Origin of the sequence: Acinetobacter lactucae, assembly GCF_001605885.1 — a bacterium.
GTDB lineage: Bacteria > Pseudomonadota > Gammaproteobacteria > Pseudomonadales > Moraxellaceae > Acinetobacter > Acinetobacter lactucae.
On sequence record NZ_LRPE01000014.1, the window covers coordinates 1 to 57,671 of the forward strand.

Annotated in this window: 50 protein-coding genes (1 of these 50 running past the window's edge); 23 read left to right on the top strand and 27 right to left on the bottom strand. The window is 39.4% G+C overall.

Annotated features, from left to right (window positions below; translation table 11 throughout):
* Positions 1–372: KGG domain-containing protein (locus AWW73_RS19070; RefSeq protein ID WP_240491653.1), on the bottom strand; the 372-nt coding region annotated here is incomplete at its 3' end.
* Positions 373–845: 473 nt separating this feature from the next.
* Here AWW73_RS19070 and AWW73_RS07970 point away from each other — a divergent pair.
* On the top strand, positions 846–1,250 hold the full coding sequence (locus AWW73_RS07970) for a DUF6367 family protein (protein WP_061874346.1): 405 nt from the start codon (positions 846–848) through the stop codon (positions 1,248–1,250).
* A 141-nt stretch (positions 1,251–1,391) separates the two neighbouring features.
* On the top strand, positions 1,392–2,270 hold the full coding sequence (locus AWW73_RS07975; RefSeq protein WP_016141360.1) for an SDR family oxidoreductase: 879 nt from the start codon (positions 1,392–1,394) through the stop codon (positions 2,268–2,270).
* 56 nt (positions 2,271–2,326) lie between these two features.
* Here AWW73_RS07975 and katE read toward each other — a convergent pair whose 3' ends face one another.
* Both katE and AWW73_RS07985 read right to left on the bottom strand, forming a co-directional pair.
* Positions 2,327–4,471, bottom strand: coding sequence for a catalase HPII (katE, locus tag AWW73_RS07980; RefSeq protein WP_081409545.1), 2,145 nt, complete (start codon positions 4,469–4,471; stop codon positions 2,327–2,329).
* A 49-nt stretch (positions 4,472–4,520) separates the two neighbouring features.
* Positions 4,521–5,933, bottom strand: a complete 1,413-nt coding sequence (locus AWW73_RS07985) for an iron-containing redox enzyme family protein (RefSeq protein ID WP_016144945.1) — start codon at positions 5,931–5,933, stop codon at positions 4,521–4,523.
* A gap of 316 nt (positions 5,934–6,249) precedes the next feature.
* On the opposite strand from AWW73_RS07985, the gene AWW73_RS07990 reads away from it, so the two are divergent.
* The 3 genes from AWW73_RS07990 to AWW73_RS08000 all read left to right on the top strand — a co-directional run bounded on the left by AWW73_RS07990 (position 6,250) and on the right by AWW73_RS08000 (position 7,667).
* A complete protein-coding gene (locus tag AWW73_RS07990) occupies positions 6,250–6,726 on the top strand; it encodes a CinA family protein (RefSeq protein ID WP_062849334.1) in 477 nt (158 codons plus the stop codon).
* Between the two features lie 280 nt (positions 6,727–7,006).
* Positions 7,007–7,234 (top strand): hypothetical protein, encoded by a 228-nt coding sequence (locus AWW73_RS07995; RefSeq protein ID WP_016144943.1) that lies wholly within the window; start codon positions 7,007–7,009, stop codon positions 7,232–7,234.
* Positions 7,235–7,349: 115 nt separating this feature from the next.
* Positions 7,350–7,667 carry a hypothetical protein gene (locus tag AWW73_RS08000; protein ID WP_016144942.1) on the top strand — a complete coding sequence of 106 codons (318 nt, stop codon included), beginning with the start codon at positions 7,350–7,352 and terminating at the stop codon, positions 7,665–7,667.
* A 90-nt stretch (positions 7,668–7,757) separates the two neighbouring features.
* Here AWW73_RS08000 and AWW73_RS08005 read toward each other — a convergent pair whose 3' ends face one another.
* Positions 7,758–8,186 carry a hypothetical protein gene (locus AWW73_RS08005; RefSeq protein WP_062849335.1) on the bottom strand — a complete coding sequence of 143 codons (429 nt, stop codon included), beginning with the start codon at positions 8,184–8,186 and terminating at the stop codon, positions 7,758–7,760.
* 265 nt (positions 8,187–8,451) lie between these two features.
* Positions 8,452–8,595, bottom strand: coding sequence for a hypothetical protein (locus tag AWW73_RS19030; RefSeq protein ID WP_016144940.1), 144 nt, complete (start codon positions 8,593–8,595; stop codon positions 8,452–8,454).
* A gap of 903 nt (positions 8,596–9,498) precedes the next feature.
* On the opposite strand from AWW73_RS19030, the gene AWW73_RS08010 reads away from it, so the two are divergent.
* Positions 9,499–9,798: a hypothetical protein gene (locus AWW73_RS08010; protein WP_016144939.1), complete on the top strand. Its 300-nt coding sequence runs from the start codon at positions 9,499–9,501 to the stop codon at positions 9,796–9,798.
* On the opposite strand, the gene AWW73_RS08015 is transcribed toward AWW73_RS08010, so the two are convergent.
* Complete coding sequence (locus tag AWW73_RS08015; RefSeq protein WP_062849336.1) at positions 9,795–10,700, bottom strand: LysR family transcriptional regulator; 906 nt, start codon at positions 10,698–10,700, stop codon at positions 9,795–9,797. The genes AWW73_RS08010 and AWW73_RS08015 overlap by 4 nt on opposite strands.
* A 111-nt stretch (positions 10,701–10,811) precedes the next feature.
* Between AWW73_RS08015 and AWW73_RS08020 the strand changes: the two genes are divergently transcribed.
* Positions 10,812–12,050, top strand: a complete 1,239-nt coding sequence (locus tag AWW73_RS08020; protein WP_062849337.1) for an SGNH/GDSL hydrolase family protein — start codon at positions 10,812–10,814, stop codon at positions 12,048–12,050.
* Between the two features lie 50 nt (positions 12,051–12,100).
* Here the strand turns inward: AWW73_RS08020 and AWW73_RS08025 are convergent, their stop codons facing one another.
* The 5 genes from AWW73_RS08025 to AWW73_RS08045 form a co-directional block, all read right to left on the bottom strand.
* On the bottom strand, positions 12,101–13,456 hold the full coding sequence (locus AWW73_RS08025; protein ID WP_062849338.1) for an MFS transporter: 1,356 nt from the start codon (positions 13,454–13,456) through the stop codon (positions 12,101–12,103).
* 100 nt (positions 13,457–13,556) lie between these two features.
* On the bottom strand, positions 13,557–14,840 hold the full coding sequence (locus AWW73_RS08030; protein WP_081409549.1) for a DcaP family trimeric outer membrane transporter: 1,284 nt from the start codon (positions 14,838–14,840) through the stop codon (positions 13,557–13,559).
* 277 nt (positions 14,841–15,117) lie between these two features.
* The gene (locus AWW73_RS08035; RefSeq protein WP_062849340.1) at positions 15,118–15,789 is read right to left on the bottom strand and encodes a class I SAM-dependent methyltransferase; all 672 of its coding nucleotides are present in this window, start codon (positions 15,787–15,789) and stop codon (positions 15,118–15,120) included.
* Between the two features lie 71 nt (positions 15,790–15,860).
* On the bottom strand, positions 15,861–17,555 hold the full coding sequence (locus AWW73_RS08040; protein ID WP_062849341.1) for an AMP-binding protein: 1,695 nt from the start codon (positions 17,553–17,555) through the stop codon (positions 15,861–15,863).
* A 110-nt stretch (positions 17,556–17,665) separates the two neighbouring features.
* Positions 17,666–18,283, bottom strand: a complete 618-nt coding sequence (locus AWW73_RS08045; RefSeq protein WP_016144932.1) for a TetR/AcrR family transcriptional regulator — start codon at positions 18,281–18,283, stop codon at positions 17,666–17,668.
* A gap of 144 nt (positions 18,284–18,427) precedes the next feature.
* Here AWW73_RS08045 and AWW73_RS08050 point away from each other — a divergent pair, with 144 nt between their 5' ends.
* The 5 genes from AWW73_RS08050 to AWW73_RS08070 are packed head-to-tail and all read left to right on the top strand — an operon-like array spanning position 18,428 to position 24,941.
* On the top strand, positions 18,428–19,600 hold the full coding sequence (locus AWW73_RS08050; protein ID WP_031948007.1) for an isovaleryl-CoA dehydrogenase: 1,173 nt from the start codon (positions 18,428–18,430) through the stop codon (positions 19,598–19,600).
* A 24-nt stretch (positions 19,601–19,624) separates the two neighbouring features.
* Positions 19,625–21,226, top strand: coding sequence for a carboxyl transferase domain-containing protein (locus AWW73_RS08055; RefSeq protein WP_062849342.1), 1,602 nt, complete (start codon positions 19,625–19,627; stop codon positions 21,224–21,226).
* 9 nt (positions 21,227–21,235) lie between these two features.
* Positions 21,236–22,039: an enoyl-CoA hydratase/isomerase family protein gene (locus tag AWW73_RS08060; RefSeq protein ID WP_062849343.1), complete on the top strand. Its 804-nt coding sequence runs from the start codon at positions 21,236–21,238 to the stop codon at positions 22,037–22,039.
* Positions 22,040–22,050: 11 nt separating this feature from the next.
* Positions 22,051–24,042, top strand: a complete 1,992-nt coding sequence (locus tag AWW73_RS08065) for an acetyl/propionyl/methylcrotonyl-CoA carboxylase subunit alpha (protein ID WP_062849344.1) — start codon at positions 22,051–22,053, stop codon at positions 24,040–24,042.
* Complete coding sequence (locus AWW73_RS08070; RefSeq protein WP_062849345.1) at positions 24,039–24,941, top strand: hydroxymethylglutaryl-CoA lyase; 903 nt, start codon at positions 24,039–24,041, stop codon at positions 24,939–24,941. Before AWW73_RS08065 ends, AWW73_RS08070 begins: the two co-directional genes overlap by 4 nt.
* Positions 24,942–25,191: 250 nt before the next feature.
* Here the strand turns inward: AWW73_RS08070 and AWW73_RS08075 are convergent, their stop codons facing one another.
* Positions 25,192–26,133, bottom strand: a complete 942-nt coding sequence (locus AWW73_RS08075; protein WP_031948002.1) for a LysR family transcriptional regulator — start codon at positions 26,131–26,133, stop codon at positions 25,192–25,194.
* A 205-nt stretch (positions 26,134–26,338) separates the two neighbouring features.
* Between AWW73_RS08075 and AWW73_RS08080 the strand changes: the two genes are divergently transcribed.
* On the top strand, positions 26,339–29,821 hold the full coding sequence (locus AWW73_RS08080) for an indolepyruvate ferredoxin oxidoreductase family protein (RefSeq protein ID WP_062849346.1): 3,483 nt from the start codon (positions 26,339–26,341) through the stop codon (positions 29,819–29,821).
* 59 nt (positions 29,822–29,880) lie between these two features.
* On the opposite strand, the gene AWW73_RS08085 is transcribed toward AWW73_RS08080, so the two are convergent.
* Positions 29,881–30,684 carry a thioesterase family protein gene (locus AWW73_RS08085; protein ID WP_062849347.1) on the bottom strand — a complete coding sequence of 268 codons (804 nt, stop codon included), beginning with the start codon at positions 30,682–30,684 and terminating at the stop codon, positions 29,881–29,883.
* 196 nt (positions 30,685–30,880) lie between these two features.
* Entirely contained in the window at positions 30,881–32,683 is a 1,803-nt protein-coding gene (locus AWW73_RS08090; protein ID WP_062849348.1) for an acyl-CoA dehydrogenase C-terminal domain-containing protein, read from the bottom strand.
* Between the two features lie 304 nt (positions 32,684–32,987).
* Here AWW73_RS08090 and AWW73_RS08095 point away from each other — a divergent pair, with 304 nt between their 5' ends.
* Positions 32,988–33,437: a PaaI family thioesterase gene (locus AWW73_RS08095; protein WP_081409547.1), complete on the top strand. Its 450-nt coding sequence runs from the start codon at positions 32,988–32,990 to the stop codon at positions 33,435–33,437.
* Positions 33,438–33,457: 20 nt separating this feature from the next.
* Here AWW73_RS08095 and AWW73_RS08100 read toward each other — a convergent pair whose 3' ends face one another.
* The 6 genes from AWW73_RS08100 to AWW73_RS08125 are packed head-to-tail and all read right to left on the bottom strand — an operon-like array spanning position 33,458 to position 39,912.
* Positions 33,458–34,675: an MFS transporter gene (locus AWW73_RS08100; protein WP_062849350.1), complete on the bottom strand. Its 1,218-nt coding sequence runs from the start codon at positions 34,673–34,675 to the stop codon at positions 33,458–33,460.
* A gap of 18 nt (positions 34,676–34,693) precedes the next feature.
* On the bottom strand, positions 34,694–36,010 hold the full coding sequence (gene dcaP, locus AWW73_RS08105; protein WP_062849351.1) for an outer membrane trimeric porin-like protein DcaP: 1,317 nt from the start codon (positions 36,008–36,010) through the stop codon (positions 34,694–34,696).
* A gap of 36 nt (positions 36,011–36,046) precedes the next feature.
* Complete coding sequence (locus AWW73_RS08110; RefSeq protein WP_000116037.1) at positions 36,047–36,700, bottom strand: 3-oxoacid CoA-transferase subunit B; 654 nt, start codon at positions 36,698–36,700, stop codon at positions 36,047–36,049.
* Complete coding sequence (locus AWW73_RS08115; RefSeq protein ID WP_062849352.1) at positions 36,700–37,368, bottom strand: 3-oxoacid CoA-transferase subunit A; 669 nt, start codon at positions 37,366–37,368, stop codon at positions 36,700–36,702. Before AWW73_RS08115 ends, AWW73_RS08110 begins: the two co-directional genes overlap by 1 nt.
* Positions 37,369–37,415: 47 nt before the next feature.
* The gene (locus AWW73_RS08120) at positions 37,416–38,699 is read right to left on the bottom strand and encodes an MFS transporter (RefSeq protein WP_205630321.1); all 1,284 of its coding nucleotides are present in this window, start codon (positions 38,697–38,699) and stop codon (positions 37,416–37,418) included.
* Between the two features lie 58 nt (positions 38,700–38,757).
* A complete protein-coding gene (locus AWW73_RS08125; protein ID WP_004793088.1) occupies positions 38,758–39,912 on the bottom strand; it encodes an acyl-CoA dehydrogenase family protein in 1,155 nt (384 codons plus the stop codon).
* Positions 39,913–40,223: 311 nt separating this feature from the next.
* Between AWW73_RS08125 and AWW73_RS08130 the strand changes: the two genes are divergently transcribed.
* From AWW73_RS08130 to AWW73_RS08155, 6 genes are all read left to right on the top strand, one after another.
* Positions 40,224–41,012, top strand: a complete 789-nt coding sequence (locus AWW73_RS08130) for an enoyl-CoA hydratase (RefSeq protein ID WP_062849354.1) — start codon at positions 40,224–40,226, stop codon at positions 41,010–41,012.
* Between the two features lie 30 nt (positions 41,013–41,042).
* Positions 41,043–41,804, top strand: a complete 762-nt coding sequence (locus AWW73_RS08135; RefSeq protein ID WP_062849355.1) for an SDR family oxidoreductase — start codon at positions 41,043–41,045, stop codon at positions 41,802–41,804.
* A gap of 61 nt (positions 41,805–41,865) precedes the next feature.
* Positions 41,866–43,389: a 3-hydroxyacyl-CoA dehydrogenase gene (locus AWW73_RS08140; protein ID WP_062849356.1), complete on the top strand. Its 1,524-nt coding sequence runs from the start codon at positions 41,866–41,868 to the stop codon at positions 43,387–43,389.
* 14 nt (positions 43,390–43,403) lie between these two features.
* Positions 43,404–44,609 carry a 3-oxoadipyl-CoA thiolase gene (locus AWW73_RS08145; protein ID WP_005069941.1) on the top strand — a complete coding sequence of 402 codons (1,206 nt, stop codon included), beginning with the start codon at positions 43,404–43,406 and terminating at the stop codon, positions 44,607–44,609.
* Between the two features lie 107 nt (positions 44,610–44,716).
* Positions 44,717–45,559: an IclR family transcriptional regulator gene (locus tag AWW73_RS08150; protein ID WP_057106599.1), complete on the top strand. Its 843-nt coding sequence runs from the start codon at positions 44,717–44,719 to the stop codon at positions 45,557–45,559.
* 63 nt (positions 45,560–45,622) lie between these two features.
* Positions 45,623–46,795, top strand: coding sequence for an MFS transporter (locus AWW73_RS08155; RefSeq protein WP_062849357.1), 1,173 nt, complete (start codon positions 45,623–45,625; stop codon positions 46,793–46,795).
* A 59-nt stretch (positions 46,796–46,854) separates the two neighbouring features.
* On the opposite strand, the gene AWW73_RS08160 is transcribed toward AWW73_RS08155, so the two are convergent.
* Positions 46,855–47,826 (bottom strand): NAD(P)H-dependent flavin oxidoreductase, encoded by a 972-nt coding sequence (locus AWW73_RS08160; protein WP_062849358.1) that lies wholly within the window; start codon positions 47,824–47,826, stop codon positions 46,855–46,857.
* 229 nt (positions 47,827–48,055) lie between these two features.
* On the opposite strand from AWW73_RS08160, the gene AWW73_RS08165 reads away from it, so the two are divergent.
* On the top strand, positions 48,056–48,865 hold the full coding sequence (locus AWW73_RS08165) for an enoyl-CoA hydratase (protein ID WP_062849359.1): 810 nt from the start codon (positions 48,056–48,058) through the stop codon (positions 48,863–48,865).
* A gap of 65 nt (positions 48,866–48,930) precedes the next feature.
* On the opposite strand, the gene AWW73_RS08170 is transcribed toward AWW73_RS08165, so the two are convergent.
* A complete protein-coding gene (locus tag AWW73_RS08170; RefSeq protein ID WP_062849360.1) occupies positions 48,931–49,776 on the bottom strand; it encodes an IclR family transcriptional regulator in 846 nt (281 codons plus the stop codon).
* 185 nt (positions 49,777–49,961) lie between these two features.
* Complete coding sequence (locus AWW73_RS08175; RefSeq protein WP_062849361.1) at positions 49,962–51,179, bottom strand: CaiB/BaiF CoA transferase family protein; 1,218 nt, start codon at positions 51,177–51,179, stop codon at positions 49,962–49,964.
* A 331-nt stretch (positions 51,180–51,510) separates the two neighbouring features.
* Between AWW73_RS08175 and AWW73_RS08180 the strand changes: the two genes are divergently transcribed.
* Entirely contained in the window at positions 51,511–52,662 is a 1,152-nt protein-coding gene (locus AWW73_RS08180; protein ID WP_062849362.1) for an acyl-CoA dehydrogenase family protein, read from the top strand.
* 61 nt (positions 52,663–52,723) lie between these two features.
* A complete protein-coding gene (locus tag AWW73_RS08185; RefSeq protein ID WP_062849363.1) occupies positions 52,724–53,974 on the top strand; it encodes an MFS transporter in 1,251 nt (416 codons plus the stop codon).
* Between the two features lie 206 nt (positions 53,975–54,180).
* Here the strand turns inward: AWW73_RS08185 and phnX are convergent, their stop codons facing one another.
* The 4 genes from phnX to AWW73_RS08205 form a co-directional block, all read right to left on the bottom strand.
* The gene (gene phnX, locus AWW73_RS08190) at positions 54,181–54,996 is read right to left on the bottom strand and encodes a phosphonoacetaldehyde hydrolase (RefSeq protein ID WP_016144908.1); all 816 of its coding nucleotides are present in this window, start codon (positions 54,994–54,996) and stop codon (positions 54,181–54,183) included.
* 36 nt (positions 54,997–55,032) lie between these two features.
* Positions 55,033–56,220 carry a 2-aminoethylphosphonate--pyruvate transaminase gene (gene phnW, locus AWW73_RS08195; protein ID WP_081409548.1) on the bottom strand — a complete coding sequence of 396 codons (1,188 nt, stop codon included), beginning with the start codon at positions 56,218–56,220 and terminating at the stop codon, positions 55,033–55,035.
* Between the two features lie 26 nt (positions 56,221–56,246).
* Positions 56,247–57,401, bottom strand: coding sequence for a TIGR03364 family FAD-dependent oxidoreductase (locus AWW73_RS08200; protein ID WP_062849365.1), 1,155 nt, complete (start codon positions 57,399–57,401; stop codon positions 56,247–56,249).
* 101 nt (positions 57,402–57,502) lie between these two features.
* Positions 57,503–57,671: the 3' portion of a putative 2-aminoethylphosphonate ABC transporter permease subunit gene (locus tag AWW73_RS08205; RefSeq protein ID WP_062849366.1), read on the bottom strand. It continues 1,541 nt past the right edge of the window; 169 of the gene's 1,710 nt are visible here — the last part of the coding sequence; the start codon falls outside the window, past its right edge; the stop codon is at positions 57,503–57,505.

Genomic DNA, 57,671 nt, shown 5'->3' on the forward strand with positions numbered 1-57,671 from the left:
ACCGCGATCGTCATCATCGTCATCATCATAACGGCTACGACCACGGCCGCTTGAGCGGCTACCGCGATCGTCATCATCGTCGTCATCACGACTGCGGCCACGACCATTACGGCCATCATTTTTATGACTTAAGGCACCCGCTTCACGTGCTTCTTCAGACGTAAATTCATGAGCGTTACCACTTGCATGGGCTGCTCGGCCAGCTTCACGAGCTTCTTCAGAGGTAAACTCATGTGCATTACCGCTCGCGTGAGCTGCTCGCCCACCTTTGCTGGCTATTTCTCGTACTCTTTCAGGATCCATACTTGCAAATCCACGATTTGAAGTACCTGTTCTATTGTTATCATCATCTTCATATCTAGTATTAGCCATAGTTATATCTTCCTATATTTAATTATAGTCACTACCGCTTTTGGTTAACGGATTTAAATAAGATAGAAGATTTATAATATTTTCCTACCTAGGCTCTGTATCAATCGATTTAAATGTATATAAAATTAAAATTTTAAATTTTTATAACTCTATTATTTAAATAAGAATTTATATATTTTAAATTCTATTCATTTTTACCTTTTATATAATTATTAACTCATTATTACTCAAGCGCACATTAAAATATATATTTACAATCAGTTTTAAAACTATCATGTAAATAACAAAACAGACTAATTAAAAACAAAAAGTAAAACTACGAAACATTCAAATCTAAAAAAGCACAAATAAAAAAAACAAATAATTTTATTAAAAAACAAAAACATATATCATTACATTTCTTTAAAATCTTTACTTGAGTAATAAAAAATACTATTTAAAAATTAATTTAAGATATTTTGAGTGAGTTAGCCATGAAAGTAGATCAACAATCATCACTTCCACAATATATTCATATTTCTATTCCAGAAATTTTGCTAGGCCATATTAAGTCTAAGAATTCATGGCAAAATTATGATCAAGAATGGAGTTATAGATTAGATCCGCCACATGCAAGCCATCCATTCCAAAGGGACTTATACATTATTAAATCAAAAGATATAAAACAAGAAGATATAAAATTATTACTAGATAATAATATAGTGCATCAAGATAATAAAGCTCCACAAAACATAGAAGGAGCAAAAAAAATTATTAAAGAAATATTAGACTTATCTAATAATATACCGATAGAGAATTGGTTAGAAGATACAGGAAACCGTTCTATTATTGAGAGTATGATTGATAAAAATAAAATAAAGTTAATCGATATTATTTAATTCTTAAATATAAAAATATTTCTTTACATCCTTATATATAAAATAACAAAGACAACTTATTAAAAAATTCATTTTACTCACATTTACGCAATAACAGTTCATCCTATGAAAATTAGATATTCATACAGAGGTAGTTAAAACATGGAAAACTCAACAAATCAGTATCCAACATCTGCTCCTGCACAAGTTCAATCTCATCAACCTGGTGATCAGGAAAAAATGCATCCTGAACCAGAAATTATAAAAAGCTCTCATAAAGGAAGCGAGAAATTAAAAGGTAAAGTTGCCGTTATTAGTGGTGGTGATAGTGGTATAGGCCGTTCTGTCGCAGTATTGTTTGCTCGTGAAGGAGCCGATATTGCAATTCTATATCTTGAAGAAGATCAAGATGCCGAAATCACTAAACAACTCGTGGAAAGAGAAGGACAACATTGCCTTTTATTAAAAGGTGATATTTCTGACCCAGACGTTGCAAAACTAGATATTGATAAAGTTTTACAACAGTACGGCAAAATTAATATTTTAGTGAATAATGCTGGTGTGCAATATCAACAAAAGGAAATTGAAAGCATTAGTAATGAGCAATTAGAAAAAACATTTAAAACCAATATTTTTCCAATGTTTTATCTTACTAAAGAAGCCATTCCTTATATGGAAGAAGGCGACAGTATTATTAATACGACCAGTATTACCAGCTATCAAGGTCATGATGAGCTCATTGATTATGCAAGTACCAAAGGTGCGATTACGACTTTTACGCGTAGCTTATCGAACAATTTAATGAAGCAGAAAAAAGGTATACGAGTGAATGGTGTGGCACCCGGACCCATCTGGACGCCTTTAATTCCTAGTAGTTTCGATGCAGAAACCGTTGCAGAGTTTGGTAAAGATACGCCAATGGGAAGAATGGGACAACCAAGCGAAGTTGCACCTGCTTATCTTTTTCTTGCCTCAGATGATGCAAGTTATATTACAGGCCAGGTTATTCATGTAAACGGTGGTCAAATCGTAAATGGCTAATTATTAAGATATAAAAAAGGCCCTGAAAGTTAAAGCTTTCAGGGCTTTTTTTATTGTTAAGCTGGTACGTGAGCAGCTATTTGTTCTCGTGACCAAACACGATGAGCCATAATCAGGTTTTTGAATTTTTCAGCAATTTGCTGGAATTCATCTTCAACTAAAGTACCTTCATCAGCAACTAAACCTAGCGGTTCAAGTAAATCTGATTTATTTCCTAAAAATGCAATTGGTTTTAAATGTTTGTAAGCTTCGAGTACATAGTGGCGCGCTACACCATCTTGCAACACAACATTTAAGTTATCGCCATCAGGAATGATCACCGCATCGTAAGCAATTGAAGGTTCAGCCATTTGCATACCATCAGCTGTAATAATTTTATTTTGATGATCTTTTACAGGAGCTAAACTTGGCGCCAATAAATGAAGAGTTACACCTTCTTTAATTGCCCAATTTTTCATAGCTTCCAGTTCATCAGATTTCACCAAATTATGGATGAGCACTGCAACTTTTCGGCCTTGAATATCTTCTGGTGGGAAAGCTAAGAAAGACAATTTGGCCGATTTTTCAACTGTAGTTTTCTTATAATCGAGCGTTAAATCAGGCACTTCAATTCCTAAATTAGCGCCTACTTGTCGAGCTAAATCAAGATCAATATTTGCTAAAATTTGTTGAACTTGGCGCTCACGGATGTGTTTTCGTTGCACTTTACTTAGCTCAAAAGTATAGGCGTCGACCACGTGCTTTTGCTCATGCGGGGCAAGACTCTTGTAGTAAAGGCGTGGTTGTGAGAAGTGATCGGAAAAAGTTTCACTTCTTTGACGAAGTTTATGTCCGCTAATCTTTTCAGGATAGCTTTCAAAGCCACCATTTGAAGCTGCGGGTGGTGTTTCTGCCGGCCAATCATTATCAATTGAGTTTGGTTGATATGAAGCCTGACCTTTGTGAATGGTATGTTGGTGAATACCATCACGTTGATTATTGTGGAATGGACATACAGGTTTATTGATCGGGATTTGATGGAAGTTTGGCCCACCTAAACGACTTAATTGCGTATCGGTGTACGAAAATAGACGTGCTTGTAAAAGTGGGTCATTTGTAAAATCGATCCCTGGCACAATGTGTCCCGGACAGAAAGCCACCTGCTCTGTTTCTGCAAAGAAATTGTCTACATTGCGGTTCAAAACAAATCGGCCAATTGGTGTCACTGGAACCAACTCTTCAGGAATAATTTTTGTTGGATCTAACAAATCGAAGTCAAAGTTCATTTCATCTTCTTCTTCGACAATTTGCACACCCAATTCCCATTCTGGATAAACCCCATTCTCAATCGCTTCATAAAGATCACGACGATGGAAATCCGGATCTTTACCTGCAAGTTTTTGAGCCTCATCCCATACCAAAGCACTTAAGCCTTGTTTAGGTGTCCAGTGGAATTTCACAAAATGTGATTTTCCTTCGGCATTAATGAGACGGAATGTATGAACCCCAAATCCTTGAATTGAGCGTAGATTACGTGGAATTGCACGATCTGACATTGCCCAAATGACTGCATGTGCTGACTCAGGTACGAGTGACACAAAATCCCAGAAAGTATCGTGAGCAGTTGCGCCTGTTGGCATTTCTGTATCTGGTTCAGGTTTTACGGCATGCACGAAGTCTGGAAATTTAATACCATCTTGTACAAAAAATACGGGTGCATTGTTACCTACTAAATCGAAATTACCTTCTTGGGTATAAAACTTAATTGCGAAACCGCGGATATCACGCACAGTATCGGCAGAACCACGTGGGCCTTGCACAGTTGAGAAACGTACAAAAATTGGCGTTTGAATACTTGGATCGGTTAAAAATCCCGCTTTTGTAAAACGCTCATTTCCTTCATAGGCCTGAAAGTAACCATGTGCACCTACGCCACGTGCATGCACAATACGTTCAGGAATACGTTCATGGTCAAAATGAGTGATCTTCTCTCTTAAAATAAAATCTTCTAGTAGTGTCGAACCACGGATGCCCGCTCTTAAGCTATTCTCGTTATCCGCTATTTTAACCCCTTGGTTTGTGGTTAAAGCTTCCTTGGTGGCATCATCTCTGACTGAGTCTAATTGTTCAGTTTTTTGGGTAGTATTGGCTTTATTTGCAGCGTCCGCACCAGCCATTTCACTTGTTTTATTTGTTGATTTAACATTATCAGTCATGTTCATTACCTATGTTTTAAAGTTAAACGTGGGGTGAATTAAAAAACTCCAAGAGTTAGTTTTTGTTAAAGGAACTTAAATATGGAAAAAGGAGTTCAACATATTTACGTGTGCTCCATAGACCAATGCTTTTATGGTGTGAATCTGGGGCTAAAAACGGGGTCAGCTTGCATATTTTTATGGCGAGATCAGGTGTCTGACGTATACGCTCTTGCAGTGCGTCTAGTTCGCCATCAGAAATATAACTAAAGAGATAATCTTGAATTCGCTGGCTATTTTTTAGCTCTCTGCTATAAGCTAAAAAGTTAGAAGAATGGTCATTACCGGCAATCCAGTCATGAATAATTTGTCGTTCCACAGGGTTAAATACCCCAAACATTTTTCCATTTTCTTCATTAATCATTCGCCAGAACACGCTTTGTTCGGGGTCAGTATTAAATTTAATCCATTTATGATCAATGAGATGTGTAACCAGCCCCTTAACGTCTTCTGGATTTGATAACCATTGATTAATGGTTTTACATCCAAACTGTCTTGTTTCGTTATGAATGAGCTGCCCCACGAGCGCTTTTCTTTTTAAAATTTTAAGAACTAAATCTTCAAGACTTAAGTTTTGAATAATTTTAGAAGACGAGACGCCATGGCTATTAAGCGCAAAACCGCGCTTCAATTTATTAAAGAAGAGCTCTTTGTCTCTATATTTATCATAAATGTTTTCTATAACTTTAATTGCTTTATCAGCATGTCCGTTATCAATGTTATCGATAGTGATATGCAAATTAAAATATTTAGAATCAATACCAAGTTCCGCAAGCTCATAATTACTGATGAGCAGATGAAGTGGCAGTTGCTCATAGCCTAAATTAAAGCCGACAATTTCTGGAATAAACTCAGGCGGAGCATAACCAAGTGCCAGCTGAATCACGGCATTATGATAATATTCATCTTCTAATAGCAGATCAAAACTATCTAGCCCGAGACTGCGTAGCAAATCATCATAGATACATACATGATTTGCTTTCGGCTCACCTAGCCCAAGCTCTTCTAGATAGGTAATGATAAGGTCATGAAAAACCGGATCATTCCAGTAGTGAACTAAACTATATAACCATGCACCGTCTACTTTTTTAGTTGGAGATACTTTAATTAAAAATTCGAAGGCTTGACCGACATTTTTGAAGTACTCTCTTTCACCACCGTTTTGTCTACGGTTTAGGTAAGTCTGAAATAACTCACAATTTTCTTTATTGTCTTTTTCACACCATTCTTTAATCGTTTTTATAGTTGCAGGAAAATCAATTTCTTTTTGATCTATTTTATCTATTTCTATATTGAGAAAATCTTTTGCTTTCTTCTCTTTTTCAAAACTAGAAATATCAGGATCAAGGAAAAAAACAAATAATTCGTAATAGTTCTGTTGATTATCTTGTAATAAGTCTAATAATCTTTTTTTCACTACAACAGGCATTTCTATTCTCCTTTAGTGAGATATAAACTACCATACTTCAACTAAACTATAAGCCCAGCTTATCTTTGTTGTATTACGTTATTAAGAAATAATCTAAAATTAAAAAAATCATTTTAATTCAATAATTTACAAAATAACACAAACTTACATTCTCATCTTTAGAATAATTTAAGCTACTGTTTTTATAAAAAATATATAAATTATAAATTATAATTACATTCGAGTTACCTTTAAAATTATAAAGAATAAAAACTTAACAAAAAGAAATTAAAAATAATCTTATAAGTAAATTAAAAACAGTTGTAAGGAGAAGAAAATGTTTAAATCATGTTGCAAATTATTAGCACAGGAAAAAATTAAAATCGCATTTTTTGAAAGTGCTTCTGCTGGATATTTAGCTTATCGCTTCTCTTTAAGCCCTTATTCAGGTGATATTCTTATTGGAAGCTTAGTCAGCTATGACTTACGTGTCAAAGAAAATACACTACATATTTCACCTGAACTCATTGAAAAATATACGCCTGAGTCAATGCAAGTCACTGTAGAGATGATCAACAAAGGTAAAGAACTCTTGAAAGCTGATCTTTATATTGCTTGTACCGGGTTATTAAAAAAAGGGGGTTCTGAAACTCAAGAAAAACCTGTAGGTACCTTTTTTTATTCTATTTATTATAAAAATAATTTTTATAATTTTAGACGAATATTTAAAGGCTTACCCTGCCTTAAGCTTAGACAACTCCTCTATTATATTGCTCAAGATATTCAATATATAATATTAGATAATAAAAAATAGCTTTTCTTTTATAAAAGATAACAAATACATATTTGGAAATAATCATAGTGTTTATTTAATTCCAATGTACCTAAATGTAATTTTATCCATCTTCATATTAATTATGTTCATTGATCAAAATTACATTTTATAAAAATCAAGGTTTTATTTAATTTGCAAAGTTACAGTTAAATATAGGGTAACACCCCAAGACTACAAATTAAAAATTTTCATGTTTTAATAAACCTATCTGAAGCTCTCAGATAAAACACACATCATAAATGATATGAGGTAATTAAAGATGAGCACTACTAATAATCAAAGCAATCAACGAGATAATCAGCAGCAACAACAACAGCAAAATGACAACCGTAACAACCAACAGCAACACGGCAATCAACAGCAAAACGATCAACAGCAACGAAACAATCAGCAACAACAGCAAAATGACAACCGCCGCCAACAACAAGGCTCGAATCAAAAAGATTCAGGCCAACAAAACTCAAATAACAATAATCAACAACGCTAACCCGTTGTTGACTTAGATGTCATTTGATGCGGTCATTCATTTTATTTAGGAAGGTGCCCTCACCTTCCTAAATTTACCATAATCATAAAATCAAATAATAGATGAGGAAAAACTGATGACAGATCAAAATAGCGATAACGCACGACTGCCAGCTGGCGACCATAATTATTCTGACACTTATTGGCGCGAAAGTTACGTTACTCGTCCTTATTATCAAGAAGCTCAGCTTACTACTCCCGATCTCGATTATGACAGAGACTTTTCAACAGCCTATGAATTAGGACATCGTGCACGTGCTGAATCGGAACAAGGCACTCAGTTTGAAGATGTCGAAGGCGGTTTGGAACAAAAATGGGAAGAACTAAAAGCTGAATCTCGTTTAAAATGGGAACATGCTAAACAAGCCATTAAAGATGCGTGGAATGGAAGATAAACTCTTCTAATCGCATGCTCCATTGGTTCAAAACATGAGCTTATTTCCTATTGGCCCTCGGAAATAAGCTCTTTTATCATAATTTATTTATTAACTTTGTTTTTTATTAAAGTATTCAATAATTTCTTCCCCATTATTTATAGGTCTTTTGGTAGAAGGATAAATTTTTTCTGATGTATTGACAGGTAGAGCAACTTTAGCAAGGATCGGAGGCAATTTTTCTTGTCCTCCTGTAGTAATTCGCTCAATAAAACCAGCAAGCCACAATACAAACTCTTGTGTATTCTTACTCTTTGGAATAATGCTTAAATCCAATTTAATTTTAGATTCCTGAAGAGGTTTAATCAGTAATTCAGCAAAATCAATATAATTATATAAAAGTTTAAGCTTTGTCCCTTTAATCTCATGTCTGAGCTCAATCATCAAATTGTTAAGATCTTCAATAGGATCATCTGTAAATCCCTTTTTTTCTTTAACATTTTGATATATTTTCTCAGCTATTCTTAAGTACTGGGGCATATCCTTACCTTTAAAAATTATTTTCACTAAAATGAATTTTGGATGAATATAAGTAATTTGTTGTGTTTATTTTATTAATTTTTTGAAACTATAATTTACAGGGGCAACAATTCAGTAACAACAAATTTATAAAAACGCCTCAACTTACTAATTTCTTGATTAATTTTATATTTTCATAAAATTTGTTTTTTTATTATGTTACATATTTTATAGGAAATAACGATAAGAAAACCCACATAAATGTGAGTTTTCTTACACAAAATAATTATGAGTTTTTATCCATTTGTTGAGTAGTTGCTGGATCATTAGAGCCATGCGTTCCTTTATCTCTCGAATCCCGATCTTGACAAGCACTCATACCCATTGCGATTGCAACAACCATACTTACTGCACAAAAAATTCTTAACATTAAAGTCACCCTTTTAACTCTTAAGATGTAGGTTTATGAATAACATTTTCTTATGTTGTCCTACCGCTATGGTTCTCTTAAGTTTTGTAGGTTGTGCAAGCTTTTGTAAAAAGCTCAATAAAATAAATCTAAAAAAATTACTATTCTTGCAATTGATATTTTGATTATTTTTTGGCAATGGCTAATTATTTAATTACATCATATTCATAAAAATAAAAACGCTTATCCTTTTTTCACTTATGTCCTGTTAAGTTAATAACCACAAATAATATACAAATAAACAATTAATAAATATTTGATATATAAACATTAAAACTCATTTCCAAATTTTGTTTGAATGTTTATTCAATCTTTTAAATTCTAAATAACTCATTATTTTATTAATAAAAATTTAAAAATATTAATATTTGTTTATATAAACCAATCTTTTATTTTTGCAATTGACCCGCTTTAAGGCTCAGCTTATGATGCTCGCGCTGACCTATTTTGTCAGTCGGTTTTAGCAGATCGTCTACCTAAGTGCACTAAAAACACGTTTTTTGGTGTGGAGCCCCTCGTGCCTTTGACGGAGGAACGAGAGTGGGACACCTTCGGGTGTGCTGGTTTCTTAGGTATCAGTCTGCTAACCCTCTTTCGTTTCACCACCATAATTAATAGCAGTGATTGGGCGCAACTTCTTTCATCAAGGAGTCTCTAATGACTATTATTTTATATTATTTTATTTTTCTTACTCTTCACTATCCTTTTATTTGGCTTAAAGCAGTTTTAAAAAACTTTCTCTATTTTTTCGCCCATTCAAACACTTATCTCTCTCGACAAAAGATCTCAATATTTAACGCCTGTTAAAGATTAGAACATCTCAAAACCAAACTGAACGATAACAACAACCAACAAAGAGCAATAATGATGTTTTTTTTATATCGTATTGTTTTAATGTGCACCCTATTAATAAGTTCTATAAGTTTAATAGGTTGCAGATCTATTAGTAAAAATGAATTTAATACACATTGTGTTTGGGCAGGCCGTGCACTTTCACAATGCAACTGTATTTATAACTCTTTAGAAAAACATTATTCGCCACAGTTTGTAGAAAACTTACCCAAAGTAAGCTTACAAAATATTGATGCGGATATGCACTTTGTGGAAACAATGAATGAAACCATGGACCAATGCCAGTTAAATGCCAGAAAAAAACTTGATTAACTAATATTTGCATGCTCGACCAAGAAATCTAAAAAGGCCCTCACACGCTTAGGGACATATTTATCATGTCCTATCCAAACGGCGTGAAATTCTTCAGAAGCATTTGTATTCCAGTCTTCAAGAATTTTAACCAACTGTTTCTGTTCTAAAGCTTTTTGGACTTGGAATTGGTTAAGCTGTGCAACGCCAAGGCCTGCAAGCGCTAACTGTAAGATTGCTTCGCCTTGGTTTACTCTTAAAACTTTAGTAGGTGCAAGTGTGATTTCTTGATCATCTTTTTTAAAAAGCCACGTTTTATTTTGGCGTTGGTAACTCACATCTAAAAGCTGATGTTCATATAGCTCTTCTGGGTACTGCGGACAACCATACTTTTCAATATATGCTGGTGAACATACATAATATTTCTGAGTGCTTCCAAGTGAACGAGCAACCAAATTTGAGCTTTTCAAAGGTCCTGTCCGAATTGCAACATCAATTCTTTGCTCAACTAAATTAATCACTTCATCACTCAAATGAGCCTCTAATTCAATTTGTGAATAGCGCTGATTAAATAGAGAAATACAAGGCAATAAAAAGTGCGTCCAATATGAAAGACTGGTATGAATTCTAATTCGCCCTTGCGGCATGTGATTTGCAGTAACTGATTGTTCTAATTCATCTAAGTTATTGAGAATGTGAATACCTTGCTCATAAAATTGGCATCCTTCACTGGTGAGTTGAAACTGACGTGTTGAACGGTTAAGCAGTCTAACTCCAAGCCTTTTTTCTAAGCGTGAAATTAACTTACTCACAGCAGACGGCGTCATGTCACAAGCTCTGGCTACCGCCGAAAAGCTTCCCAACTCGACCACTCGAATAAAAATTGCCAACTCACCAGACCGATTAATATCAAAATATGACATAACAAAATCTATTTATGAATTTCATTCACAAATCTTATTCCGCTTATGTTGCTATAACAAGCCAGTAATTTGTTTCAAGATAACTTTAATTTATTTTAAAGAGTTCACGAGATGAAATTTTATCAACCAGCCTTATTCTCTCTCATTTTATTTACGAGCTTTGCACAAGCAGAAGTACAAAAGAGCCAGTGGGTTACCACTTGGGCAGCCAGTCCCCAAAAAGTCTGGAATAAAGATTTCGTTTTCCCGACCAATATTCCAGAGCAAATATCTAATCAGACCATCAAACAAATCAGCCAAATTAGTTTAGGTGGCGAAGCTGTTAGACTCGTTTTTACAAATCAATATGGGGACCAACCGCTCTATATTGATAAAACTACTGTGGGGCTAGTCAAAGGACAAAGCCTTAAATCAAAAAACGCTTATCCAGTTTATTTCTCTGGAAAGCTTAAAGCACAAATTTTACCTGGCAAACAGCTGATGAGTGATCCAATCCAGCTCCCTGTTCCAGATCATGCGCACTTAATGGTCAATACCTTTATTCAAAAGCCAACTATATTTAAAACTTTTCATTGGGATGCCAAACAAACCAGTTGGCTAATTACGGGCAACCAGACCGCGAACTTAAATACGCCTAGCAGTGTCAAAACCACAACTGCACGATTATTATTGTCGGCTATTGAAGTAAAACCAAAGCGTAAATCCCATGTTGTTGCAGTCGTTGGAGACTCAATTACCGACGGCGCAACTGCAACTTTAGATGCAAATACTCGATGGACTGACTTTTTAGCTAAGCGCTTATCACCACATCAGGTCGCGGTCATTAATAGTGGAATTTCAGGAAATCGACTACTTACAAACGGTATGGGTGACAGTGCTTTAGAGCGTTTGGAAAAAGAAATATTTCAATATTCTGGAGTAAAAACATTAATTGTGCTGGTAGGCATTAATGATATTTCATGGCCCGGTACTGCATTTGCACCTAAACAACAAATACCGACTTTTGAAGCCTTAACCCAAGGTTATAAACGTGTTGTAGATGAAGCTCATGAGCAAGGTATTCAAGTGATTGGGGCAACCTTATTACCATTTTCGGGAGCTTTACCCAATACTCCTTTAGATAATTACTATCAACCCAATAAAGATGAATTACGCCAGCGCATTAATCACTGGATGAGAACCAGCCATACATTTGACGGCGTACTTGATCTTGAGCAAGGCTTAAAAGATCCTAAACATCCTGATCGATTAAATCCAATTTATGATTCAGGAGATCATTTACATCCAAATGATAAAGGCAATCAGCAAATGGCAAATCTGGTGGATTTAAACCAATTAGTTAATCAATAAAAACGTCCAGATACAGGTAGGAAGTTATTCCCTACCTGTATCAATATTGGTTAATTCCCCTCTAACTCGACGTTAAGTTTTGGCGTAATAGACTGCTTTTCTGCTGCATGTCGTCGAAGCACCATAACAGCGAAAAGCGCCAGAATTGCTGGGATTGCGATCATCACGAAATTCATCTTATGTGGCAATTCTAAACCTAATAACAAACCCGTTAAGATAGGTCCGACAATAGCCCCAATTCGACCTACACCAGAAGCACAGCCAATCCCAGTAGAACGCACACTTAATGGATAATATTGTGCAACGTAACTATAAAGAAGAATTGAAGTACCAATCGTTGCTGCCCCTGCAACGGTCACCAAACCATATAAAACATAGGCTGGTGAGTTAAAACCTAAACCGACTAAAGCGATAACACCCGCCAGCAACATTCCCATAATTACTGGTTTTAAATGGAATTTATCAGATAAAATACCCCCACCAATTGAACCGATCATTGCGCCAACATTTAAGGCAAGCAGGAATAAAATACTCTTTCCGAGTGAATATCCTGCTGCCAGCATGAGTTTTGGTAACCAGCTACTTAAGGCATACACCATGAGTAAGCACATAAAGAATACGAGCCAGAACATGAGTGTATTGAACGCACGGCCTTGCTGAAACAATCCCTTTACAGAGCTACCTGTTGGAACATTATCTTCATTAAGCACTAAGTGCGTAGTGATCGTTAGGTTTTGTTCAGGCGAAATTTTTTGAATAATACGCTGTGCTTGCTCAGTCTTACCCGTCTTAACTAAAAAGGTTAAAGACTCAGGCAAAAACTTCCAAATGACAGGTAATAAAAATAATGGAATACCGGCAATTAAAAACATAATTTGCCACCCCTGACTTTCAACCAAATAGCTACCGATCAATGCTGAAAGTATTCCCCCAATTGCATAACCACTAAACATACTCCCAACCAGCGTACTTCTTATACGTTTAGGTGCATATTCTGATGTAAGTGCAACTAAATTAGGCATAACCCCACCAATGCCTAATCCCGCCAAGAACCGAAGAACCCCAAACTCAAGTGGGCTTGATGCAAAAGCACCTAAAAAGGTGAAACCACTAAAAAAAGTCACACAGATTAAAATTACCTTTTTACGGCCTATTTTGTCTGCCAATGTTCCAAAGAACATTGCCCCAAACATCATTCCACATAGTGCCGTACTTGCTAACATCCCCGCCTGTACAGCTGTTAACGACCACTCTTGCATTAGCAAAGGCAATACCACGCCATAAATCACCAGATCGTAACCATCAAAAATAATAATTAATAAACACCAAAGTAAAATACTCCAGTGAAAAGGGGTAAATCTGGCCTGATCAATAACTTCATTTACATTTAATTTAGATGTTGTCATTTACTCACCTCCTTTGTGAGATAAATTCATATTCAATTTTTTAAAACGACATACTGCACCCTAAAGAAAAAACAAATTATTCAAGGTATTATTTAATAAATTAAAAGTCATAACTCGCCATCATATTGAAGCGGTTATCTATCCCGTTACGTCCATCAAAAGTTTCTCGTTCGCCATACACATATTCGACGCCCAAGGTGATTGGTTTGTATGGGTTATAAAGCGCATTCACCCAACCTTGCCAAAGCTCTTTATTTTGGGTGGTGCTATTACGTTGTAATTCAGCAAAACGGTTATCATCTTTGGCTTTCATATAGCCGTAGCCTAGAGTCGAGCGAATTTGCGGTGTAAATTGATGAGTAATACCTAAAGAAACGGTGTCAAATTCATTGCTATGCATATTATTTTGATCATCAATGGCATAGCTACTGTTACTCCATAGTAGGAAACGTCCATCTCCTTTGACATGGTAATAATCGGCTTTAAGTAATGTATCAGGAGTAATTTGGTATTTACCGCCAAAGCCAACACCCCAAGACATTTCCTCATCATTATTGGTTCTCTTTTCGGCAACAAAACTACGCCCCGATAGCATCGAACCATTGGCAAATTTATGATTTAAACGCCCAACCAAAGCTGGTAAACGCATTTTGTTATCGGGGTCTGATGCAGCGGTATATTTCGGGTCTTCAACCGATACGGCAAAACTTGTATTGGCAGTTAAGTTATCACTATAACGAACCAGTGGCGATCTTAATAATGCACTTCCTACAAATGTGCCTGCATCGATCGTTTCCGGATAATATTCGGGTGCAATAAAGGTTGACCACGTTTGACCGACAAGCCATTTGTTAAACGTTAAATAAGCATGGCGTATCCGAAACTGATCACGAGATGTCCCCCCAAAGAAGTCCATTTCTAACTTTCCACCCACGTCACCTGCAGCAGTTGGGGTTTTAAAATTCAACCCAAAGCGTGTCACATTAACCGTGCTGTGCAACTGATCTTTTTGTGCAGATTCTTCTGGGGTGTTTTCGAGCGGAACACCACTAATATTGTTATACATAGCCGATGCGCCCTTCATTTGATAAGAAGCATCTGCCCTTATATATCCATATAAGTTAAATTCTGCACCAGACTTGGTTAACCCTTGCTGTATTGGCTGAGCAGCTTGAGGTATTACAGAATTTGCGAGTTCCACCCGTTCTTGCGATAAAGATTTTTGTGCCTCTATGTTGGCTTGTAGCATAGCCCGCAGCTCTTTCACTTCTTGGCGAAGTTGTGCTATTTCAGGATCTGTTTGACCTGCAAAAGCAGAAGACACAAACAAGGTCACAGAAACTGCCAACAGGCTTTTTTGAACCGTTGTATTTAAAACTTTCATCATGAAATTTTCCTTTTGATCTTTAATTACACTTAAAGATCTCGACATCCTTTTTGTTATGTACCTATCTAAAATAGGTGCTTGAAATTTGCCTTTCTTTCACAAGAAAAGCCTTCGATCATATTTTTTAGACAAAACCTCCCTAAAGCGGCCTGAAAACCACTTTTTAATTTGTTTTAAGTAAAGCTAAATCTTCTAATTTTTTTCAGTTTTTATATTCTCTTCCTCATTGAGAATATGCAGGTTTTATATCCGTATTAACGCTTTCCCAAAGCCATTATTTTTTTGCAATAAACCCTTGATACGTCAAAATTTGCGTATAAGGCTGCACACTTTCAAAACCAGTTCTTTCTAAAAGTTTTATATATCCTTCAGTGGTTAGGCTAAAAAAGTCTTGTGCCATACGCTCTAACATTTTTTGACATTGTTCTTCTGTTAAGCCTTGCGCCAAGCATAAATAATGTAATGCTTGAAGATGCTGTGGGTTTACACACGTCATTAAATCATAGGTCAGCAAAACTGCCTTTTCTTTTAAGCGATCATAGATATCTTTAAAGAAAACAGGTTTCATGTCATCTGCAATAAAATGAGCCACAAGAATAGAAAGTGCAGCATCAAAGCAATTCTCAAGAGGTAAAGCTGACGTTTCGCCGTGAATAAAGGTAACTTGAGAAGATTTATCTAAAAGTTCAACTTGTTCTTGTGCTTTTAGCAGCATCGTTAAAGATGGATCAACTGCTGTAAATTTCCAGTTCGGATGTCTTTTAAGTAAATATTCGAGTTCGTACCCCGTACCACAGCCCACAATTAAAATATGCGCACTTGATGGCGACACCGATTGCAAAATGGCATCCACCTGTTGATGGATCACTTCATAACCCGGAATTAATTTACGAATATGTTGGTCATATCCTTCGACTACCTTGGGGCTATTAAAGTCTTTTGCCATTTCGTTTATCCTCTATTTAAACTGCCTTTAAATTTATAGTTTGCTGCACTTTGAACGGGCTTTAGACTTCTTTAATCAAAGACATTTCCAGTTAAATTAAGCTCAGCTCGCATAATTTCCTGCAATTTAAACTTCTGCGCTTTGCCTGAAGCAGTCATTGGAAACTCATTAAAGAATCGGACATAACGCGGCACTTTATTATGAGAAATATGCTCTTTACAGAATTGGCGAATACTGTCTTCATCAATTTGATGATGTTCATGCAAAATAATACAAGCACAGAGTTCTTCGCCATATCTCGCATCTGGTAAGCCAATGACTTGGACATCGCTTACATCGGGATGAGTGTATAAGAAGTCTTCAATTTCTTTTGGAAAGAGATTCTCCCCACCACGAATCACCACATCTTTAATACGACCTTTAATTTTAATAAAACCGTCTTGGTCCATTTCTGCAATATCACCCGTATGCATCCAGCCAGCAGTATCAATCACTTCTCGGGTTTTTTCTTCTTCACCCCAATAGCCAGCCATCACTGAATAACCACGAACGCATAGCTCACCTAAAGTGCCTTGCGGAACAATTTGCCCTTCTAAATCGACAATTTTAATTTCAACATGCGGATGAACATGTCCAACTGTGCTTACTCGTTTATCAATCGAGTCATTTACCGAGCTTTGTACACTTACTGGCGAGGTTTCAGTCATTCCATAACAAATCGTGATTTCAGACATATGCATACGGTCTATAACTCGCTGCATAATTTCACGTGGGCAAGGACTGCCTGCCATAATGCCCGTTCTTAAGCTCGATAGATCAAACTCATTAAACTGTTCATGTTCTAAGGTGGCAATAAACATAGTTGGCACACCATAAGCTGCCGTGCAACGCTCTTGATGAATAGCTTTTAAAGTTTCTAAAGGATTAAATACCGCCGATGGATAGACCATGGTTGACCCATGCGTAACACAGGCTAAATTCCCCATGACCATGCCAAAACAATGAAACAACGGCACAGATATACACACTTTATCTTGAGGGGTTAAACGAATACCTTCACCGACAAAATAGCCATTATTTAAAATATTATGGTGGGTCAACATGGTCCCTTTAGGGTTACCGGTTGTGCCTGAAGTAAATTGGATATTAATGGTTTCATCAAACTGGAGCTGTTTGGTTAACTGCTTTAACTCTTCTAGCTGTTCTGATGTCGGCGTAGTGACTAAATCACTAAAGCGATGAATACCCGTATGTTGCTGATCATCAATTTTAATAACAAATTTTAAATGTGGTAGTCGTGCTGAACTAAGCACTTTATCTAGACTGGTCGTTAACTCAGGGGCAATTTTTGTGAGTAGTTCTTGGTAATCAGTGGTTTTGAATTGAGAAGCAATAATCAATCCTTTACATGAGACCTTATTCAACACATATTCAAGTTCATGGCTCTTATAAGCTGTATTTAGATTGACTAAAATAATCCCTGCTTTAAAAGCTGCAAATTGGGTTACCGTCCATTCCACACAGTTAGGCGACCAGATGGCTAACCGATCTCCTTTTTTTAATCCCAATTTTAAGAGGCTACAAGCAAAAGCGTTTACCTCATCCTGCAAAGCTTTGTAGGTTAATCGTCTGTTTTGATGAAAACTAACGATTGCCTCCTTTTCAGCATATTGCCGACAGGCCTGATCAAATTGTTCACCAATGGTCATACCCAATAAAGGCTGCGTGCTTGGTCCCGAGGCGTAGCTTAACCGTTCTTGTTGCATTGAATCATTCTCCTTGATTCTTCTAATTCTCTTCTTACCTGATCTAATTGTTGTTACTGCAACTATTTTTCTAAACTGCCTACTTTGTGTTGTTTTATCCTTTATATGCCCTATTTCCTCTGCACAGCATCTACACAAAAGTCAGCAATCTGTTTTGAAAAATAGTCTTTGTGCGCATGATCAAACTTTGTATTTTGAGCTGGGTCTAGGGGTTCAACCACCACATAAGTCATGGCACCGACAACACACAGTGCTGCTGTATTTAAATCATCCAAGACAAACTCACCACTTGCATTTCCATCCGCAAGTATTTTTTTAATACTTTGTTTAATCAATTGCTTCACACGAAAACGCTCATGTTCAACCGTTGAATCGACAGGTTCAAACATGAGTGAATATGCAAGCTGAGGACTATTCAGTGCCCGTTTTACAAAGGTTGCCACAGCCTTATGTAATTTCTGCTTTGCCGATAAATTACTTTCGGTAATCGAATCAATCACCAATAGCTCTGTATTAATGGCCTCAGACAAAACCTCAATCAACACTTGGCTCTTATTATCAAAGTAGCGATAAACAAGACCACTTGATACGCCCGCTTGCTCTGCAATTGTTTGTATTTGCGCGTCTTTAAACCCTCCCTCTGAAATTAACTTTCTGGCTGAACTCAAAATCGACTTACGATTTTGCTCCATCCGCTCTTGCATTAAAGATGATCGTTTATAGCTCATAATTTATTCTCTAACAAATAAAATGAATTGTAAATCATTTTATGAATCTGTATTCACTTTTTTGAAAATTCATTGTATGGTACATCTCAAATACCCACAAAATATTTTATGGACAACAAATATAACCAATAGGATGAAAATATCATGAACCTACGCAGCTTGAATTTCGGTCTAGATGAAACTTTAATTGCGCTTCAAGATTCAGTGGCCGCATTTTGTGCAAAGGAAATTGCACCAATTGCCCAACAAGTTGATCAAGACAACAAATTCCCTGCACATCTCTGGAAAAAATTCGGAGATATGGGCCTTTTAGGTATGACGGTTTCTGAAGAATATGGCGGTGCCAATATGGGTTATCTAGCTCATATTATTGCCATGCAAGAAATTTCTCGTGCTTCGGCAGCCATTGGTTTGTCTTACGGTGCTCATTCTAATTTATGTGTAAACCAAATTAACCGTAACGGTAACGAGCAGCAAAAACAAAAGTATTTACCAAAATTGATTTCCGGTGAATATGTGGGTGCCCTTGCAATGTCTGAACCGAATGCAGGTTCTGATGTCGTCAGCATGAAATTACGTGCCGAACAAAAAGGAGACCACTTCGTTTTAAACGGCTCAAAAATGTGGATCACTAACGGCGGAGATGCAGATGTACTCGTGGTTTACGCTAAAACTGATCCGCAAGCTGGCGCGAAAGGTATGACTGCTTTTTTAGTTGAAAAAGGCATGAAAGGCTTTAGTCACGGCAACCACTTAGACAAACTCGGTATGCGTGGCTCTAACACTTACCCACTGTTTTTTGACAATGTAGAAGTGCCTGCTGAAAACGTACTCGGTGGTGTTGGTAACGGTACAAAAGTACTGATGAGCGGTTTGGACTATGAACGTGCGGTTTTAAGTGCTGGGCCTTTAGGCATTATGGATGCCTGTTTAGATGTGGTGATTCCTTATTTACATCAACGCGAACAATTTGGCCAAGCTTTAGGTGAATTCCAACTTATGCAAGGCAAACTTGCCGATATGTATTCAACTTGGTTGGCATGTAAAGCCCTCGTTTATGCTGTTGGTGCTGCCTGTGATAAAGCTGACCATGACCGCAGTCTACGTAAAGATGCTGCAAGCGCCATTTTATATGCTGCTGAAAAAGCGACATGGATGGCCGGTGAAGCAATTCAAACTTTAGGCGGCAACGGTTATATCAATGAATTCCCTGCTGGCCGTTTATGGCGTGATGCGAAACTTTATGAAATTGGTGCCGGAACTTCTGAAATTCGCCGCATGCTGATTGGCCGCGAACTCTTCAATGAAACCAAATAATAATTATAAATAAGGATGCATCTTATGAACCAATTACAAAGCAAGATTAATGTTCGAAGTGAAGACTTCAAAACAAACCAGCAAGCCATGCAAACATTGGTCACAGATCTCAAACAAGTTGCCCAACGTATTGCCTTAGGCGGTGGTGAAAATGCCCGTCAAAAACATTTGGCTCGAGGCAAACTTTTACCCCGTGAACGTATTGATCAATTGATTGATGTCGGCACGGCATTTTTAGAAATTGGTCAATTGGCAGCGTACAACGTTTATGATGATGATGTTCCTGCCGCGGGCGTAATTGCAGGTATTGGTCAAGTCAACGGCATCACTTGCATGATCGTTGCCAACGATGCAACGGTTAAAGGTGGAACGTATTATCCACTTACAGTTAAAAAGCATTTACGTGCCCAAGAAATTGCCGAACAAAATCACTTGCCTTGTATTTATTTAGTGGATTCAGGCGGTGCTTATTTACCAATGCAAGATGAGGTTTTCCCAGACCGCGATCACTTTGGGCGTATTTTCTATAATCAGGCACGCATGTCGAGCCTAGGTATTGCCCAAATTGCTGTGGTGATGGGGAGCTGTACCGCAGGTGGTGCTTATGTTCCTGCCATGTCTGATGAAACGATTATTGTCCGTAATCAAGGTACGATTTTCTTAGGTGGCCCTCCTCTAGTAAAAGCTGCAACAGGTGAAGTAGTGAGCAGTGAAGACTTAGGCGGTGGCGACGTGCATACACGTCTTTCGGGTGTAGCTGACCATTTAGCTGAAAATGATGAACATGCCATTGCGATTGCACGGAACATTGTTGCTAACTTAAATAAAAAGCCAAACGACTTAAATAAACAAGTTGATGAACCATTGTTTGATGCATCAGAACTCTATGGCGTAGTGCCAAGCGATGCGCGTAAACCTTTTGATGTTCGTGAAGTGATTGCCCGTATCGTAGACGGCTCTCGTTTTGATGAGTTCAAAGCACGTTTTGGTTCAACACTCATTACGGGTTTTGCTTCACTTTACGGTATGCCAGTCGGGATTATTGCCAATAACGGAATTTTATTTTCTGAGTCTGCACAAAAAGGTGCGCACTTTATTGAGCTATGCACGCAGCGCAATATTCCATTGTTATTCCTACAAAACATTACGGGCTTTATGGTTGGTCGCCAGTATGAAAATGAAGGAATTGCAAAAAATGGTGCCAAACTGGTTATGGCAGTTGCCACTGCAAATGTACCAAAACTCACATTGATTATTGGTGGTTCGTTTGGTGCAGGTAACTACGGTATGTGTGGCCGTGCTTATTCACCACGCTTTTTGTGGACTTGGCCGAACTCTCGTATTTCAGTGATGGGCGGCGAACAAGCAGCCAGCGTACTTTCAACCTTAAAACGCGATCAAATTGAGCAAAAAGGTGCCGAGTGGTCAGCTCAACAAGAAGATGAGTTTAAACAACCCATTCGTGAACAATACGAACGCCAAGGCCATCCATATTATGCTTCTGCCCGCCTTTGGGATGACGGTGTAATTGACCCAGCTCAAACCCGTCAAGTACTGGGTTTAAGCCTTGCTGCTGCAATGAATGCCCCTATCCAGCCAACCAAATTTGGCGTGTTCCGCATGTAAGAGGTGTATATGAGCTATCAATTTTTACAACTCGAACAACAAGGTCAAGTTGCCTATGTTTGGCTGAATCGCCATGAACTACACAATGCCTTCAATACAACAGTGATTGAAGAATTGCATGCTTGCTTTAAGCAAATCAATACACGTGATGATATTCGTGTTGTGGTTTTAGCTGGTCGTGGCAAAAGCTTTTCGGCAGGTGCCGACCTGAATTGGATGAAACAGGCAGGTCAGGCATCTTCAGCAGAAAATGAAGCAGATGCTCTAAAACTCGCGCAAATGTTAGATGCACTTGCAACACTGAGACAACCGACTATCGCCCGCGTTCATGGCATTGCCTTTGGTGGTGGTATGGGCTTGGCATCGGCTTGTGATATTTGTATTGCCAGTACTGACGCCAAGTTTGCAACCTCTGAAGTGCGTTTAGGTCTTGCGCCATCTACCATTAGTCCCTATGTGATTCGTGCGATTGGCGCCAGACAAGCCTCTCGTTACTTTTTAACTGCTGAGCGTATTTCGGCACGTGACGCCAAACAAATTGGCTTGGCACATGAAGTCGCAGATGCGGAAGACTTAGACAGAAAAGTTCAAGAAATTATTGATGCTCTATTACTTGGTGGCCCCCACGCTCAGGCTGCATCAAAACAACTCATTCAAATGGTGAGCAACCAGACCATGAGCAATGATTTGCTACAACAGACGGCGCATCATATTGCTCAAGTTCGTCAAGGTAGCGAGGCAAAAGAAGGTCTGAGTGCCTTTTTAAATAAACAACAGCCTGCTTGGGTTTCTAACTCGAATAACAACAATTAAGGACGATCATCATGTTTGAAAAGATTTTAATTGCGAACCGTGGTGAAATTGCCTGCCGTGTGATTCGTACAGCTAAAAAATTAGGTATTGCAACGGTTGCTGTTTACTCTGATGCAGACGCAAATGCACAACATGTCAAACTTGCAGATGAAGCCATCTATATTGGCCAGTCGCCAGCGACTCAAAGTTATTTACAAGCTGACCGCATGATTCAAGCTGCCATTGATACAGGTAGCCAAGCGATTCATCCGGGCTACGGCTTTTTATCCGAAAATGACCAGTTTGCACTTGCTTGCCAACAACACAATATTTGCTTTATTGGCCCGCCAGTCGATGCCATTTTAGCTATGGGTTTAAAAGCTACGTCTAAAGCTTTAATGGAAAAAGCAGGCGTCCCTTTAACACCGGGTTATCACGGAACCAACCAAGATGCCGACTTTTTAAAACAACAGGCAGACCAAATTGGCTATCCAGTTTTAATTAAAGCCAGTGCTGGCGGTGGTGGCAAAGGCATGAGTCTGGTTGAACGTAGTGAAGATTTTCTACATGCTTTAGCCACGTGTAAACGTGAAGCCAAATCAAGTTTTGGTAATGATGATGTCTTGATCGAACGTTATGTGATTCAACCACGTCACATCGAAGTACAAGTGTTTGGCGATACACACGGTAACTATGTGCACTTGTTTGAACGCGACTGCTCTGTACAACGTCGCCACCAAAAAGTATTAGAAGAAGCTCCAGCTCCACAAATGCCAAGCGAGAAGCTTGATGCGATGCGTCAGGCTGCTATTGATGCTGCACGTGCAGTAGACTATGTCGGTGCTGGTACGGTCGAGTTTATTGTGGAACAAGACGGCACGGCGTATTTCATGGAAATGAATACCCGCTTACAAGTCGAACATCCAGTGACTGAAATGATTACCGGTGAAGACTTGGTTGAATGGCAACTTCGTGTAGCTTATGGCGAACCGTTACCTAAACTACAAAACGAATTACAAATTCACGGGCATGCGCTCGAAGCACGAATCTATGCCGAAGAACCTGAAAAAGGCTTTTTACCTGCGATTGGTAAAATTGACTATTTGCACTACCCAACTCAAAACCAATATGTGCGTGTAGACAGCGGTATTGTTGAAGGCGATGAAATCACGACGTATTACGACCCAATGATTGCCAAACTGATCGTATGGGGTAAAAACCGTGAAGCTGCGCTCATTCAAATGCAACATGCTTTAAGCCAATTCCATGTCGATGGTTTAGGCAACAATATTGCTTTTCTTGAAAAAATTGTTCGTAGCGAATCGTTTAAACAAGCCAGACTTGATACCAACCTGATTCAACGTGAACAAAACTTCTTGTTTAGCCCTGAAGATATCAAACCTGAACTTGTAGTTGCAGCAGCATTTATTGAGTTTCTAAGTAAACTTAATAACAACAGCTCAAGTCAAAAACAGCTTTGGCAAGCTCAACCGCTTTGGCGTTTAAATATTGCTTATCAGCACAGTATTAAACTGAATTATTTAAACCAAAATATCCAAATCAAGTTTGCCTCAAATGAAGATGGCTTCACCGCAGAATATAACGGTCAAGGCTACCCTATTTCGGGGCAATTGCATGATGCACATACGGCGTCTGTTCAAATTAATGGAACTCAGCAAAAGCTATCTTTTAACCAAAGTCAGCAAGGCATTACCCTGTTCCAAAATGGACAAAGCTATAAGTTTGCTTATATTCGCCAAGACTTTAATCAATCAGATAGCCAAGCTGATGAAGGCCACCTGAAAGCTCCAATGCCGGGTGTGGTCACTCAAGTGTTAGTCAGTGCAAATCATAGCGTGAAAAAAGACGATATTTTAATGACGCTTGAAGCGATGAAGATGGAATACACCATCCGCGCCCCTAAAGACGGCGTGATTGTAGATTCCTACTTCCAAGTCGGCGATCAAGTCAAAGCTGGCGATGAGCTTGTGGAGTTTCAGCCTGCACAGGAGGAAGTTGCATGAGTGAGTTTGTCAAAATCGTGGAAGTCGGTCCCAGAGACGGCCTCCAAAACGAAAAGCAGGCTTTAACTGTTGAACAACGCTTAAACTTCATTAATGACTTAATAAATGCTGGCCTAAAATCGATTGAAGTGGGTTCATGCGTTTCGGCAAAATGGGTACCACAAATGGCTCAAAGTGATGAGCTATTTAAGCTATTACCCCAAACAACCGATGTGCAATTTAGCTTGCTCACGCCCAACATCAAAGGTTTTGAGACAGCTCAAGCGGTAGGATGCAAAGAGGTTGCGGTTTTTACCGCAGCTTCTGAAAGCTTTACCCGTAAAAATATCAACTGTTCAATCGACGAAAGCTTTGAAAAGTTTAGCGATGTCATGAGCGCGGCAAAAGCACATAACATCCGTGTGCGCGGTTATGTCTCTTGTATTGTCGATTGCCCTTATGAAGGTGCAATTGCACCTGAGCAAGTGATAAAAGTTGTTAAACGGCTCTATGACATGGGCTGCTATGAAGTGTCTTTAGGTGAAACCATTGGCACCGCAACACCAGATCGCGTTCAAAAAGTTTGGCAAGCATGCCTCGCTGAACTCGACAGCAAGGTTTTGGCTGGGCATTTCCACAACACCTATGGCATGGCGATTGCCAATATTTATCAGTCTTTACAGCAAGGAATTCGTGTTTTTGATTCGTCCCTTGCAGGACTTGGCGGTTGCCCTTATGCCAAAGGTGCTTCTGGCAATGTATCGACCGAAGATCTATTTTATTTGCTATCACACATGGGCTTTGAAACTGGTATTGACTTAGAAAAACTGATGCAAGCCAGCCAAAATATTAGCAATGTATTAAACCGAAAAAGCTTGTCGAATTATGCAAATGCTTATTGGCAAACCAAGTGTGCCTAATCATAAATTAAAGTAGGTCAGCATCTGGTATAAGGCTTAATATTAGGCGAAGTACCAGATCATCCTATCTCATCTTTATCTCATTCTGTTCAGGAGTTGGGACTAAATCTCTCATACAATTTTTTAAAATTTATCATTTATCTGTGTATTAAATGCCTCTCTCAACAGAAGCATTCTCTACCCTATTTTTATTCTAAATCCGTATTATTCTTCATCCTTTTTTATCTTAATCCTTAAAAAATTTATCTCATTATTTATAAAAATAAGATGCATCCATTTCAATTCTTGGCGAAATATATTCTTCTACCCAATCTAGCCATGCACGTGTTTTAGCATCAATGAAATGACGTGAAGGTAATAGTGTATAAACCCCTATATCGGGTGAACGCCACTCTGGCAAGATATGACATAATCTTCCATTTTGAACCGCATCTAAAGCTGAAAACATCGGCAATAACGCGATACCCATATCCTGCTGCACCACATCTAATAATAACTCAGGGTTATCTGCAATGAGTTGTCCGCCAATGTCGATTTGGTAAGACTCCCCACTTGTATTTAATAAGTGCCAATCTGGCGTAATAGACGGGTTTACCAAGCGTAAACAGGCATGATCTTTTAAGTCTTCTGGAGACTGAGGAACGCCATGTTTTTCTAGGTACGCAGGTGAAGCACATAAAACAGAAAAAATAGTGCCAATTCTGCGTGCAACAAAACGAGAGTCTGTTAATGATTCAGTGAGATAAAGACTGACATCGACCCCTTTTGCCAACAGGTCTGGAACGTACTGTGAAGTTGTATATTCCACGGTTAATTCGGGGTAATGCTTACAAAACTCGGCCATCACTGGAAAAACATAATGATGCCCAAAGCTTCCCATGCTTAATACACGTAAACGCCCTTTGGGTTTAGATGCGGTTCCTGTGACTTCCGCCTCAGCTTCATCCACCATTGAAATGACTTGGCGACAACGCTCTGCATAAGTCGCACCAATATCGGTCAGTGCCTGCTGGCGCGTTGAGCGTTGTATTAATTTTGTACCTAAGCGTGTTTCTAGCTCGCTGATAAGACGTGAAACCTGTGCTGTGGTCAGATCCATCTGCTCAGCTGCTGCTGTGAAACTCCCGCTATCAATCACTTTCAGGAATGCATGCATTGCATGCAATAGTCCACCATCGAGATTTTTGCGCATAACGTAAATATGTTTTCCTAAATTACGGATTGTTGCACCAGTTTAGTTCAACCACAATGACTAAATGTACATACATTGGCACTAATTCTTTTTTAAGAAGAGGAACCGATCTTTTTTTATTTCGTATGTCACTTGCTCCAAATATTCAACTGGATGTTGAAAAAAGAAAGTAGTCCGAGCTACTAAAAATTCTAAGGAGATATAAATGAATATAGCTACAAAAGTCACTCCAAATATTATTGCAACAAAGGATGTGTCACTTGAAGATAAATATGTAAGTGATAACGGTACAGCATATATGACCGGCATTCAGGCACTTGTTCGGTTGCCTCTTGCCCAAACTCGCCGTGACGCGTTGAATGGTTATCATACTGCTGGTTTTATTTCTGGTTATCGCGGTTCTCCTGTTGGTAACTATGATAGTTTCCTTTGGCAAGTTCAAGGATTACTTAAATCCCATAACGTTGTATTCCAACCTGGTGTAAACGAAGACTTAGCTGCTACCGCAATTTGGGGTACGCAACAAGTTAACCTTTCAGGCCAAGGCAAATATGATGGAGTGTCTTCATGGTGGTATGGTAAAGGCCCGGGTGTTGACCGTTCAGGCGATGTACTCCGCCATGCTAACTTAGCTGGTACCTCTGAACGTGGTGGTGTCGTTGCTTTATTTGGTGATGACCACTCATGTAAATCTTCTACAATCCCTCACCAGTCTGAACATGTCATGATTGGTTGTGGTATTCCAATTTTCTACCCAACATCCGTTCAACAAATTTTAGACTTTGGTGTTCACGCCATTGCAGTTTCACGTTTTTCTGGCCTTTGGTCTTCAATGAAGCTGGTTAGTGAAATTGTAGAAACTTCTGCTTCTGTTCATGTCGATCTAAACCGTGTTACTCCGGTTATTCCAGAAGATGTTAATTTCCCAGAGGGCGGCGTTAATATTCGTTGGCCAGATCATGGCATTCAGCAAGAAGAACGTCTTTATAAATACCGCTTACCTGCTGTTTTGGCCTATGCTCGCGCGAATAAAATCAACACCGTAACATGGCCTTGTGAAAATGCCCGTGTCGGTATTGCCGCAAGTGGTAAAGGTTATTTAGATACCATTGAAGCCTTACGTATTTTAGGTATTGAAGATGAAACTGCCCAACAGCTTGGGCTACGTGTTTATCAGGTTGGTCTGATTTGGCCTTTAGAACCACAAGGCATTCGTGAATTTGCCGAAGGTTTAGAAGAACTCATCGTTATTGAAGAAAAACGTCCAATTCTTGAAACGCAAATTAAAGACGAGCTGTACTCACTGCCTGATGGCAAACGTCCTCGTGTCATTGGTAAAGCAACTGATGGTAAAGGTGAATGGAGTACCTCTATTGAAGAAGCACCACTCATTGGTCACTATGAGTATCAGCCTGAACCGATTGCAAAAATGCTGGCTGCTCGCTTCTTAAAACTTGATATTCCAGAAAGCTTAAAAACACAAATCCAAAGCAGAATCGACTTACTGCTAAAAGCAGAGCAAGAATCAAAACGTGTTATTGATCTTGCTGAACGTAAACCATATTTCTGTAGCGGTTGCCCACATAACTCTTCAACTGTAGTTCCTGAAGGTAGCCGTGCATTAGGCGGTATTGGTTGTCACTATATTGCCGTTTCACTTGACCGCGGCACCGAAACGTTCTCGCAAATGGGCGGTGAAGGTGTAAGTTGGGTGGGTGCATCACCATTTACCAATGAAAAACATATTTTTGCTAACCTTGGTGATGGAACTTACTTCCACTCTGGTTACTTAGCAATTCGTCAGTCTATCGCTGCAAAAACCAATATTACCTACAAAATCCTTTACAACGATGCGGTCGCTATGACAGGTGGTCAGCATGTAGATGGGCATTTGAGTGTTGCGCAGTTAACTCGTCAGCTTGCTGCGGAAGGTATTAAAAAACAAGTCATCGTAACTGATGAAGTTAAACTATTAAACGAAGAAGACGGCATTGCATCGGGTGTAGAAATTCGCCACCGTAATGAACTTGATGCAGTTCAACGCGAATTACGTGAAGTTTCAGGTGTCACCGCTTTAATTTATGTACAAACTTGTGCCAGTGAAAAACGCCGTCGTCGTAAACGTGATGCCTACCCTGACCCAGCTGAGCGTTTATACATTAATAGTGATATTTGCGAGGGCTGTGGCGACTGTTCGAAAAAATCAAACTGTTTATCTATTGAACCAGTAGAGACAGCTTTAGGTACTAAACGTCAAATTAACCAAAGTAGCTGTAATAAAGATTTCACTTGTGCTGAAGGTTTCTGCCCAAGTTTTGTGACTGTTCATACACGTGATATGAAACGTCCAGCTAAATTTGAAGGCATTGGCGCAGGTTGGCCAACATCACCAATTATTCCTCAGTTATATGACGTTCCAAGTCGTATTATGGTTGGTGGTATTGGTGGTACGGGTGTTGTGACTATTGGTGCACTGCTTGGTATGGCAGCTCACCTCGAAGGCAAAGCAACTCGTGTTATGGACATGGCTGGACTTGCCCAAAAAGGTGGTACGGTTTATTCATACGTACAACTTGCAGCAACTGATGAGCAAATTTCTTCTACTAAAATTCCAGCAGGTCAATGTGAATTACTGATTGGTGCAGATGCTGTAGTTGCTGGTGGTAGTGCTGCTCTGTCTCGCTTAAAAGATGATGCTTTGGTTATTGTGAATGAAGACAGTACGCCTACCTCAGAGTTTATTAAATCTCGTGACTGGTATGCACCTATTAGCGATTTAATTGACCGCCTTCGTGGTCGTGTTCGTCAAGGTCAACTGGTTTCTCTGCCAGCAGCTCGCATTGCAACACTACTCTTAGGTGATTCAATTTATACCAACCAGTTATTACTCGGTATGGCATGGCAATCTGGTCGTATTCCATTACTGCGCGAAAGTATTGAAAAAGCAATTCGCTTAAATGGTACAGCTGTTGAAAAGAACCTTGAAGCTTTCCGTGTGGGTTGTCATCTTGCAAGTGACCCAACTTTAGCTGCACGTCTAGTTGCGGCAATGCCAAAAACCAAAACTCCGCAAACTTTAGCTGAACTCGTTGAAGACCGTTCTGCTCGTTTAACAGACTACTGGAATGAAGCTTATGCAAGTAAATACCGTACGCTTGTAGAGCTGGCTGCTAAAAAGTTACCTGAAGAATTAACAGGTACGATTGCAACTCAGCTTTATAGAGTTATGGCATATAAAGATGAATATGAAGTTGCACGTCTGTTAACAGGTAAAAGTTTTAAAGAATCGATCGAAACCCAATTCGGTAAAGGCTTACGTTTAACGTATCATCTTGCTCCACCAGCGTTACTCGGTGGTCTGAAAAATGTTCGTAAACGTGCGTTTGGTTACTGGATGCGTTTCCCAATGATGATGCTTGCTCGCTTACAATGGCTTCGTGAAACTTTCCTCGACCCATTTGCGCGTCAAGAAGAGCGTCAACACGAACAAGCTTGGCGTGACCGTTACATCGCATTTGTTGAAGCACTTGTTGAAGCACCAGACAATCACAACTTGGCAGTTGCTGAACAAATTGCAAAATTACCGGCAGAAGTTCGTGGTTATGGTCATATTAAAATGAAAGCAATGGACGCTGCAAAACAGCGCTGGGATGAACTTACACCAACACTTCTTAAAGTGCGTAGCTAAAAATTAAATCTCAAAATAAAAAGTCATCCTTCGGGATGACTTTTTATTGGCTCAAAAATTTATTTAGCCATTTTACGTAACGTCAAAATCTGCTCGCTTCGTCCAAATGGACCATACACATCATGTAAAACTGCACTAGTTAAACCAATACCATCCGCCCCATATTGCTGAACGGTTTCTAGACCTAACCATTTACCTTGCGGATAACGATGCATATGAATTTGTAAATCAAGATTTGGAAAGCCCCAAGTAAATTCGCCTTCTTGTCTTGGGACAATGCCGTTTGCGGTATCTACCATACCAATTAAATGCGCAAAATCTGTGGTCGGCTGCCCTTCAACCATGTCTTTATCATTATTGAGCCAAACAATACCTTTACCCGCGCGGTGCTGATCATTAGTTTTAGTGACTAATGTCTGGATAAAACCACCTGACCATCTTTTCATGCCCGTCCATTCGGTAAAAGTATCAGGATGATGAATGGGCTGATCTTCAAGCCCCGCAATAGAGGTACTGTCTTGAGTACACATGCGCCAAGCTCGAGCCACAATACAGGTTTTACCTTGCGCTTGCATTTCTGCTTCAATCAATTCAATGGTTTTACCGGCACGAATCACATGGGTCTTAATCGTAAACTCACCAAATGCAATCAATCCAAAAATATCAAAACTAATTCGGCCAATTCGCATATCTTGTCGTGGTGAAAATTGCTCTAACTCTGCTGCAATTACGCCACTTGCAGGTGCCATATGCTGTTCATGAGGATTCCATGCCCCTTGTGCATGAACAGTTGAGCAATAATGAGCAATGACTTCACCTTGAGGACCAATTGTTCTATTCAATAATTGATAATAAGCATTCATGATTTTCTTTCCGTAGCCCTTATTCAACATCAATATTTGATGAAAATTCACGTTTTAATGCTTATGTTAACCCTCTATTTGTTTAGCTCAACTGGTTTTTCCTACCAAAAACTGATGAGTCTAAAATTACAAATTTAATCACTAGGTAAAATTCCGCACATAAATTTCACCCAGTGATTCTAAAAATGACTATTCACTAAAATGCAAAAGCATCTTGATCGAGTTCCATCACAGCGTCAGCGCCAGATTCAATAGAAGCAGCATGGCTCTGTGTACGATGCAAAAGCTTTTGATAGAAAAACTTAGCTGTCGTTAACTTCGCTTTATAAAAAGCTTCCTCTTGTGTACTTGATTCTAATTTTTCATGGGCAACTTGTGCCATTCGCGCCCATAAATAAGCGAACACGACGTAACTGGAAAAATAAAGATAATCTACTGAAGCGGCCCCAACTTCTTCTGGGTTGTGCTTTGCTTTCTCTGCAATCAATTTGGTCAGTGACAGCCACTGCTGCTTAAGCTCAGCTAATTTTTCTAGATAAGGTTTCAAGACTTCATTGGATTGCGCTTGAGCAATAAATTGATCAATTAAATCGGTCATATTTTTTAGAAGTTTGCCTTCTGACTTGAGAACTTTACGTGCAAGTAGATCTAAAGACTGAATCTCTGTTGTTCCTTCATACAAGGTTGAGATACGCGCATCACGTACAATTTGCTCCATTCCATGCTCAACAATAAAGCCATGACCGCCAAATACTTGAACGCCATGCTTTGCAGATTCATTGCCTGATTCTGTTAAAAAAGCTTTGGCAATTGGCGTTAAAAAAGCCAGTAATTCATCGGAGTGTTTTTGCTGTTCTTGATTGTTTGAGCTTTCCACAATATCGACATGCTGAGCTAAAAAGTAAGCCAGTGCACGACCACCTTCAGAAAACGCTTTTTGGGTCATTAACATCGAGCGTACAGCGGGATGGACAATAATTGGATCGGCATTTTTCTCAGGATATTGAGGACCAGATAACGAGCGCATGGCGAGACGCTCTTTTGCATAACTTAATGCGCCTTGAAATGAAATTTCAGAAGCTGCAAGCCCTTGTACTGCCGTTCCAATACGTGCGGTATTCATAAAGGTAAACATGCAATTGAGACCGCGATTTTCCGGACCAATCAAGTAACCTTTTGCACCATCAAAATTAAGTACACAGGTCGCGTTGCCATGTATACCCATTTTATGTTCAATCGCGCTACAGACGACTTTATTACGGTCTTCTAAATTACCTTCATCATCTACATTAAATTTAGGCACAATAAATAAAGAAATACCTTTAGTCCCTGCGGGTGCCTGAGGCAAACGAGCTAAAACAATATGAATAATATTTTCAGAAAGATCATGTTCACCCGCCGAAATAAAAATCTTTTCCCCCGTAATGGAGTAGCTCCCATCCGGATTTGGTTCTGCTTTCGTTCTAATTAACCCAAGGTCCGAACCCGCATGTGATTCGGTTAAACACATGGTTCCGGTCCAGACACCACTAATGAGCTTAGCCAAAAACTTCTGTTTTTGTTGCTCAGTACCATGGTGCTCAATGGTTCTCATTGCCCCATGAGACAAGCCCGGATGCATTGCCCAAGCCCAATTAGAACCACATAACATCTCTGAAATGGCAATCCGCAATAAGGTCGGTAAGCCTTGCCCACCATATTCTGGGTCAGCAGTTAAAGAGGTAAACCCAAGCTCAGCATATTTTTGGTAGGCTTCTTTAAAACCTTTCGGGGTTGTCACCACGCCTTGATTTAAATGACAGCCTTCCTGATCGCCATTTTGGTTAATAGGCGCCAATTCATTTTCACAAAAATCTGCTGCTGCCTCTAAGTATTGATCAATTAATTCTCGATTTACGCTTTCCTGATATTTGCTTAAACCTTGATAGTTCTGTTCTGTTTGAAGCATTTCATGCAACACAAATTGCATATCGCGTAATGGAGCTTTATATAAAGGCATAGTTTTTTCCTTTCACCTCTCTGCCTGTGTCATGGGCAGATATCGTTTTTCCTTAAAATGGACTTTTATTGTTTCAATCTCACCAAAATATCAAAAAATTTCTTATAGCAAAATATATTTTCACTAATTTAATAAAATTATCGTAACTCAGAAATAGATATAAAACATAAACACTTGTTTTAAAATATAAATATAGAATAAAAAGTAATCAGCATTGCTTAATTAGAATAACTTTAAATTTTGTATTGCAAAATTTTATTTCGTAAAAATTCAATTTATAGTATTGTGATTAGATTGCTTAATCATCCAAGGACGATTTATGGAAAGCCCGAAATACACAGGTCTTGAGTTTTTAACCGCTTTAAAAAATGGTGAAGTTTCACCATCACCTATGGCTCACACCATACCAATGGAGCTCGTTGAAGTTTCCGAAGGTAAAGCAACTTATAAAGTTACTCCTCGCAAAGAACATAGAAATATACAAGGCGGTGTACACGGCGGCTTTTGCGCCACAGCTTTAGATACAGCAACAGGCAGTGCAGCTCACACTTTACTTGAACATGGCGTTGGCTATGGAACCATTGATTTAAATGTAAAAATGATTCGTCCTATGCAAATTGATACGTCTTACTATGCGACAGCCGAATTAATTAATGCGGGCCGCAATATTATTAGTACCGAAGGAAAAATCGTAGATGAAAGCGGCAAAGTGTATGCCTTTGCCTCGGCAACCTTAATGATTATTCGCAAATAATAAAATATTGAAGCTCCTGTTTAGGGAGCTTTTTCTTGCTTTGCAATCTTGCCCATTTCATAAAAATCTAAGCGATCAATCAAGAAACTTAACATTGCCATCACTAAACCTAAGGCTGCACACGCTTCCCATCCCCAATGTTTCCATGCGTACACCGCAATAAAAGAACCTAAAGCAGCTCCACCAAAATATAAGGTCATATAAATTGAATTAATACGAGAACGGGCCTCGGCCGAGATTCGGTAGACCAGATTCTGGTTCAAAACATGAAATGCCGACAAACCAAAGTACGCCATGATCACACCAACAGCATAGGCTACCAAAGACTGCTGCGCAAAAAATAGTGGTATCCATGCACTCATTAATAGCCCCATGCAAATTACCGCAATTTTATTTTCAAGTCCTGCTGCAATTTTCTTACCTGCCCATGGGGTCGCAAATACACCAGCCAACCCAACAATTCCAAATAAACCAATCTGGAAATCGTTAAAGTGATAAGGCTCATTCGCCAAAATAAAAGTCATGGTGGTAAAAATCAGAGCCAAAATACCAAACCCAATTCCCCCTGCCAAACCACGGCGCAGCAAATGAGGTTGATGCACAGCTAATGAAAATAGTGAACCATAGATCTGTAGAATATTGAGCTGGTGGGACTTACGCGCAACCGGTAACTTCACCCACATCACCCAAGCAAATACCAAAATGACAATTCCACTAATTAAATAAACCGCATGCCAAGACCAAACTGTAGAAAGTAAGCCTGCAATAGAACGCGCCAATAATATTCCCAAAAACAAACCACTCATGAGAGTGCCTACAACTTGAGGACTTTTTTTCGGGCCAGCTAGACCTGCGGCAAAAGGGACTAAAACTTGAGTCGCAATAGAAAAGAACGTGGCTAAAAAAGTAAAGCCATATAAAGCTGGCAAGGTTTGACTTAAGGATAGCCCTACTTGTGCAAAGCCCGTACAACACATGAGCAAGCAAATATAACTACGCTTTTCAAAGAAGTCGCCTAAGGGAACCAATATAAAAAGGCCAACTGCATAGGACAGTTGGCTAATCACAATAGTTAAAGCAACTTGATCTGCATTAACTTTTAATGCTTCAGCAATTGAATAGATTAAGGGCTGGTTATAATAGTTTGAACCCGCACAAATTCCACATGTCATTGCCATGATAAAAATAAAGCTTTTTGACAGTATATTTTCTGCATTGGGCTCAACTATTTTTTCCATTTTTAACTACGCCCCATTTTAGAATTTATACATCGATACAAAGTTTACGCGTGATACATCAGCAGTTCTGCCATCAAATACTTCTCGTTTGCCTTGGTGATATTCCATACCAATATCCATTTGCTCAATCGGTGAATAAAAGACGTTCGCGGCATAGTCAGTTAAGCGTTTATTAGCATCTGGGTTGAGTTTGGCATAAGCCGTGTCATCATCATAATCAAACATTGAAGCCGATAAGTTTGCACGCCATTGCTCATTAAATTTATATGAATAACCAATATTGATGCTATTCAACTTATTCATCACCAGATCTGTTTTGTCTTCGTTTAAAGAAAAATCACCCGCGGCATTTAAACTTGTCGAATTTGTCAACCCACTTTGCGTGGTATACGGCATAAATTTTTGGTCACCGACAATATATTGATAATTTGCTTGTACCGACTGCTGAGGTGTTAATTGATATTTTAAGCCGCCACCAGCGCCCCAGCTTACTTTCTTCACCGTGGCAGTTGCGACATCCGTAGATTTTTCATTAATAAAGCCTTGAGCAAGCGCCGTTAAAGGGCCTTGTTTAAAGGTATAGCGACCCGTTAAAGTTGGAAATGCCGAGACTCTCGAACCTGTATATTCCAAGGCTACTTTTAAATCATTATTGGCATCAATTTTCCAGTCATAGCGAATTTGAGGGGTCCGTGTATAAGAGGTTCCTACAAATTGCGTGTAATCGACAGCTTCGGTACGAGTTTCCATGTTAGACATGAGTGACCATGTTTGACCAAAGGTCCAGTCTTTATAGGTAAAAAATGCATGGCGAATACGGAATTTACCATCCCCCGTTCCCATGTTAGAGCTATCAAAGAAATCGGCTTCAATATTTCCAGTCACAGCTTTATTAGGACTATTAAAATAAACACCTAATCGGCTTGCATTAATCATGGCATCGGAACGTGCATGATTTGAACGTTTTTCACTTTCAAAAGGTGTTCGGTAAAGACTGCTGGTCGTTCTACCGCCCGAGTCTGGTGATGATTTAAAATCGACCGCTGCATCAATACGGGCAATACCGTAAACCTTAACGTTATCCGTCCAAGTGACCCACGAAGGAGCAACAGGCTTCTCTGTTACAGTCGCTTTAGTTTTTTCAATGTTCTCTTCAATCTTTACCTGTTTGACCTGTAAATTATTTTGAGTTTGTTTCTGAGCAGCAAGTTCTGCTTTTAATTTTTGCAGCTCGGTTTCTAGCAAATTAATTCTTTGTTCTGTGGTATCTGAAGAATTTGCAAAAATAGTCCCTGAAGCCGCAGCACAAGCTGCAGCTAAAATTAATTTTTTCATCTTTTAATCCTTAAAGAAGTGTTTTTCCGTGTGTATTTAGGCTACACGTGCATCGATTAGTTCACAGTCAGTGACTGCCTGTAATTCATCAAAAGTTAAGCCGTCTACCATTTCCTTGACGTAAGCTTTTTGGTCTTTGAGTTCAATAATGCATAAATCGGTATAAATACGGTTTACACACTGCTCACCCGTTATTGGATAGCTCAGTTCTTTTACAATTTTGGGCTCACCTTTTTTGGTGACATGTTCCATATAGACATAAATTGTTTTAGCGCCGACTGCCAAATCCATAGCACCGCCAACTGCGGGTACATCATCTGCTTTACCGGTATGCCAGTTTGCTAAGTCTCCATTTACCGCAACTTGGAATGCCCCAATCACACAAATGTCCAAATGACCGCCACGCATAATGTCAAACGAGTCACCATGATGCATAAAGCATCCACCATCTAATAAAGTGACAAGTTCTTTTCCGGCATTCACTAAGTCTTCATCTTCCTCACCCGGTTGTGGTGGTGGACCAAAAGCCAAGACACCATTTTCCGAATGTAAAAAGATTTCTTTGTCTTTTGGCAAAAATTTAGCAACGTTGGTCGGTAAGCCAATGCCTAAATTGACATAAGAACCTTCCGGAATGTCATTAGCAATGAGTTTGGCAATATCTTCACGAGAACGCTTTTGAACTGACATTAGATATCTCCTACTTTTACAACGTGCTGAACAAAAATTCCCGGTGTAATAATGCACTCTGGGTCAAGCGTTCCTAGCTCTACGGTATCATTCACTTGAACAATTGTGGTCTTAGAGGCTTTTGCCATAATTGGCCCAAAATTGCGGGCTGCTTTGCGGTAAGTTAAATTGCCCCAACGGTCGGCTTTATCGGCATAAATCAATGCAAAGTCAGCTTCAAGTGGATATTCAAGTACATAATTTTTACCGTTAATAATTCGTGTTTCTTTACCCTCGGCGACTTTGGTGCCATAGCCAGTCGGAGTAAAAATAGCACCTAAACCAGCCCCCGCTGCCTGAATCCGACATGCCAAATTACCTTGTGGAACCAGTTCTAACTCAATTTTTCCCGCACGATATAAGTCTTGAAAAACGGTTGATCCGGCAGATTTCGGAAATGAACAAATCATTTTTTTAACACAACCCGCAATAATGAGCTTAGTTAAACCACGATCACCAGAAGCCGCATTGTTATTTACAATGGTGAGTTCTTTTTTTCCTAAATCAATTAAGGCTTCAATTAATTCAGCAGGTTGCCCCGTCACACCGAACCCGCCTGTCATGATGGTTGCTCCATCAGGAATCGCTGTTAAAATTGGTTCAATGTCACTGGTGATTTTATTTATCATCTCACTTGTCCCTTTTCATCCTTAATTTAAGGTGACAGATTGATCTGTCACTCTGCCTTTTGCGGGTTAAATAGTCGGTCTTTAATAAATAACAATGGAATTACCCCGCAGATAAAATAAGCTGCAGCCATTACTAAAAGCCCTAAGCCAATAGAACCATGTTGTGATAGATAACCAATTGTTAATGGAGAGAAGATTGAAAGTACTTTGCCAATGTTATAAGCACCACCCACTGCCGAACCACGAATAGAAGTTGGGAAGCTCTCCGTCATGTAAGTGGCATTAATTGCGTATGGAATACCGTAAAGGAAACCGAAGAACAGCATCATCCATAAAATGTTGGTTGGTGTATTTAAATAAACAATAACTGGGATAAATAAGGCAGTCCCAATGGTTCCGAAGGCGAATACAGCACGGCGTCCTAATTTATCGGCAATAATTCCTGCAATCACTTTGGCGAACATCATAATCAGGAAAGTACCGACCATATACATGGCCATTTCTTTAAACTTGATGCCAAGATCAGACTCTAAATAAGCCGGTAACCAGTTACTTACACCGTAATAACCGAACTGCAATGCACCAGTACTAATAATCCAGAGAACAAACATGGTGCCATGCTTCTTGTCTCTTAGAATTTCAAGATATGGATTTTGACGTTTTTTAGGCTGGTTACTTTGAGCGACTTCTAACGCTTTTAATTGACGAGATTTTTTCCAAGACTCTGGTTCAGGTACACAAAAGTGCATCAAAATTGACAACACTACAGGAGTAATCGCAATCCAATACAGGAAACGCCAGCCATGTTCAGGAATAATATGTCCTGCTAATAAAGTCGCCAGCAAAGAACCCAACGTATAACCTGTCATGAGCGTAGCCAGAACAGTTGAGCGATGTTTGGTTGGCACCATTTCAGACATTAAAATATTACAAGCAATATAGAGCGCACCTAAGCCCATCGCTCCAAAAGTTCTTAAAACTGCAAATTGCATATAAGAATCAGCAAAACCCAGTGCACTAGTTAAAACTGAAGAATAAGCAATAAAGAATACAATGATGCGAACTCGCCCAAAACGGTCACACGCCCAACCACCAATCAGACCACCTATAGCCGATCCAAAAAGCGTTAAGCTACCTAGTGTTCCAGCTTGTACCCCCGTCAAATGAAATTCTGTTTTAAGACTGGTCAGGCTTAATGCCAAAAACCCTAAGTCTGCCCCATCACACAACAATGTTAAAAAAGCGAATATAAATGCGGTAATCCAAATTTTTTTTGGTGTCTGGATAGCTTCACTGCTAGCCGTATTTTGTATAACTGTTTCTGTTGTCATATCCATATCCTCAGAAGGAACATGAGGCATCCCATGCCTCATGGCATTTGATTTTTTATTAGGCTGTAGCTTCCCTAATCATATTTTTGGCAATAATAATTTGTTGAACTTGTGTGGTTCCTTCATAGAGACGGAACAAACGGACATCGCGATAAAAACGTTCAATGGCATATTCACTTATATAGCCTGCTCCACCGTGAATCTGTACACAGCGGTCGGCAACGCGGCCACACATTTCGGTCGCAAACATTTTTGCGCAAGATGCTTCCGTACTAATGTTTTCGCCATTATCACGGCGGCGGGCTGCATCTAGGACCATACATTTAGCCGCATAAATCTCGGCTTTTGAGTCAGCAAGCATGGCTTGAATCAGCTGGAAGTTTGCAATAGGTTGACCAAATTGCTTACGTTCAATCGCATAGTGCAATGCATCGTTTAACATGCGCTCAGCAACACCCACACTATAGGCACCAATGTGCAAGCGACCTTTATCAAGTACTTTCATGGCCGTTTTAAAACCGACACCTTCTACCCCACCAATCAATGCAGAAGCAGGTACACGGCAGTTATCAAAAATTACATCACAGGTGTGTGAGCCTTTTTGTCCCATTTTTTGGTCAATTTTTCCCAATGTAATACCTGGGGTATTGGCCTCAACTAAAAAAGCTGAAATACCGCCTGACCCTTTAATTTCAGGATTGGTTCGCGCCATTACGGTGAAAGTTGCAGCGTGAGGTGCATTGGTAATAAAACGTTTGGTACCGTTTAATACATAAAAATCGCCATCTTTTACGGCACTAGTTTTTAAAGAAGCCGCATCAGAACCAGATTCAGGCTCGGTTAAACAAAATGAACCAATAATTTCGCCACTTGCGTAACGAGGTAAATATTTTTGCTTTTGCTCTTCTGTGCCATCAATCAAAATTGCACTTGAGCCAATCCCGTTATTGGTACCAATTAAAGAACGAAAAGCCGGTGAAGTTTGTCCAAGTTCAAATGCAACTCTGACTTCCTCTTCCATGGTAATGCCTAGGCCACCATATTCTTCGGGAATTGTGAGACCGAACAAACCTAGCTCACGCATTTGCTGCACAATGTCATCCGGAATTTTGTCTTTTTCTACCACTTCGTTTTCACGAGGGATCAATTCATTTTTTACAAAATCTCGAATTGTTGAAAGTAACTGCTCCAACATCCCTTCATCACGGATCATCTGTGATCTCCCTTTTTATGTATTTCCATCGTATCCATCAGCCATCTCCAGCTTGTCTGGATACCATGTTTTAAATCTTGTTTACTGCGGATGTGTTTCATAGTACGAGAACGAAAATACAAATTTCAAGCTTTTTTGAAAATTAATTTCGTTAAACGAAATTTAAAAATACACCATTACGAAATATCAAATACTTAGCTTATTTAATAAATCCTAATTGCTTTAATGGACTAAATAAGACTTGAAATAAATTCCAAAATAAGCATCATAAAAGGAATATAGTTTTGATATGCGAAACAAGGAATTCAAAAATGAGTATATTAACAGGGAATAATTTCGTAGAAGTCGACTTTTCTATTCAAAAAATAGCGATTGTAAAAATTAACCGACCTGAAGCAAAAAATGCACTGAATACAGAGGTTCGCAAACAATTAGCACAAGCTTTTACCGAATTAAGTTTTAACGATGAGATCAATGCAGTTGTGCTCACAGGTGGCGAAGAAGTCTTTGCCGCAGGTGCAGATTTAAAAGAAATGGCAACTGCTACCTCAACAGAAATGTTATTGCGTCATACCGAACGTTATTGGAATGCGATTGCTCAGTGCCCTAAACCCGTGATTGCTGCTGTAAATGGTTATGCATTAGGGGGTGGCTGCGAACTTGCAATGCACGCTGATATTATTATTGCAGGTAAAGGCGCAACCTTTGGTCAACCGGAAATTAAAGTCGGTTTAATGCCAGGTGCTGGTGGAACACAACGTTTATTCCGTGCGGTTGGTAAATTTCATGCCATGCGCATGATTATGACGGGTGCTATGGTGAAAGCCGAAGAAGCTTATATCATCGGTCTTGTTTCACAAGTCACAGAAGACGACCAAACCATTCCAACTGCGATTCAAATGGCACAAAGCCTCGCAAAAATGCCTCCTATTGCCCTGCAACAAATTAAAGAAGTTGCACTCATGAGCGAAGACGTGCCATTAAATGCAGGCTTAACTCTAGAACGAAAATCATTCCAGTTACTGTTTTCTACCGAAGATAAAAATGAAGGCGTTCAAGCTTTTATTGAAAAACGTAAACCGTCTTATCAAGGTAAATAATTTAAAACGATAAAAAATAAAGGAATGAAAATGAGTAGAAAAGTATTAATTAGTGCAGGTGGTTCAGGGATTGGACGATGCATTGCTGAAGTTTTTTTAAACAATCATGATGAAGTTTTCGTTTGTGATATTAGTGCTAAAAGCCTAGAACAATTTCAACAAGATTATCCTAAGCTGCATGTACATACGTGTGATTTGGCTGATCATGAGCAAATTAAACTCATGTTTAATCAAGCAATTCAGAAACTTGGTGGTATTGATATTTTAGTCAATAACACCGGTATCTCCGGCCCAACTGTTGCCGCAGATGAACTAAGTTTTGATGATTGGAACACGGTGATTAATTTAAACCTGAATAGCACTTTTTTAATTACCCAGTTAACCATTCCCTATTTAAAGAAAGCGCAGGCAGGCGTGATTATTAATATGTCGTCTATTGCTGGCCGCTTAGGTTATCCATACCGATTGGCTTATTCCACTTCAAAATGGGGGCTGATTGGTTTTACCAAAACGCTTTCTATGGAACTCGGTGCAGACAATATTCGAGTTAACGCTATTCTTCCGGGTGCGGTAGATGGTGATCGAGTTCAACGTGTATTACAAGCCCGTGCTGATGTAGCCCATACCTCACTTGAAGAAGTGACTCAAAACGCACTGAAAAATCAGTCGCTCAAATATTTTGTAAATCCAAAGCATATTGCAGATTTATGCCTATTTATAGCTTCAGATAGCGGACGCTCTATTTCAGGTCAAATCTTACCAATTGATGGTGATAAACAATGCTTAAGCTAAATCACCAAGCCCTATTTTTCCGTTTAATTTCAAATATAGATTAATTATCAGGATGATCGACATGACTTATGATATTAAAAGCATGGCTGTGATTGGTGTCGGTATTATGGGCAGTGGCATTGCTCAAATTGCTGCACAGTCAGGTCATACCACTTATTTATATGATGCCAAAGCAGGCGCAGCAGAACAGGCTAAAGAAAAACTAGCTGCCACATTTCAAAAGTTAGTCGATAAAAATAAAATTACATCTGAGCAAGCAGCAGCGGCAAATAACCATTTAATTGTTGCTCAGCAAATTGACGATTTAAAAAATTGCGACCTGATTGTAGAAGCAATTGTTGAACGCCTCGATATCAAACAAAGTTTGATGCAACAGCTTGAAGACATTGTTTCAGAAAACACCATTTTAGCCTCAAACACCTCTTCTCTTTCTATTACAGCCATTGCGGCAAACTGCAAAAAACCTGAACGTGTTGTGGGTTATCACTTTTTTAATCCAGTTCCACTTATGAAAGTGGTCGAAGTCATTCGTGGTTTAAAAACCGACCCACTTATTATTGATGCCTTAAACGATCTGTCTCGTGCATTTGGTCATCGTCCTGTTGTTGCGAAGGACACCCCTGGATTTATTATTAATCACGCTGGCCGAGCTTATGGAACAGAAGCGCTCAAAATTTTAAACGAAAACGTCTGTGATATCAGCGAAATTGACCGAATTTTACGTGACGGCGTTGGTTTTAGAATGGGTCCTTTTGAATTACTCGATTTAACAGGTCTTGATGTTTCTCATCCTGTGATGGAGTCGATTTATCATCAGTATTATGAAGAAGCCCGCTACAAACCAAACCCGCTGACCAAGCAAATGCTAGACGCCAAGCAACTCGGACGTAAGGTTAATCAAGGTTTTTATAACTATGAAACTGGTTCAAAAACAGGTGAACAACCTGCCAAGTTTGTAGAGCGTTTAGCGCAATATCCAAAAGTTTGGATTGCGGCAGATTTCTTAGACGATAAAAAACAGCTCGAAGATTATTTAACTCAGCAAAATATTGCTCTAGACATCGACCCCGAACCCCAAACAGATAGTTTATGTTTACTCGCTTGCTACGGTGAAGACACAACCCAAGCGGCGATCCGCCTAGGGATTAACCCAGAACAAGCTGTTGCTATCGACATGCTTTATGGCATTGCAAAGCACCGCACCTTGATGCCTTCACTTATTACAAAATCTGAATACCGACAAGCCGCTCACTCTATTTTCAATTTAGATGGAAATCTGGTCAGCATGATTAATGAAAGTATTGGCTTTGTTGCTCAGCGTGTTTTAGCGATGGTGATTAATCTAGGCTGTGATATTGCCCAGCAAAATGTTGCCACGGTAGATGACATTAATGCTGCAGTACGTCTTGGCTTAGGTTATCCATTTGGCCCAATTGAATGGGGCGATCAAGTCGGCAGCGAAAAAATCTTACTCATTCTGAACCGTATAACAGCACTTACGCATGACCCGCGCTATCGCCCTAGCCCATGGTTACAGCGTCGAGTCGCACTTCATTTACCTCTTACTTTTACTTACGAGTCTTGAAAAGGAATTTCTCAATGTTAAATGCATATATTTATGATGGTTTACGTAGTCCATTTGGTCGTCATGCAGGTGAACTTGCCTCAATTCGTCCTGATGATTTAGCTGCAACTGTCATTCAAAAGTTGCTTGAAAAAACTGGTGTACCGGGCGCAGATATTGAAGATGTGATTTTAGGCGACACCAACCAAGCGGGTGAAGATAGTCGTAATGTAGCGAGAAATGCCCTGTTACTTGCAGGTTTACCTGTCACTGTACCGGGCCAGACGGTAAACCGCCTATGTGCGAGTGGTTTAGGTGCAGTAATTGATTCAGCACGCGCTATTACTTGTGGTGAAGGTGAGCTCTATATCGCAGGTGGTGTAGAAAGTATGTCTCGCGCACCTTTTGTAATGGGTAAAGCCGAAAGTGCTTATAGCCGTGATGCAAAAATTTATGACACCACCATTGGATCTCGTTTTCCAAATAAAAAAATTATTGCTCAGTACGGCGGACATTCAATGCCTGAAACTGGTGATAACGTCGCAGCCGACTTTGGTATTAGCCGCGAGCAAGCTGACTTATTTGCAGCCCAATCACAAGCCAAATATCAAAAAGCCAAAGAAGAAGGTTTCTTTGCCGATGAAATTACTCCAATTGAGGTTTTTCAAGGCAAAAAATTGCCGCCTAAACTCGTTTCAGAAGATGAACACCCTCGCCCAAGCTCAACTGTTGAAGCACTCACAAAGTTAAAACCTCTATTTGAAGGTGGTGTGGTCACTGCGGGTAATGCCTCAGGGATTAATGACGGTGCAGCAGCCCTCTTGATTGGTTCAGAAGCAGCAGGACAAAAATATGGCTTAAAACCAATGGCAAAAATTTTATCAGCCGCGGCTGCGGGTATTGAACCGCGCATTATGGGTGCTGGCCCGATCGAAGCTATTAAAAAAGCAGTTGCGCGTGCTGGTCTTACTTTAGATGACATGGATATTATTGAAATTAATGAAGCCTTTGCATCACAGGTTTTATCTTGTTTAAAAGGCTTAAATGTTGATTTTAATGACCCACGTGTAAACCCAAACGGTGGTGCGATTGCAGTTGGTCATCCACTTGGTGCATCTGGCGCTCGTCTTAGCTTAACAGTAGCACGCGAGCTAATTCGTCGTAAAAAGAAATATGCCGTGGTGAGCCTATGTATTGGTGTAGGTCAAGGTCTTGCAATGGTGATTGAAAACGTTTCATAAACTGCACCAGATATCCATTCATCACAACAGCGCAGTGATGAATGGATTTATTTTGCAGAGCGAAATATAATGGCAAAACTATTGCTTTAATTATATTTGAGGATCGAATGTCTCAAAACACGGAAACTGAAAAACCAATAAATTTTGATGAGATACGTTTAGATCCTATTTCGCATATACATCGGGAAAATAACCCACAATTTATTGCTTCTTTAGCACGCGGTTTAGAACTTTTAAGATGCTTTTCTGCAAATAATCAGGTGCTTGGTAACCAAGAATTAGCAAAAATGACAGGTTTACCTAAACCGACCATTGCACGTATTACCAATACCCTTGTGTCATTAGGTTATTTAAAACAATTGCCTAACTCGACCAAATACACACTAGATATTGGTGTCTTATCTTTAGGATACGCAGCATTATCTAACATTTCGATTCGCAGTATTGCTCATCAATATATGGAAGAGATGAGTCAGTATGTTCAAGCACCTGTAGCGATGGCAACGCGTGACCGTTTGAATATGGTGTATATCGATGTTGTGCAAATTGAAACTGCATTAAATATGCGTCGTCCAATTGGTTCTACTTTGCCAATTCATAGTAGTTCAATGGGCCGAGCATGCTTAGCTGCCACCCCTGAACGTGAACGCAACTTTCTACTCGATGCGTTGAAACAAAAGAATCCCGAAAACTGGCCAGCTATAAAACGTTCTTTAGAGCGAGCTTTCCGTGATTACCAAGATTATGGATATTGTTTGTCTTTAGGCGAGTGGCATAAAGAAGTGAACTCGGTGGCTGTACCTTTAGTCAGCTCCAAACATGGTCTTTATGTTTTTAACTGTGGTGCGCCAAGTTTTCATTTAAATCCCGAAAAACTTGAAGGTGAAATTGGACCACGTTTAATCCATATGGTGCACAATATTCAAGATGCTTTGAATGAAACGCACTGACAACCGTACTTAGAAAAGTAATGGTTGTGATGGTTAAAGTTCCTCTTTCATTATGACTAAGGCATGATGAAAAACGCACTCTATACCCCAACCATTATTTTAATGGCGATTGCCGCAGGCATTTGTACAGGCGGAAATTATTTTAGTCAGCCACTTATTCACTCAATTAGTGTAAGCCTAAATTTAACCGAAACAACTACAGCGTGGGTGCCAACTCTAGCCCAAATCACCTACGCATGTGGCTTACTCTTTTTAATGCCGTTGGGCGATATAATAGAAAAGCGCAAGCTGCTATTTATCTTTATGTTATTGGCTTCAAGTGGATTAATTATTAGCGGTTTTTCGCACAACATCTATCTTTTACTGCTTGGTACTGTCATTACTGGCCTATTTTCAAGTTCAGCCCAACTGTTATTACCTCTTGCTGCAAGTCTGGTTCCGATTCAACAAAGCGGTCGTGTGGTTGGTTTTTTACTGAGCGGACTAATGATGGGTGTTTTACTCGCCCGTTCCCTTTCAGGGCTGATGTCTACGCTTTTTGCATGGAACATTATTTATCTGGTCAGTGGTTTTCTATTACTTATTATTGCCTTTATTTTGCACCGTAATATCGGATTATTCCCACCGACTAAATCTGAAAACTATGCAAAAACCATCCGCTCACTTCCGCAGATTTTTATTCAAAATCGACGTTTAAGGACTAGAACTTATATTGGTGGTTTTACATTTGCTTGTGTGAGTTTAACCTTTACCACCATGTCGTTGCTTTTAGCTCCAGCGCCCTATTTTTTTAGCGATTTTACCATTGGGCTTTTCAGTTTTGTTGGCGTGTTAGGAACGTTCGTTGCCAATTTCTCAGGCAAATTTATTGACCAAGGCTATATCCACAAAATTTCAATTTATTGTGGCGTCGGGCTTATTGTAAGTTGGATTCTTTTTTCACTTTTACCCTACCATTTCGCCTTTTATATTATTGCCTTACTCATTCTCTACGCTTCACTTTCTGCTGTTCATGTCACCAACCAAAGTATCGTATTTAAACTTAATCAAGAATTACGCTCACGGTTTAATGCGGTTTATATGACAGGTTACTTTGCTGGCGGCGCATTAGGCACAACAGCGGGAAGCTATGCTTGGAAACACTACGGATGGATGGGTGTCTGTATTTTAGGCTTAATTTTTGCCGTTTTATGTCTTTATTATTGTGTGAGTGATGCAAAAAATCAGCACTATTAAAACTTGTGCTGATCTTATATAAATTAGACTAATAATGAGTTATAGAAGCTAGGATAAATCTATAAAAGTCCTAATAAGCGTCCGCGAATAATATCTTCTGCATCTTTGACAATTCGACTAACCAATTCATCGCATGTCGGAATATCATGAATCAAGCTTGCGACCAAACCGCATGACCATGCACCTGCATTAACATCACCATCAATCATGACTTTTGGATAAACACCAGCAACTTCTTCAATAATATCTTCAAATTTAATGTTATCGCCGAGTGCTTTTTCTTTTGCCACGATTTTTTCTACAGCAGCATTATTCATAACACGTTCAGTATTTCGCAAAGCACGCATAATTAAACGTGTATCTCGCTCGGTTGCATTTAAAATCGCCTGTTTCACATTTGCATGTACAGGAGCTTCCTGAGTCGCAATAAAACGCGTTCCCATATTAATTCCATCGGCTCCCATCGCTAAAGCAGCGGCGAGTGAGCGTCCATCTGCCATTCCACCTGAGGCAACAAACGGGATTTCTAATGCATCAGCAGCTAAAGGCAATAAAATCATATTTGGCACGTCATCTTCACCAGGATGCCCACCACACTCGAAACCATCTACAGAAACTGCATCGCACCCAATTTGCTGAGCTTTTAAGCTATGTCGAACCGAAGTACATTTGTGAATTACTTTAATACCAGCAGCCTTTAAATAAGGCATGACCTGTTCGGGATTACGCCCCGCTGTTTCCACAATCTTTACGCCACCTTTAATAATTGCTTCTACAAAACCCGGATAATCAGGAGTATTCACGGTAGGCAAAAAAGTTAAATTTACCCCGAAAGGCTTATCGGTCATTTCTCGGCAACGTGCAATTTCTTTTGCCAAATTTTCAGGCGTACGCTGAGTCAGGCCAGTGATAATGCCTAAACCGCCCGCGTTTGAAACCGCAGCTGCCAGCTCTGCAAAACCCACATAATGCATACCGCCTTGAATAATTGGGTGCTCGATTTCAAATAATTCTGTAATTTTGGTCTTCATATTATTTCCACTCAATGTTTTATAGCTAGCTTCTCACTTCCTTAGCAGAGCTAGATGCTTATTTACGCATAAATCCTGTCTTCATTTAAAGTGATTTAAGGTTAAATTTCACAATACAAAATTTTATACCACAATATAAAACAAAATAATTGATAACGGAATTATTTTTCGATAGCATCATTTTAATAGGTTTAAATTTTAAACGGAAAGTTATTTAAAGGAATGAATAATGCAGCAGGACAATAGAACTCAAAACGAGCTTAAAACAGGCACAATTCATGAATTTTTTGATAGAAATATACTAACGCTCACCATGAGTAATCCAACTAAAAAGAATGCAATTAACTATGAAATGTATGCGACTCTAAGTCAGGCATTAGATGAGGCTGCAACTAACCAAGACGTTCACGTGGTTATACTGACTGGTGAGGGAGCTGTATTTACCAGTGGCAATGATGTCAACGCATTCGAAACACGCGATACAACCAGTTCCGAACCACCTGCTTCCATTGTCTTCTTAAAAAGCTTAGCAACGTTTCCAAAACCGATTATTGCCAAAGTAAATGGTGTGGCAATTGGTATTGGTAGTACCATGCTTCTACACTGTGACCTTGTGTATGCAAGCCAAAACTCTATTTTTCAGTTTCCCTTTGTGAACTTAGGACTTGTACCTGAAGCCGGTTCAAGTTACATCTTGCCAAGATTATTAGGCTTTGCTCATGCTTCTGAAATTATTTTACTGGGTGAAAAATTTTCGGCAGACCAAGCAAAAAATTATGGTCTAATAAATGAAATATTTGAGGCAACTGAGCTGGATCAAGTAGTTGAAGAAGTGGCAATTAAACTGGCTCACAAACCAAGCCAAGCCTTACAACTGAGTAAAAAATTACTAAGAGATATGCCAATTGATGATCTACTCAATCGTATTGATCATGAGTCGACTATTTTCTCACATTGTTTGCAAGGTTCCGAGTTTAAAGAAGCATTAAATGCTTTCAAAGAAAAAAGAAAACCGAACTTTCACAAGCAAACAGCTTAAAGTTCGCGTACTAAAAAGCCAGCCTTGGAAATTATTGCTGGCTTTTATAAATAAATCAGATAGGTTTAGCTAATCTCAGTGCGAATATTATTCACCATGTGTAAAAGACGTGGTGCAATATCTTCTTCAAGCTTTTCACGGTTCATAATAAAACTTGGACCGCCACAGTTAAATACCAGTAAACCATGTTGTTCATGAACGAGTGGAACAGCAACTGAATTGACATCTTTATGCCATTCACCGATCGAAAAACAATATCCAAAATCTTGATAGTCTTTAAAAGCTTTGTCTAGATCACGGTTAATTTTGATCCAGTCTTCTTTATGTTTGCTACGAATGGCATCTAGCAGAAACTCTCTTTCATCTTCAGGCATAGCTGCTAAACATGCACGCCCCATCGAACTTAAATGAATCGGTAAATAGGTTCCAACTTGGCGGCGCATGGTCATATTGCCTTTACCTTGTACCACATCAAGATAAATCATATTCAGTCGATCGCGTGTTGCCATGGCAACAGCAGCGCCAGCATAGTCTGCCAAATTTTTCATATATGGATGAGCAATAGAGCGAATCGACACGTTAGATAGCATGGAATAACCAAATGCAAGAACACCCACTGAAAGCTGGAATTTGCTTGAGTTTGGTACTTGTTTGATATAACCCAAACGCGACAAGGTATGTGTAAGGCGAGTAATGGTTGGTTTTGGCAAACCTGTCATCTGAGCAAGCTCTTGGTTGCCCAAATGCTGATGCTTAGGTGTAAAACAACGTAATAGTTCTAAACCACGTGCTAATGCAGTAATAAATTGGCGATCATTTTCATCCTGCATGTCTTCAATCGGATGTAATAATTCATGCCTTAACGGCGCTAATAATTTTTCTGTTTGCTCTGCATCTACTGCATCATTCATTGTCATACCAATCCATATTTTGTTTCGCACTGCGAAAATTATAATCTATTTTTTCTATAAATAGCAAAAGAGCAAACATCCTAGTCTGCCTCTAAAACATAATTTCATTTAACTCGTTAAAGCAAAAGGTTAAATATTTTATTTTCTGTTTTTAAATATAATTTTAACCTTCCGCTTTAAGCCACTTATCCAATTACGCCCTTTTCTTTAAGCTCAGCTAGTTTTTCTGCAGAAACTACTCGACCTAAAACCGCCTGAGTATGTTCTCCTAATAGCGGCGGTGCTGTTTTGTACTCAACAGGTGTTCTAGAGAGTTTGATTGGTGACCCAATGACCTTCAATTTTTCACGTTGAGGATGATTCATTTCGACCAGCATTTCTCGTGCTATCACTTGCGGCTCTTGAAAAGCTTGTTCCAAGTTATTAATCACACCAACTGGAACTTTAGCAGCGTAGATTGCATCTACCCATTCATCTGCCGTTTTAGTTAAAAAGTGTTTTGATAAAATCCCGATAATTTCCTCACGGTGTTTAATTCGGTCTGCATTTCGGGCAAAACGTGCATCATTTGGTAAATCGGGTAACCCAATACTTCTACAAAGCTGAATAAACTGAGTGTCATTTCCACATGCAATAATAAAATCACGATCAGCAGCTTTGAACACTTGATAAGGCACAATATTGGCGTGTGCATTACCATAACGCTTCGGGATATTACCCGATGACAAATAATTCATTCCCTGATTTGCCATTGTGGCAATTTGAACATCAAGCAAAGCCATATCAATGTATTGGCCTAAACCCGTTATATGGCGATTAAGTAAAGCAGCCTGTATGGCAATCGTAGAATAAAGACCTGTGGCTAAATCGGAAAATGCGACCCCTACTTTTTGTGGACCACCACCCGGCAAATCGTCACGTTCACCCGTGACTGACATGAGGCCGCCCATGCCTTGAATAATAAAGTCATAACCGGGTTCTTCTGCTCTTGGGCCAGTTTGACCAAAGCCTGTAATCGAGCAATACACCAGTTTAGGGTTAATGGCAGATAAAGACTCATAGTCCAAACCATACTTTTTCAAAGAACCCGCTTTGTAGTTTTCAATCACGACATCGGTGTCTTGAATGAGGGCTTTAATTAGCTCTTGTCCATCAGAACTGGCAATATCGATAGCAACCGATAACTTATTGCGGTTGGTAGACTGATAATACGCAGCTTCTTGAGTGTCTTGGCCTGAGTCATTTTTCATCCAAGGTGGCCCCCAAGAACGAGTATCATCACCTACTTTCGGTCTTTCAATTTTGATTACTTCTGCACCCAAGTCTGCAAGAATCTGCCCACACCAAGGTCCAGCCAATACCCGACTTAAGTCAAGCACCCGAATTCCATTTAAAGCACCCATCTTCATCCCACTATATTTTGTGACTCATTTCCTATTGGAAAATTTATCCATTTAAAATTTCGCATAGCGATATATATTTTTAATATACACAGCTCATTTTAAAAATCAAACTTTAATTTTCCACTAAAAATAATGATTTTTTATAAGAAAATATAGCTTAAATAAATCAATAAATTAGCCAAACATATAACAATAACACAGTATCGCATTGCGAAATTAATTTTCAAAATATATTGTTTTACGTTCATCCTTTGATTACTATCGCTTCAAATATTGGTGATTTTACGAACATCACATTGATGTTTTTTGCATGTAGTAAAAGGACAAGACTATGATTCGAGATCAGGAAACCTTAGATCAACTTGTTGATATGATTCGACAATTTGTTGAAGGTGTATTAATTCCTCATGAGAATGAAGTCGCTGAAACGGATGAAATTCCTCAAGACATCGTTGAACAAATGAAAGCTCTTGGATTATTTGGTTTAACCATTCCTGAAGAGTACGAAGGGCTTGGCCTAACAATGGAAGAAGAGGTCTATGTCGCTTTTGAATTAGGTCGTACCTCTCCTGCTTTTCGCTCTCTGATTGGAACCAATAATGGCATTGGTTCAAGTGGCCTGATTATTGACGGGACCGAAGCACAAAAATCATTTTTCTTGCCACGCTTAGCTCGCGGTGAAGTGATCAGTTCTTTTTGCTTAACCGAACCGGATGCAGGCTCGGATGCAGCTTCTTTAAAAACCAATGCAGTAAAAGATGGCGATTTTTATGTGTTAAACGGCACTAAACGCTTTATTACCAATGCGCCCCATGCTGGCGTATTTACAGTCATGGCACGTACAAATTCTGATATTAAAGGTGCTGGTGGTATTTCTGCGTTTATTGTCGACAGTCAAACCTCAGGCATTTCTCTTGGTAAACGCGATAAAAAAATGGGGCAAAAAGGCGCCCATACTTGTGATGTGATTTTTGAAAATTGCCGTGTACCTGCTTCTGCACTCATTGGTGGTGTGGAAGGTGTCGGTTTTAAAACCGCCATGAAAGTACTCGATAAAGGCCGTTTGCATATTGCTGCTTTAAGTGTCGGCGCAGCCACCAGAATGCTAGACGACTCTTTAAATTACGCCATCGAACGCAAGCAGTTTGGACAACCTATTGCCGAATTTCAACTCATTCAAGCCATGCTTGCTGACTCAAAAGCCGAAATTTACGCTGCTAAATGTATGGTCTTAGACGCTGCGCGCCTACGCGATGCCGGACATAACGTTAGCACTGAAGCTTCATGCGCAAAAATGTTTGCGACCGAAATGTGTGGTCGTGTCGCCGATCGCTGCGTACAAATTCACGGCGGTGCAGGTTACATCAGTGAATATGCCATTGAACGTTTTTATCGAGATGTTCGTTTGTTCCGCCTCTATGAAGGGACCACTCAAATTCAACAAGTGATTATTGCCCGAAACATGATTCGCGCTGCGTCTTAATCAAATTTTAAGCACTTTAAAACGACTTGAAGTGCTTTCAATCAAATGTAGGTAATGGATTATGGCTACAAATTACAAAGAAGGTCTTTCTCGTATACAGCCTCATACGTGGAAAATAGCATTCATTTTTGCCTTTCTGGCCCTATTGGTAGATGGTGCAGATTTGATGCTGCTGTCTTATAGCTTAAATAGTATTAAGGCAGATTTTGGATTAAGTTCGGTACAAGCAGGTATGCTTGGCAGTTTTACATTAGCAGGTATGGCTGTTGGTGGCATTTTTGGGGGATGGGCATGCGATAAATTTGGGCGTGTGCGCATTGTGGTTATTTCTATTTTAATTTTCTCACTTCTCACCTGTGGCTTAGGTTTTACTCAAAGCTTTCTTCAATTTGGTATTTTAAGATTTTTTGCGTCACTGGGTTTGGGTTCACTCTATATCGCCTGTAATACCCTCATGGCCGAATATGTCCCAACACGTTACCGTACAACAGTCCTTGGAACCTTACAAGCTGGCTGGACTGTTGGATATATTGTTGCGACTTTACTTGCTGGCTGGATTATTCCTGATCATGGCTGGCGTATGCTGTTTTATGTTGCCATTATTCCTGTTGTTATTGCTGTTCTCATGCATATTCTGGTACCCGAACCAGAAGCATGGCAAAAGTCTCGACTACAACAACCTGTTTTGGCGCAAAACGCTCCGAAAACTTCAGCATTTAAGCTTATTTTCCAAGATAAACGAAACCGTAATATGTTTATCTTGTGGGCATTAACCGCGGGCTTCTTACAGTTTGGCTACTATGGCGTAAATAACTGGATGCCCTCATATCTAGAAAGTGAACTGGGTATGAAGTTCAAGGAAATGACAGCTTATATGGTAGGTACATATACCGCCATGATTTTAGGTAAAGTCCTTGCAGGCATGATGGCTGATAAATTAGGACGTCGCTTTACCTACGCATTCGGTGCAATCGGTACTGCTATTTTCTTACCCCTGATTGTTTTTTATAACTCGCCAAGCAATATTCTCTATTTACTCATCACCTTCGGCTTCCTCTATGGCATCCCTTATGGCGTAAATGCAACCTATATGACTGAAAGCTTTGCGACAGCTATTCGCGGTACAGCCATTGGCGGCGCGTATAATGTTGGACGTTTAGGCGCTGCATTAGCTCCTGCAACTATCGGCTTCTTAGCATCCGGCGGATCTATTGGTTTAGGTTTTGTCGTGATGGGTGCAGCTTACCTGATTTGTGGTGTGATCCCTGCTCTATTCATTAAAGAAAAAATATACGACCCACAAAAGTCGTAAAGAGATTCATTACATATATCTATATGTGGTGATGGAACTAACTATTGGAGCATATGTTTAGATAGTTAGAGAAAAATAGGAGTTTAATCCGCAAGGTTGCTCCTTCTTTTCAAATATGTGGAGTTTATTACTCTTCATTTTAATTTTTTAGGTAAGCTTAGCTCCCAAGGGAGCTAAGCTTAAAAATATATTGATCTAAACTATATTTAAGGTCGTTCACCCTGTCCTAACCGGCGTTCAATATCATCTAAAACATTTGGCAAGTCTGCGACACTATCAATCACATAGTGAGCACCTGACGCATTCATTTTTCGATAGGCCTTATCTTTTAACACAATCTGTTCATCAGCCGATAATGCACTCCACTCTTCATAACTTAAACCGACCTCATTGCCGCTAATCGCAAGTCCTACGGTCCAGCATCCCGCATTTAAACCTTCATCAATACCCACCACGGTATCATCCACTTTTACAACAGTTTTGATGTCTGATACATCAAGTTGAATTAAGTTTTTCCATAACATTTCAGGATACGGACGACCAAATTTCACGTCACTGGCAGTAACAATACAGTCCGGTCGATAGCCCTGATCGGCAGCATCTTTAACCAATCGCCCAATCATCATTGATGCATAGCCTGTGTTACTGCCAATTTTTGCACCGCGACCTTTAATATTTTCAAAAGTCGCCAATGCACCCGGAATTAAAGCAGAACATGTGGGAATCGATTTTAATTGGTAAGGAATAAAGTCTTTATATAAACGGTCAATATCTGCCTCTGTTGCAGGCTGCCCATATACCTCCTGCCATGCTGCTGCTACGCGCGGCATTTTTAAAACGGCAGCAATATGGTCACGTTTTTCCAAACCCATTGGTGCACGAGCTTCTTCAACCGTAATTTCAACTTTGTTGTCTTTAAATAAAGCCATAAAAGCCAAGATGGGTGCGCGTGAGCCAAAATCTACAGTTGTTCCAGCCCAGTCAAAAACAACAGCCTGAATTTGTGTATTGTTCGTCTTCATAATGTATTACCTTCAATGCTAATGATTTAATAAAAATTATGCTGGTACAACTTGGTTTAAGTGGCTTTCGCAGTAACTCGCAATTGCAGCAAGAAGCCCTTCAATGTCATGAACATAAACTTCGCCAATATTGCCAATACGGAAACAGTTAAGATCGGTGACTTTGCCCGGATAAATCACATAGCCTGATTTTTTCAAAGTTTGGTAAAAGGTCTGAAAGCTAAATGTTTCATCTGTCGGGTAAAGGAATGTCGTGATAATTGGTGATTGAGGTGCTTGATTGCCTAATACCAATTCAAAACCAAGCTGTTGCATACCTTGCGATAATGTTTGCTGGTTTTGTAAATATCGTTGATAACGTGCAGCTACTCCGCCCTCTGCCTCTAGTTCAAGTAATGCTTGATAAAATGCACGTACTACATGGGTTGGCGAGGTAAAGCGCCATTTACCGTTATGTTGTTCCATGGTATTCCACTGGTCATATAAATCGAGGCTGACCGAACGTGCCAAACCTTTACACGCTTCTAGGCAATCACGTTTCGCCAAAATAAAACCAAAACCCGGCACACCTTGAATACACTTATTCGCACTTGAAATCAGAAAATCAATTTCAAGCTCCGCGATATCCATTGGCACACCGCCAAATGAACTCATCGCATCTACAATCCAGATTTTCCCTGCCGATTTAACTAAACGGCCAATGTCTTGAATCGGGTTTAGAATTCCCGTGGTGGTTTCACAGTGCACACAAGCAACATGGCTAATGGTTTTATCTTGTAAAACGCGCTCAATCTCTTGTAAATCTGGTGTTTGAGTTTCTAAATAGTTCAGCTCTATCACTTCAATATTTAAGCAACGCGCCATTTGCACCATACGTGCACCATAAGCGCCATTATTAATGATCAAGATTTTGCCATCACGTGGAATAGCAGAACCAAGCACAGACTCCACCGCAAAACTTCCACTGCCTTGCATTAACACAGCCCTATATTTTTCAGGTTGACTGGTTGCTAAGTTGACCAGTCGAGAGCGGATATCTTGTACAAGCGAATTATATTCTTGGTCCCAAGTACACCAGTCTTTTTGCATGGCACGGCGGACCGTTGCAGAAGTTGATAATGGACCTGGTGTCAAAAGCAGATATTTGTTTTCTAAATCCATATCGAGTTGTGTTTGCATGTTCATAAGATTACTCGTTTCGTTCACGTTAATTTCAATATACACCAATCTGGTTTAAACCAGATGACAAACTAGTAAATATTTTGTTCTAATATTTCTTTCATAAATCCAGCCCCTGTGGTCATGCCTTTGCCAGCAATCCCACTCACCAGAAAAATGTTCTTTTCAGCTTCAGTGACACAGGCCAGCTCATGTTCATGGGTGAGGTAATAACCATTCCAACGCTTTTGAATCGGAGGTAAGGTCAGCCCCAGTTTTTCGTGGCAGTAGGCTTGAATAAATTGATTAATGTCTTCGCGTTGCTCAAATTGAGGCGCTTCATCAAGCGGATGGTATTCGTGACTATCACCTATGATGAGTTCACCAAATTCGTTTTGTTTAATCAGAATATGAATCCCAAATTCTTTAACAAACCCTCGTTGTGACGCTTTAACCAGCTCTGCATGACTAGGGCAAATTTCAAAGGCTGGATAGCGCGAAATCGACAAACCTGAATAAAGAGAAGCGTTTAATTTTTGTTGAAATGGTTGAGTCAGGGCCATTTGTAAGCCACAACGTTTCAGGTTCAAGCTTTGTAAAAGATCTGGATATAAAACATCAATCACTTCACCGTGACAGATCAAAACTTTATTTGCCCGATAAATCTCGCCATTTGTCAGATGAACTTGACACTTTTCCTGCTGGTATTTGGTTTGTACTACACAAGCATTGGTATAAATCTCTACACCTTTACTTTGTGCATATGCCAACAGTCGCTGTCCAATCACATGCGGTTCGACCGAATAATCTTCTTCAAAAACCAAACCGCCTTGAAACTGCTGCTCGGGGTTTAAATAGGAAAATTGGGTGACAAGTTCCTCATGGCTAAGCAAATGAACCGGAATCTGGTACTTGCCTGCACGCTCGGCAAACTCATTTAAAACCTGCCATTCAAGTGCCGTATTGGCGAGATAAATACCTTGTCTTTGAGCAAATGAAATATCAGTTTCAGCTTGAATACGCTGATAAAAAGAACGCGTTTCAAGGGCATACTTTCGCCACAATTGCTCAGGGTGCGTTAATGTCGATGTTCCGACCATGCCAAAATTACGGCGAGTTGCCCCCACTGGTTGAGCATTTTTCTCGAAGATACAAACTTTTAAGCCTTGTTCATGCGCTTGTATGGCAGCGGACAAACCTAAAATACCGGCTCCGACAACAATTAAATCAAATTGTACGTTATTCATAAGACTTCCAATTTGCGAAATTTAGGATGAACAAACCCTAGCCTTGTTGAACAAAGCATTTCGTTTCAGTCGATTAAATAAAAATTGTGTTTAGCTAAGACTTAATGAGAGCTTTCACGCCATTGCTGACTTCTTGCCATGATTTTTCGGGTAAATAACCAATGAATGAGTTTTACAACACAGGAGGTCGTCAAAATTAAAATACTCATCGCAACAGCAGCTACCGTGTCTCCTGCATCGTCCATATTTAACACAGCAACCGCAGCTAAA

Bases quoted from the DNA above. Each gene is read 5' to 3' on its own strand.
- AWW73_RS08085 (WP_062849347.1), bottom strand. From the start codon at position 30,684: ATGAATGCTTATTATCAATTATTGAATAGAACAATTGGTCCTCAAGGT.
- AWW73_RS07990 (WP_062849334.1), top strand. From the start codon at position 6,250: ATGTTTAAATCATGTTGCAAATTATTAGCACAGGAAAAAATTAAAATC.
- AWW73_RS08060 (WP_062849343.1), top strand. From the start codon at position 21,236: ATGAGCTATCAATTTTTACAACTCGAACAACAAGGTCAAGTTGCCTAT.
- AWW73_RS08120 (WP_205630321.1), bottom strand. From the start codon at position 38,699: ATGACAACAGAAACAGTTATACAAAATACGGCTAGCAGTGAAGCTATC.
- AWW73_RS08130 (WP_062849354.1), top strand. From the start codon at position 40,224: ATGAGTATATTAACAGGGAATAATTTCGTAGAAGTCGACTTTTCTATT.
- AWW73_RS08135 (WP_062849355.1), top strand. From the start codon at position 41,043: ATGAGTAGAAAAGTATTAATTAGTGCAGGTGGTTCAGGGATTGGACGA.
- AWW73_RS08005 (WP_062849335.1), bottom strand. From the start codon at position 8,186: ATGCCCCAGTACTTAAGAATAGCTGAGAAAATATATCAAAATGTTAAA.
- AWW73_RS08170 (WP_062849360.1), bottom strand. From the start codon at position 49,776: ATGAATGATGCAGTAGATGCAGAGCAAACAGAAAAATTATTAGCGCCG.
- AWW73_RS08160 (WP_062849358.1), bottom strand. From the start codon at position 47,826: ATGAAGACCAAAATTACAGAATTATTTGAAATCGAGCACCCAATTATT.
- AWW73_RS08145 (WP_005069941.1), top strand. From the start codon at position 43,404: ATGTTAAATGCATATATTTATGATGGTTTACGTAGTCCATTTGGTCGT.
- AWW73_RS08155 (WP_062849357.1), top strand. From the start codon at position 45,623: ATGATGAAAAACGCACTCTATACCCCAACCATTATTTTAATGGCGATT.
- AWW73_RS08150 (WP_057106599.1), top strand. From the start codon at position 44,717: ATGTCTCAAAACACGGAAACTGAAAAACCAATAAATTTTGATGAGATA.
- AWW73_RS08070 (WP_062849345.1), top strand. From the start codon at position 24,039: ATGAGTGAGTTTGTCAAAATCGTGGAAGTCGGTCCCAGAGACGGCCTC.
- AWW73_RS08115 (WP_062849352.1), bottom strand. From the start codon at position 37,368: ATGATAAATAAAATCACCAGTGACATTGAACCAATTTTAACAGCGATT.
- AWW73_RS07995 (WP_016144943.1), top strand. From the start codon at position 7,007: ATGAGCACTACTAATAATCAAAGCAATCAACGAGATAATCAGCAGCAA.
- AWW73_RS08180 (WP_062849362.1), top strand. From the start codon at position 51,511: ATGATTCGAGATCAGGAAACCTTAGATCAACTTGTTGATATGATTCGA.
- dcaP (WP_062849351.1), bottom strand. From the start codon at position 36,010: ATGAAAAAATTAATTTTAGCTGCAGCTTGTGCTGCGGCTTCAGGGACT.
- AWW73_RS08075 (WP_031948002.1), bottom strand. From the start codon at position 26,133: ATGCGCAAAAATCTCGATGGTGGACTATTGCATGCAATGCATGCATTC.
- AWW73_RS08035 (WP_062849340.1), bottom strand. From the start codon at position 15,789: ATGGCAAAAGACTTTAATAGCCCCAAGGTAGTCGAAGGATATGACCAA.
- AWW73_RS08200 (WP_062849365.1), bottom strand. From the start codon at position 57,401: ATGAATAACGTACAATTTGATTTAATTGTTGTCGGAGCCGGTATTTTA.
- AWW73_RS08010 (WP_016144939.1), top strand. From the start codon at position 9,499: ATGATGTTTTTTTTATATCGTATTGTTTTAATGTGCACCCTATTAATA.
- AWW73_RS08090 (WP_062849348.1), bottom strand. From the start codon at position 32,683: ATGCCTTTATATAAAGCTCCATTACGCGATATGCAATTTGTGTTGCAT.
- AWW73_RS08110 (WP_000116037.1), bottom strand. From the start codon at position 36,700: ATGTCAGTTCAAAAGCGTTCTCGTGAAGATATTGCCAAACTCATTGCT.
- AWW73_RS08020 (WP_062849337.1), top strand. From the start codon at position 10,812: ATGAAATTTTATCAACCAGCCTTATTCTCTCTCATTTTATTTACGAGC.
- AWW73_RS08065 (WP_062849344.1), top strand. From the start codon at position 22,051: ATGTTTGAAAAGATTTTAATTGCGAACCGTGGTGAAATTGCCTGCCGT.
- AWW73_RS08175 (WP_062849361.1), bottom strand. From the start codon at position 51,179: ATGGGTGCTTTAAATGGAATTCGGGTGCTTGACTTAAGTCGGGTATTG.
- AWW73_RS08055 (WP_062849342.1), top strand. From the start codon at position 19,625: ATGAACCAATTACAAAGCAAGATTAATGTTCGAAGTGAAGACTTCAAA.
- AWW73_RS19030 (WP_016144940.1), bottom strand. From the start codon at position 8,595: ATGTTAAGAATTTTTTGTGCAGTAAGTATGGTTGTTGCAATCGCAATG.
- AWW73_RS08030 (WP_081409549.1), bottom strand. From the start codon at position 14,840: ATGAAAGTTTTAAATACAACGGTTCAAAAAAGCCTGTTGGCAGTTTCT.
- AWW73_RS08015 (WP_062849336.1), bottom strand. From the start codon at position 10,700: ATGTCATATTTTGATATTAATCGGTCTGGTGAGTTGGCAATTTTTATT.
- AWW73_RS08185 (WP_062849363.1), top strand. From the start codon at position 52,724: ATGGCTACAAATTACAAAGAAGGTCTTTCTCGTATACAGCCTCATACG.
- AWW73_RS08125 (WP_004793088.1), bottom strand. From the start codon at position 39,912: ATGATCCGTGATGAAGGGATGTTGGAGCAGTTACTTTCAACAATTCGA.
- AWW73_RS08050 (WP_031948007.1), top strand. From the start codon at position 18,428: ATGAACCTACGCAGCTTGAATTTCGGTCTAGATGAAACTTTAATTGCG.
- AWW73_RS08025 (WP_062849338.1), bottom strand. From the start codon at position 13,456: ATGACAACATCTAAATTAAATGTAAATGAAGTTATTGATCAGGCCAGA.
- AWW73_RS08100 (WP_062849350.1), bottom strand. From the start codon at position 34,675: ATGGAAAAAATAGTTGAGCCCAATGCAGAAAATATACTGTCAAAAAGC.
- AWW73_RS08045 (WP_016144932.1), bottom strand. From the start codon at position 18,283: ATGAGCTATAAACGATCATCTTTAATGCAAGAGCGGATGGAGCAAAAT.
- AWW73_RS07985 (WP_016144945.1), bottom strand. From the start codon at position 5,933: ATGCCTGTTGTAGTGAAAAAAAGATTATTAGACTTATTACAAGATAAT.
- AWW73_RS08080 (WP_062849346.1), top strand. From the start codon at position 26,339: ATGAATATAGCTACAAAAGTCACTCCAAATATTATTGCAACAAAGGAT.
- AWW73_RS08140 (WP_062849356.1), top strand. From the start codon at position 41,866: ATGACTTATGATATTAAAAGCATGGCTGTGATTGGTGTCGGTATTATG.
- phnX (WP_016144908.1), bottom strand. From the start codon at position 54,996: ATGAAGACGAACAATACACAAATTCAGGCTGTTGTTTTTGACTGGGCT.
- katE (WP_081409545.1), bottom strand. From the start codon at position 4,471: ATGAACATGACTGATAATGTTAAATCAACAAATAAAACAAGTGAAATG.
- AWW73_RS08165 (WP_062849359.1), top strand. From the start codon at position 48,056: ATGCAGCAGGACAATAGAACTCAAAACGAGCTTAAAACAGGCACAATT.
- AWW73_RS08000 (WP_016144942.1), top strand. From the start codon at position 7,350: ATGACAGATCAAAATAGCGATAACGCACGACTGCCAGCTGGCGACCAT.
- AWW73_RS08040 (WP_062849341.1), bottom strand. From the start codon at position 17,555: ATGCAACAAGAACGGTTAAGCTACGCCTCGGGACCAAGCACGCAGCCT.
- AWW73_RS07970 (WP_061874346.1), top strand. From the start codon at position 846: ATGAAAGTAGATCAACAATCATCACTTCCACAATATATTCATATTTCT.
- AWW73_RS07975 (WP_016141360.1), top strand. From the start codon at position 1,392: ATGGAAAACTCAACAAATCAGTATCCAACATCTGCTCCTGCACAAGTT.